Source organism: Ruegeria sp. YTSA168 (assembly GCF_059610045.1).
The window spans coordinates 55,717-113,387 of sequence record NZ_JBXWMW010000004.1; the positions used below are offsets into that span (position 1 = coordinate 55,717).

Below are 57,671 nucleotides of genomic sequence, written 5' to 3' on the forward strand. Positions count from 1 at the left end.
CACTTTGGCCACAGTGGGCAGCACCTGAGGCTGATCCACAAAGATACGCAACCCGGTTGCACCAGCATCGGCCACGACAGAATCCACGGGTCCAACAGACCTGCCCAGCAGCTTCAACTGATCAGCCTCCATCGTCGCTTCGGCTGTCAGCACCACTTGCGCCCCGGTTTCAAGGAACTCGCGACACTTCTCCAGAGTGTCTGAGAACAGCGTGACCTCATAGGCTCCGGTCGGATCGGAGAGCTGAGCAAACGCAAAGCGATTGCCGCGCGCAGATTTCCTTTCCTGACGTCCGGCGACAACACCCGCCATTTTAGCAATCAACGGCCCCGAGCGTGCTTTTTCCATCACCTCATCCAAGGTCAGTACCTGCTTGCGTTTCAAAGCTGGCATATAGTCATCCAGCGGGTGCCCCGAGAGATAGAAGCCGATCGCCTTGAACTCCTCACTCAAACGTTCCGCAGGCAACCAATCCGGCGTTGGCGACAGGCGCGGTTCGGGCAGGTCATCGCCCGCTTCACCAAACAGCGACACCTGGTTCGAGTTTTTCTGTTCATGAATTGCGGCTGAATATTGCACCAGCGGGTCGAGACTTTCGAACACGCGGCGACGGTTTTTGTCGAGCTCATCGAAGGCCCCAGCTCGCGCCAGCATTTCAAGCGGTCGCTTGCCGACCCGTTTCAGATCGACCCGCCGGGCAAAATCGAACAGGTTCACGAACGGTTTCCCGCCTCGTCCTTCGACCACCAGGTTCATCGCCTCAACGCCCACGTTTTTCAACGCGCCCAACGCATACACCAGATGCCCGTCCACAACATCGAAAGTTGCCTGAGAACGGTTCACGCAGGGCGGCACATAAGGCAGTTCCAACCCCTTACGGACCTCTTCGAAGTAGACAGCCAGCTTGTCGGTCAGATGGATGTCGCAGTTCATGACCCCTGCCATGAACTCAACCGGGTGGTTCGCCTTCAGCCAACCTGTCTGATAGCTGACCACCGCATAGGCCGCCGCATGGGATTTGTTGAAACCATAATTGGCGAACTTGTCCAGAAGGTTCCAGACCTCGGTCGCCTTGGCCTCATCCACATTATTCTCGGCGGCACCTTTCAGGAATTTGGGCCGTTCGGCGTCCATCGCCTCTTGAATTTTCTTGCCCATCGCGCGGCGCAACAGATCTGCCCCACCAAGGCTATAGCCTGCCATTTCCTGCGCGATCTGCATCACCTGTTCCTGGTAGACGATGATGCCTTGGGTTTCGTCCAGGATATGATCAATCGAAGGGTGCAGCGTGTCCCGTTCGCTGAGCTTGTTCTTGACCTCGCAGAACTTGGGGATGTTCTCCATCGGGCCGGGACGGTAGAGCGCGACAAGGGCGATGATGTCCTCGATACAGTCGGGCTTCATTCGCTTCAGCGCGTCCATCATGCCCGAAGATTCCACCTGGAACACTGCCACCGTCTTGGCTGCGGAATAGAGCTTGTATGTCGCCTCGTCATCCAGCGGGATCGCGTTAATCTGGTTAACGGCTCCTTCCGCTGGTTCATACAACTCTGTACCATCCGGGGCGATGTGCAAGTCTCGCCCAGACTTGAAGATCAAATCCATCGCGTTCTGGATCACGGTCAGGGTTTTCAAACCCAGAAAGTCGAACTTTACCAGCCCGGCCTGTTCCACCCATTTCATATTGAACTGGGTCGCGGGCATATCGGATCGCGGGTCCTGATACAGCGGCACCAGCGCGTCCAGCGGCCGGTCTCCGATCACCACCCCCGCCGCGTGGGTCGAGGCGTTGCGTAAAAGCCCTTCGACCTGCTGGCCGTAAGTCAGCAGGCGATCCACGACCTCTTCGCTGCGCGCTTCTTCGCGCAGGCGCGGTTCATCTTTCAGCGCCTTTTCGATGGATACCGGTTTGACACCTTCGACCGGGATCATCTTGGACAGCCGGTCGACCTGACCATACGGCATCTGCAGCACCCGCCCGATATCGCGCACAGCAGCTTTCGACAGCAACGCACCAAAGGTGATGATCTGCCCCACCTTGTCGCGCCCGTATTTCTGCTGCACGTAGCGGATCACCTCTTCGCGGCGGTCCATGCAGAAGTCGATATCGAAATCCGGCATCGAAACCCGTTCGGGGTTCAGGAACCGTTCGAACAGCAGTGAATAGCGCAGCGGGTCAAGATCGGTAATCGTCAGCGCATAAGCCACGAGCGAGCCCGCGCCCGAGCCCCGCCCCGGCCCCACCGGAATATCGTGATCCTTGGCCCATTGGATAAAGTCCGCAACGATCAGAAAATAGCCGGGGAACCCCATGCCTTCGATGATCCCAAGCTCAAAATCCAGCCGTTCCTGATATTCCTCGGGCGTTACCGCATGAGGGATCACAGCCAACCGTTTTTGCAGCCCCTCATTCGCGATACGGCGCAATTCGGCGACCTCATCATCAGCAAATTTCGGCAAGATCGGATCACGACGATAGGCCATGAAGGCACAGCGCTTGGCGATCTCGACCGTGTTTTCGATGGCCTCAGGTAAATCGGCGAACAGAGTCGCCATCTCTTGCTGCGACTTAAAATAATGCTGCGCAGTCAGGCGGCGACGGCCTTCCTGTTGATCGACATAGGCACCCTCGGCAATACAGATCAGCGCGTCATGCGCCTCATACATGTCCGAGGTCGGGAAGTAGACGTCGTTGGTGGCAACAAGCGGCAGGTTCTTGGCATAAGCCATCTCGACATGGCCGCGCTCGGTCAGGCGCTCGGCCTCGGGCTGACCGTCCTCGCCGGGATGGCGCTGCAATTCAATATAAAGACGGTCCGGGAACATCCCCGCCAACCGATCCACCAGAACCTCAGCCGCTGGGCGCTGACCTTGCTGCAGCAAAAGACCCACAGGGCCTTCTGGCCCCCCGCTTAGGCAGATCAAACCCTCCGAGCGATCCGCAAGTTCGTCTAGCGTGACCTGCGGCAGCTGCCCGCCCTTGTCCACATAAAGGCACGAGCTTAGCTTCATCAGGTTCTCATACCCGACCTCCGACTGTGCCAACAAAACCAGCGGCGCAGGCGCCTTGGGCTTTTCCCCAGGCTGCGCCTGCACATAGGTCAGATCGACCTGACATCCCATGATTGGCTGTATGCCCGACCCGCTGGCCGTGACCGAGAACTCCAAAGCCGAGAACATGGAATTGGTATCCGTCACCGCAACTGCGGGCATCTCTGCCTTCTCGCAAAGCCCCGGCAGCTTTTTCAGCCGTACGGCGCCTTCCAGTAGGGAATATTCAGTGTGAACACGGAGGTGAATGAATCGGGGAGTACTGCTCATGTCACCTAAGCTACCTCAGCCGGACAGGCGGCAAAAGCCGGAACCGCAGCGTCGAAACGCCTAAATAATCAACAGCTATTATTCGGCTTTTTCAGAAGGTGCTTCGGAACTCCTCGGGCGGCACGACGAAAAATTGCTTTCATTACAAGCAACTATTCTGCAGATAGGTGCAACACACGTAAGCTGCGGATGTTCAATAGTGTATTATGTAGGCAGTTTTTCTTGCCAGATAAGCCATGCTGTTTCTAACATCACACGGCAAGCTATCCGCCCGCCACTCTTTCTACGTCGCATCGAAGGAGGGCACCGAAGGGCGCAACAGGGTAAGGCGACGGGTTTCTCGAATGAATATCACGTTTCTTCTGAACGGAGAGACAGTGGAGCTGACGGACATCAATCCGACAGCCACCCTGCTGGACTGGCTGCGCGAGGATCGCGGCCTGACCGGCACCAAAGAAGGCTGCAACGAAGGCGACTGCGGCGCCTGCACCGTCATGGTGACGGACGCAGATGGTCACAAGGCGCTCAATTCCTGCATCCTCTTCCTGCCCCAATTGCACGGCAAAGCCGTCCGCACCGTCGAAGGGGCCAATGGCCCGAATGGTGAGGTGCATCCCGTTCAACAGACCATGGTTGATCTGCACGGTTCGCAATGCGGCTTTTGCACACCCGGCTTTGTCATGTCGATGGTTGCTGGCCATACGAATGGCGTAACTGATCATGACACCCAGCTTGCTGGGAACCTGTGCCGTTGCACGGGCTATGCACCCATTGTCCGCGCAGCAAAAGCGGCTGAAGTTCGGCCTGTACCTGTCTGGGTGAAAGACAAACCGATCGAGACGCCAGCCCCTTCCCCGATATTACCGGGCTCATGCGACGAACTGGCAGTGGCTTACGCGGAACACCCGGACGCCACGCTTGTCGCCGGGGCGACTGATGTCGGCTTGTGGGTCACCAAGCAGTTGCGCGATCTCGACCCGGTGATTTTCCTCAGCCGCTGCGACGACCTGAAACAGATCACCATTGCAGATGACGAAATCCGCTTCGGGGCCATGGTCGATATGAACCGCATGGGCGAGGCGCTGGCCGATCTGCACCCCGCCTACGCCGAGATGATCCGCCGCTATGCCAGCATTCAGGTGCGCCATGCGGCCACCGTCGGCGGCAACATCGCGAACGGCTCTCCTATCGGGGACAACCCACCCGCGCTGATTGCTTTGGATGCAACTTTGCACCTTCGCAAAGGCGGCGCCCGCAGGTCCCTTCCTTTGGAAGATTTCTTCATCGACTACGGCAAACAAGACCGCGCTCCCGGCGAATTTGTCGAGGCCGTCAGTTTCCCGCGTCAGGCGGATCGACTGAAGGCTTACAAGCTCAGCAAACGGTTCGATCAGGATATCTCGGCCGTGTGCGGGTGTTTCAATGTCACCGTTTCAGAGGGCACGGTTACACAAGCGCGCATCGCGTTTGGTGGCATGGCTGGCACTCCGAAACGAGCAACCCATGTAGAGGCGGCACTCATCGGCAAACCTTGGTTGCGCGAGGTGATTGACGCCGCGCTGCCCGCGTTTGCCGAAGATTATTCACCACTTACGGACATGCGCGCCTCGGCGACCTACCGACTGGAGACCGCCAAAGCGATGCTGGAACGGTATTTCCTAGAAGATCTGGGCGAAGTGACCGACGTGCTGAAGGTGACGGCATGAGCGTGACCAAACCCCTCCCCCACGACGCTGCCCCGCTGCATGTGGCAGGTGCCGCGCGCTATGTGGATGACATCCCAGCGCCAAGGGGTACGCTCCATCTGGCTTTTGGTCTGAGCCCGATTGCCAAAGGCACGATCACCGCAATGGACCTATCGGCGGTGAAAGCTGCGGATGGCGTGGTGCAAGTGATGACGGCGGAGGATCTACCTTTTGCCAACGATGTCTCGCCCTCGATCCATGATGAGCCACTGTTGTCGGATGGCACGGTGCACTACATCGGTCAGCCCGTGTTTCTTGTCATCGCTACAAGCCATTTGGCCGCCCGCAAAGCCGCGCGTCTAGGCAAGATCAATTATGCCGAAGACACCCCGATCCTGACGGTCGAAGAGGCGCTGGCCGCCGACAGCCGGTTCGAAGATGGCCCGCGCATTTATGCTAAGGGGGATGCGGACGCAGCTATTGCAAGCGCAACTCATGTGATCGAGGGGACGTTTGAACTGGGCGGACAAGAGCACTTCTACCTCGAAGGTCAGGCCGCACTGGCCGTTCCGAATGAAGGTGCGGATATGCTGGTCCACAGTTCCACCCAGCATCCAACCGAGATTCAGCACAAGGTGGCCGATGCTCTGGGCGTTCCCATGCATGCCGTTCGGGTCGAAACCCGCCGGATGGGCGGCGGCTTCGGCGGCAAGGAAAGTCAGGGCAACGCCCTGGCCGTGGCCTGTGCCATCGCTGCCTGCGCCACCGGTAAAGCCTGCAAGATGCGCTATGACCGCGATGATGATATGACCATAACTGGCAAGCGCCACGCCTTCCGCATTGCCTACAAGGCCGGGTTTGATGAGAACGGCCATGTTCAAGGCGTCTCATTCCATCACTATGTCATCTGCGGCTGGGCGCAGGATTTGTCGCTGCCCGTCGCCGACCGTGCGATGCTGCATTCGGACAACGCCTACCTGCTGCCCAATGCTCGGATAGAGAGCCATCGTCTGAAAACCAACACCCAATCCGCCACCGCCTATCGTGGGTTTGGCGGACCTCAGGGCATGGTGGGCATCGAGCGGGTGATGGACCATGCCGCGCATGAGTTGGGACTGGACCCGGTCGAACTGCGCCGTCGGAACTACTATGAACCGGCGCATCTCGTGGCGGACCCGCCAGTACCGGAGAAACCGCTGGGCCACCCCGACCCGCATGAAGACCTGACCAGCCGTGGCGCGGTTGAAACCGGCAACGCCCCGGTGCGCGCCCTGCCCGCAGACGGCAACACGACGCCCTACGGCATGGAGGTCAGCGACTTCGAGCTGCACGGCATGACCGAAGCTTTGCTGAAATCCAGCGATTATGCCGCGCGTAAAGCCGCCATCGAAAAATGGAACACCGAAAACAGTGTGATCAAGAAGGGCATCGCCTTCTCGCCAGTCAAGTTCGGGATTTCCTTCACGCTGACCCATCTGAATCAGGCGGGTGCGTTGGTGCATGTGTATCAGGACGGCTCGGTTCACCTGAATCATGGCGGCACCGAGATGGGTCAGGGCCTGTTCCAGAAAGTCGCGCAGGTCGCTGCGTCGCGCTTTGGCATCCCGCTGGAGATGGTCAAGATCACCGCAACCGATACGGCCAAAGTGCCCAACACCTCGGCCACGGCGGCGTCTTCGGGCAGTGACCTGAACGGTATGGCAGTCAAAGCGGCCTGCGATACCATCATTGATCGAATGGCCGATTATCTGGCAGAGCGCCATCAGACCGACCCGTCGACGGTGGTCTTCGCCGATGGCCATGTGTCGGTCGGTGCAGAGCGATACACATTCGCCGAAGCCGCCGCGCTGGCCTATCAGGGTCGCATCAGCCTATCGGCCACCGGGTTCTACAAAACCCCCAAAATCGAATGGGATCGGATCGCGGGACGAGGTCGGCCATTTTATTACTTCGCCTACGGGGCCTCCGTCACAGAGGTCGCCATCGACACGCTGACTGGTGAGAACCGCATCCTGCGCACGGATATCCTGCATGATGCGGGCGCGTCGCTGAACCCCGCGCTCGACATCGGACAGGTTGAAGGCGGTTATGTGCAAGGCGCAGGCTGGCTGACGACCGAAGAACTGGTCTGGGACGGCAAGGGCAATCTACGCACCCATGCGCCCTCCACCTACAAAATCCCCGCCTGCTCGGACCGGCCTGATATCTTCAACATAGCACTTTGGGATGGTGAGAACCCAGAGGACACGATCTATCGCTCAAAAGCGGTGGGGGAACCGCCCTTCATGCTGGGCATCTCGGCATGGCTGGCCTTGTCAAACGCGGTCGCAGCTTGTGGCGATGGCTACCCGGCGCTGAACGCTCCTGCCACAGCTGAAGAGGTCTGGCGCGGCGTCCAAAGGATGAAGGGAGGCATCTGATGGGATTTGACCTTGAGGCTTTGAGGGAGGCGGTCAAAACCCACGGGAAAGTCACCCGCGTGGTCATCGCTGCGATCAAGGGATCGTCACCACGCGAGGTCGGAGCCGCAATGTTGGTTTGGCCCGAGAAAAACGGCGTTGGGCAAAGCGGCACAATAGGCGGTGGTGCACTGGAATATCAGGCCGCCCAAGCCGCGCGAAATCAAACCACTGCTTGCCGCCTGACCCATCACGCACTTGGCCCCGACATGGGGCAATGCTGTGGTGGCGCGGTTTCACTTCTCAGTGAGGTCTATGACCTTAAGGCGGTTGATACGCTCGACGACACGGTTATCGCGCGATCCGCATCCGAAGGCGCCATGCCGCTGTCCATCAAACGACTGCTGGCAGCTGCGCGTGGACAGGGCATTGCCCCTGAACCGCAACTGATCGACGACTGGATGATCGAGCCGGTTCACAAGCCAACCCGCCACCTATGGATATGGGGCGCAGGCCATGTAGGCCGAGCACTGGTTGACGTTCTGTCCCCCCTGCCCGAAATCGCGATCACCTGGGTCGACACCGGACCCGAGCGCTTCCCGACTTCAATCCCAGCAGGTGTCACCACCGTTCCAGCGGCCAAACCAGCCGAGCTGGTTCGCCATGCACCGCTTAATGCCGAGCATCTAGTGCTTACTTATTCACACAATCTGGATTTAGAGCTGTGCAACCGGCTGCTTACTCACGAATTCCGCTTTGCGGGGCTGATCGGCTCAGCTACGAAATGGGCACGGTTCCGGTCGCGTCTGGCAACCCTTGGGCATTTGCCTGAACAGATCAGCAGGATCACCTGTCCAATCGGCGATCCCGCTCTGGGCAAACACCCACAAATCATCGCCGTTGGCGTCGCCGCGCAACTTCTGCGTCCGGCCCGACAGACTGAGTTGAAGAAGGACCTGAGCGCGTGACCACTCCACTTTTAAGCCTGCAAGGGCTGACCAAGGCCTATCCCGGCGTCGTGGCCAATGATCAGGTGTCATTCGACATCGGTGAAGGCGAAGTTCACGCGTTGTTGGGCGAAAACGGCGCTGGGAAATCCACACTGGTCAAGATGATCTATGGGCTAGTGAAGCCGGACAGCGGCACCATGATGCTGCGCGGCCAACCTTTCGCCCCAGCGGAACCCCGCGCGGCGCGGGCAGATGGGATTGCGATGGTGTTCCAGCACTTCTCACTGTTCGATGCGCTGAACGTGGCCGAAAACATCGCACTGGGGATGGAGAACCCGCCTGCGATGGGTGATCTGGCCTCTCGTATCCGCGAGGTGTCGGAAACCTATGGGTTGCCGTTGGACCCCTATCGCACCGTGGGTGACCTGTCCGCGGGGGAGCGTCAACGTGTTGAAATCATTCGATGCCTTTTGCAAGACCCCAAGCTTTTGATCATGGACGAACCGACCTCGGTTTTGACCCCGCAAGAGGTCGAAATCCTGTTTGAGACGCTAAACAAGCTGCGGTCTGAGGGCACCTCAATCCTCTATATTTCGCACAAGCTCGAAGAGATCCGCACGCTGTGCGACCACGCCACAATCCTGCGTTTGGGTAAGAATGTGGGAGAATGCGTGCCGTCTGAAACTTCAGCCCGTGACATGGCCGAGATGATGGTGGGATCAACTTTGCAAACCCCGGAACGGTCTGGCCGCGCATTTGGCGAGGTCGCGTTGGATGTGAGCGGTTTGTCGGTGCCTTCCCCTTCGGAATTCGGAACCGCGCTGAAGAACGTCCACATGACCGTCCGCAAAGGCGAGGTTCTGGGGATCGGTGGCGTCGCTGGGAACGGGCAGGATGAATTGCTGGGCGTGTTGTCTGGTGAAATCCAAACCGCCGCTGATGCGATCAAGTTCAACGGCCAACCGATTGGCAAGCTGGGCCCCACCGCGCGTCGCAAGCTGGGCGTGCTGACCGCGCCCGAGGAACGGCTGGGTCATGCCGCCGCACCCGATATGAGCCTGACGGAAAACGCCCTGCTCACGGGATCGGTAAGGGAAGGGCTGGAGAACAACGGTTTTCTGAAATGGGCCGATACTAAGAGCTTTGCTGAGAAAATCATCAGCGCGTTCGATGTGCGCACGCCGGGACCCGAAAACGCCGCGCGGTCGCTGTCAGGGGGAAACCTGCAGAAATTCGTAATTGGTCGTGAGGTGCTGCAAAACCCGGATGTTCTGGTGGTGAACCAGCCCACATGGGGCGTTGATGCGGCCGCTGCGGCGTCGATCCGGCAAGCCATTTTGGACCTGGCGGCCAAAGGAACCGCCGTCATTTGTATCTCGCAAGACCTGGATGAGTTGATGGAAATCTCGGACAGTTTCGCCGCGTTGAACGAAGGCCGGCTGAGCGCCCCGCGCGAGACCACGGGCCTGACGGTCGACGAGATTGGCCTGATGATGGGCGGCGCGCATGGCATGGAGGTGGCCCATGTGTGATCCGATATCCGACTTTGGCGAGACTGATAAAAAAGACAAAGAACAAATGAGAACGCGCAGGGGGATGGGCAGATGATTGTGTTGGAGAAACGGCCGCAGCCGTCCAAAGCGTGGTCTTATGCGACCCCTCTGGTGGCTGTCGTGGCGACGATGGTGTTTGGAGGTGTCCTGTTCGCCATTTTGGGAAAGAACCCGGTCGAAGCGATCGGCACGATCTTCTGGGAACCGCTGTTTGGTGAATTCGCATTCTACTACCGTCCACAGTTGCTAGTGAAAGGCGCGCCTTTGGTGCTGATCGCCATCGGCCTGTCGCTGGGGTTCCGGGCGGGGATCTGGAACATCGGGGCCGAGGGGCAGTACATAATGGGGGCCATTTTCGGGGCGGGGGCTGGGTTGGCTTTCTACCCGATGGAAGCGTTCTACATCTTTCCGATCATGGTACTTGCCGGGGCGTTTGGTGGCTGGCTCTGGGCGATGATCCCGGCCTTTCTGAAGGTTCGTTTCGGGACGAATGAAATCCTCGTGTCACTGATGCTGGTCTATGTGGCCGAGCAGATGCTGGCCTCGGTCTCGTTAGGTTTGCTAAAAAACCCCGAGGGGTTCGGCTTTCCCGGGTCGCGTAACCTGCAATCCTATGACAGCGCGCATAATGCCGAGCTGATCGCAGGTTCCGGAATGCATTGGGGTGTTGTCGCGGCCTTTATTGCGGTGATCTTCGCCTATGTGCTGCTGAACCGGCATATGCTGGGGTTTCACATTCGACTTACCGGCGAAGCACCGCGCGCCGCGAAGTTCGCAGGGGTAAACCCGGCCCGTCTCATCCTGTTCTGCCTTGGCATGTCTGGCGCACTGGCCGGGTTGGCCGGGATGTTCGAAGTGTCTGGCCCCTCTGGGCAGGTCAGCATCGACTTCAACGTCGGCTATGGCTTCACCGCGATCATCGTGGCCTTTCTTGGCCGCCTGCACCCGGTAGGCATTCTGCTGGCCGGAGGCCTGATGGCGCTGACTTACATTGGGGGTGAAATCGCGCAGTCTCAGCTGGGCCTGCCGGCCGCCGCCATACAGGTATTCCAGGGGATGCTTTTGTTCTTCCTGCTGGCGTTCGATCTTTTGACAAACTACCGCATCCGTGCGGCCCGTAGCGAGGTGGCCTAATGGACCTTGGTGAAATCAATCCCGTCCTTCTGATCGCCTCGCTGATGGTGGCCGCAACCCCCCTACTGCTGGCAGCAATAGGAGAGCTGGTTGTCGAGAAAGCAGGCGTTCTGAACCTCGGTGTCGAGGGCATGATGATCGTTGGTGCAATCAGCGGGTTTGCGATATCGGTCGAGACCGGCTCTCCGTGGCTGGGCTTTGTCGCTGCAGCGATTGGAGGTGCGGTGCTATCCCTGTTGTTTGTTTTGCTGACGCAAGTGGCGCTGGCCAACCAGGTGGCCAGCGGACTGGCGCTAACCTTGTTTGGCCTCGGCTTCAGCGCGTTGATGGGCCAAAGCTATGTGGGCATCAAGCCGCCTAGCATGGGGGATATCCATATCCCAATACTCAGCGATATTCCTGTCATTGGCCCGATCCTGTTCCAGCATGATCCAATCCTCTATGTGGGCATCGCGCTGACGGCGGCAGTCTGGGCCACGCTGAAATACACCCGCGTGGGTTTGATCCTGCGCGCAGTGGGTGAAAACCACGATGCAGCCCATGCCTTGGGCTACAAGGTCATAAAGATCCGCATTCTGGCGATTCTGTTCGGGGGTGCCTGTGCGGGTCTCGGTGGCGCCTATATCAGTCTGATCCGAGTGCCGCAGTGGACCGAAGGCATGACCGCCGGTGTTGGCTGGATCGCCCTGGCGCTTGTGGTCTTTGCCAGCTGGAAGCCATGGCGCGCACTGCTGGGTGCCTATTTGTTTGGCGGCATCACCGTATTGCAGCTTAATTTGCAGGCAGCGGGCGTTGCCATTCCTGTCGAGTATCTGGCAATGTCGCCCTATATCATCACGATCCTTGTGCTTGTGATCCTTTCGGCCGACAAGAGCAGCGCACCTGCCTCACTGGGCCGAATATTCCATGCCTCACACTAGGGGCCAACTGAACCAACTTGGGGAGTAACACATGAAATTCACTACACTTCTGGCAAGTGCCGCCATGGCGCTGGGTCTGGCCTCAGGAGCCATGGCCGAAGACAAGACAAAGGTCGGTTTTGTCTATGTTGGTCCCGTGGGCGACGGTGGCTGGACCTATGAGCACAACAAGGGTCGGCTGGCGGTTGAAGAACACTTTGGCGACAAGGTCGAAACCGTATTTGTTGAATCCGTACCCGAAGGCCCGGATTCCGAACGCGTCATGACCCAGATGGCATTGGAGGGGGCCGATCTGATTTTCACCACCTCGTTCGGCTATATGGATCCCACGATCAACGTGGCCAAGAAATTCCCGAATGTGAAGTTCGAACATGCGACCGGCTACAAGACCGCCGAAAACGTCTCGGTCTATTCGGCACGTTTCTACGAAGGTCGCGCCGTTCAGGGTCACATCGCGGGCAATATGACCAAGTCGAACATCATCGGCTATATCGGTTCCTACCCGATCCCCGAAGTGATCCGGGGCATCAATTCGGCCTTTATTCACGCGCAACGGGTTAACCCGGATGTCGAGTTTAAAATTGTCTGGGCTTACACTTGGTTTGACCCCGCAAAAGAAGCTGACGCGGCGAAGGTTCTGATCGAACAGGGTGCTGACGTGATTCTACAGCACACCGACTCGACCGCGCCGCAGGCTGCTGCGCAAGAGGCGGGCAATGTTGTCACCTTTGGCCAGGCCTCGGACATGAGCGAATATGCTCCGTTCCCGCGCGTCTCCTCGATCATCGACGACTGGGCGCCCTACTACATCGCACGCACTCAGGCCGTGATGGACGGCACCTGGGAGTCCGTGAACACCTGGGACGGTATCCGCGAAGGTATGGTCGCCATTGGCGAAATCTCTGATGCGGTTCCCGCGGATGTCAAAGAAGAAGCACTAGCGCTAAAAGCAGCCATGGCTGCAGGCGAATACCATCCCTTCACCGGCCCGATTAAGAAGCAAGACGGCAGCGACTGGCTGGCTGATGGTGAAGTGGCCGATGACGGCACACTTGCCGGTATGAATTTCTATGTCGAAGGTCTGGAAGGCGAGATCCCACAATAGGCCACTGGCATAGAACCAAAATGAAAGCCCGCGCTTGGCCGCGGGCTTTTTCATAGGTACTGACGCAGGTCGCGCCCCGGGATTTGTGATTTCACTGGCATGCTTTTCACGCGGCTTGCAATCGGTTGCAGAGCCGTTGCTTTGATGCATAATGGTTTGCAATCACAATCCCAACGCCCGCACAGCACAGACGGTATCAATCTTGAGCGTTACACTGAAAGACGTCGCAGCACTTGCAGGCGTATCCCGGTCCGCAGTTTCGCGAACCTTTACCGAAGGCGCCTCGGTCTCGGCCAAGACCCGCAGCAAGGTCGAAAAAGCCGCGCAAGAGCTGGGGTATAGTCCGAATGCGCTGGCCTCATCGCTGACAACCGGACGGACCAAACTGATTGGTCTGATCTCGAACAACTTCCACAACCCAATTTTCCTTGAGGTGTTCGACCAGTTCACACGCGCCTTGCAGGAACGTGGGCTGCGTCCTTTGATCGTGAACCTGACGGATGAGACAGAGCCGGCCAATTCCGTTCGCATGCTGCGTCAATATTCGGTCGACGCGGTCATAGTGGCCTCCTCGACCCTGCCCCCCAGCTTTGCCAAAGCGTTCCATGATGCCGGTGTGCCCGTAGTGCATACGTTTGGCCGATCGGCAACGTCGCCCGAAGTGCATGTGGTTGGCATCGACAATGTGGAGTGCGGGCGCATGGCAGCGCGCGAGCTTGTCTCGCGTGGGTACAAGCATATCGGATATCTGGGCGGGCCGAAAAGCGCGACCTCGGCTCTGGACCGATATCGCGGATTCATTGAAGAAGCCGAGCAGCATCCGGACCTGCAGGTTTCCTACTCCTTCGCCGACAATTATTCGTTTGAGGCCGGACGGGCCGAGATGTTGCGCTTGCTAAGTGGCACCCCGGCAGACGGGTATTTCTGCGGTGACGATATCCTGTCTGTCGGCGCGTTGTCCGCCCTTTCAGATCATGCGCTGAAACCGGGTCAGGATATTGGCATCATCGGATTGAATGACATGGAAATGGCGCGCTGGGAAAGCGTTGACCTGACGACCATTCACCAGCCAATCAAACAGATCATTACGTCTTCGGTCGATCTGGTCGAAGAGATGTTGAAAGAGCCCCAAAGATACCCTGAGGCCCGGATATTCCCCTGCCGCGTGATTGAGCGGGGCACGTTGCGGCCCCGCCCCTGATTAGCGAAACATTGGCGGACGCGCATCTTTCCACGCGCCGTCTTCTTTGCCTGACGCCACGGCGGCATGAACGGCGGCGATGGAACGAACACCATCGGCGGCGCCTGGCAGACCATCCCGCACCTCGCCCCGGATCGCATCGGCTAGATCACAGTAGATATTGGCCACTGCCAGCGGGAAACCTTCGGGATGGGCGATGGCGACACGCGACAGGCGCTGAACTTCGTCATGCAGCCCGCCTTCGCCCTTTTCGATAATCTGGGTGCGCCCGCCAACAGGTGTGTAGATCAGTTGGTTGGGTTGTTCTGACGCCCAGCGCAGACCGCCGGTTTCGCCAAACACCTGAATATCAAACCCATGCTGTCGCCCAATCGCCACCGACGAGGTCCAGAGCCGCCCAACGGTGCCGCCTTCCATCCGGAAGTTGACCATCGCGTCATCTTCCAACTCCCTGCTGGCAATGGTCGAGGCCATATCTGCCGACAGGGATTTAACCTCATCATCACAGATGAAGCTGGCCATATGCAGCGCGTGAATGCCGCAATCTGCAAACTGGCCTGAGACACCGGCCATGGCCGGATCATAGCGCCAGCGCACGCGCGGATTGTCTGCGTCTGTGGCGTCGCCATGATGCCCATGGCTGAAATTGGTCACGACCAGACGAATCTTGCCAATCTCTCCTGCCCGCACCATGGCACGGGCCTGGCGCACCATTGGATAGGCAGAATAGCAATAGTTCACTGCGCAAATTTTACCTGACGCCTCGGCCACGCGCACGATCTCTTCGCCCTCTGCCACCGTCATGGTCATCGGCTTTTCGCACAGGACGTTGAAACCAGCCTCAAGAAACGCCTTAGCGATTTCGAAATGGGTGGAGTTCGGCGTTGCAATCGTGACCAGGTCAATCCGGTCGGGGCGGTCCCTTTCGCCCGTCAGCATGTCCTGCCAGCTGCCATAGGCGCGATCGGCCGCGATACCCAATCGCTGGGCAAATTCGCGACCTATCTCGGGCCGATGATCCAGAGCGCCAGCCGCGAACTCAAACATCCCGTCGGCCTGTGCGCCCAACCGATGAGCGGGTCCGATCTGGCTGCCCTCACCACCGCCGATCATACCCCATTTCAACTTTGCCATGGTCTTCAGTCTTTCTTCAGAACGTGTTGTTGAGCGATCAGAAATCGCTGGTGTTTTTCCACTGCCGCTGGTCCGAGGACGCCATTGCCGCCGCCAGCACACGGTTTACCTCATGCCCGTCTCGGAAGGTGGGCCAGATCGCCTCGCCGGTGTGGATTGCCTGCAGGAAATCCTTAGCCTCGATGATGATCTGATCCTGATAGCCGGTGCCGTGGCCTGGGCCCTGACAGAAGGGCTCATAGTCCGGATGCGCCGGGCCGGTCAGAATCTTGGTGAACCCCTGCTGCGCCTCTGGGCCTTCGCGTCGATACAGCCATAGTGCATTCTGATCCTCTTGGTCAAAACGGATTGCGCCTTTTGTGCCCGATATTTCATAGGCATATCCCATCTTGCGGCCCGTCGCGACGCGGCTGAAATAGAGATTGCCCATCACGCCGTTTTCGAACCGGCACATCATCTGGGCGTGATCATCATTTGTGACCTCACCACCCGGGCGGGTGCGGTGTACGGTTTCCACATCGGCCATGACCTGCGCAATCGGACCGATCAAGGCCAGTGCGCCATTCACCATATGAGGGGCCAAATCGCCAATCGTCCCGTTTGCCACACCTGTTGTCCGCCAGGTGGCCGGGGCCTGCGGGTCGGCATAGAAATCCTCGGTATGCTCTCCGCGAAACCAGGTGACATCGCCGATCTCACCATCGGCAATCAGCTTGCGCGCGTATTGGCTGGCAGGTGTGCGGATGTAGTTGAAGCCGACCATGTTGACGACGCCCGCCGCCTCAGCAGCATTGACCATCGCCTGACTGTCCTCCAGCGAGGCGCCCAAAGGCTTTTCGCACAGAACCGGTTTGCCCAAAGCAAAGGCCGCTTCGGCAATTTGACGATGGGTTTCCTGTGGCGATGCGATGACAACCGCCTCGACCTTCGGGTCATCGACCAAGACCCTCCAATCGGCGGTTGCGCGCTGAAAACCGTATGCTGCGCGGTAACGCTCTGCACTTTCGGGGGTTGAGGCGCAAATCACCTCGAGCTTGGGTCTGAGCGCTGTGTTGAAAACTGCGCCCACAGCGGACATGGAAACGGAATGCGCCTTGCCCATATAGCCGCCACCCACAATTCCAATTCCGATATCAGGCATCTTTTTGCGGCTCCGAACATTGTATTTGCAACCGGTTGCAAAATGAGTATCGTGTGAATCGATTCAGCGCAAGGTCCAAACTTTGCCATCATCCCTGTCGGAGGACTAAAGACGTGAGCGCCCTGATCGACGGCATCAAAGGAAACCGATTTGCCATTCTGGGGCGCGCGGGCATGGATCTGACTGCGGCCCCCATTGGAGCAAAAAGTGAAGAAGCCGATACCTTTCATGCAGACCTGGGCGGATCATCCGCCAATATCGCGGCCGGTCTGGTCAAGCTGGGCAGTCAGGCGGCACTGATCACTTCAATCTCGGATGATGCGATTGGACGGTTCTGCATGAACCGCCTGCATCATTACGGCGTAGATACGTCTTGCATTCGCACCATCGGCGGTGAGCATCGCATGTCGCTTGCGATCTATGAAAGCCGAACGGAAGATTTCCAGAACGTCATCTACAGAAACAATGCGGTCGATTTTCAAGTCACCGAAGAAGATATGGACCGGGTTGATTTCAGCAGATTCACCGCCTTGCTGTCCGCCGGAACCGTTTTCGCCGCCGAACCCTCGCGCAGTGCGACGTTCCGCGGGTTTGAGATTGCACGAAAGGCCGGTCTGCCTATCATCTTCGATATCGACTATCGCCCGTATAGCTGGCCATCGCCCGAGGTTGCTGCCGATGTTCTCTCGCGCGCAGGTGAGGCAAGCGATCTGATCGTGGGTAACGATGAAGAATTCGGTTTCATGGCTGGCGGCATCGAAAAGGGCTTTGCCAAGGCGCAGGAACTTGCGGAAAACCCGGGCCGGGTCGTCATCTACAAGATGGGCGAAAAAGGCGCTGTAACGCTGGCAGATGGGCAGGAAACCCAAACCGGCATCTACCCGGTAAATGCCATCAAGCCGGTCGGGGCTGGCGACAGCTTCATGGCCGGGCTCTTGGCCTCAATCGCGGCAGGATATCCGCTGAAAGACGCCGTGATGCGCGGCTCAGCCTGCGCATCTATCGTGGTCTCAAAACCCGGTTGCGCCCCGGCCATGCCTACGACTGCGGAACTCGACGCATTTCTGGCCGATCATCCCGGCCCGACCACATAGGAATATCCCATGCATATTGCGCCATATGACAACAAGAACACCGCCATCGTTGATATCGATGACCCCATGGTTCCCCTGAACTATTTCAACATCGTGAAACTGCAAAAAGGTGAAGCGTTCGAATATCAGGTGCCCGGCTACGAAACCTGCATCGTACCCGCAACCGGTACCGTAGATATCTCTGTCGAAGGAGCGCAGTTCCCCAAGCTTGGTAACAGGGGGGAGGATGTCTGGGACGGCGATCCCGAAGGGGTCTATGTTCCAGTCGGCGCAAAGGTGCAGATGGTCTGTGTCTCGGACGCGACCGAGGTTTTCGTTGCAGGGGCGAAGTATGACAAGGTACTGGACCCCTTCGACGTGCGTGAACACGACCTTGTGCAATACGGTAGCGATGACACTAAAACCCATCGCAAGATCAAGCACATCCTGGGTCAGAAGCAACATGATAAAGTGGGGCGTCTGCTGGTCAGTGAACTTTTTACCGTGGGTCAGGGCGGTTGGTCAGGCTTTCCCAGCCACAAGCACGACACCAACCGGCTGCCAGATGAAACGCGCCACGACGAGACCTATAATTTCCGCTTCAAACCCAACTGGGGCTCGGGCCTGCAAATGCTACAACGTGAAGACAATGAGCCGGGGGATGCATATCACATCGTCGATGGCTCGACCGTTTGCATCGACAAGGGATACCATCCCTGCTGCGTATTGCCGGGGTATGAGATGTATTATTTCACCATCCTTGGCGGGCTGACGCAGCGCTCATTGGTGCAGTATTTCCAACCCACCCATGCCTATCAGGTCGAGACAATCCCGGGCATCAAAGACATGATTGCAAAGTTCAAATGACCCTCGTGACATTGAAAGACGTGCTGCAACCCGCCTATCAGCAGGGCTATGCGGTAGGCGGGCTTGTGACCCTGGGCTGGGAAGATATGCGCGCCTATGTCGCCGCTGCCGAGGCCGAAAACGCGCCGGTCATCCTGCAAGCCGGACCCAGCTGCCGCGAGCACACGCCCCTGCCCATTCTGGGTAAGATGTTCCGCCATCTGGCCGAAGGGGCCTCAATCCCCGTCGTTGCTCATCTGGATCACGGTTATACATTTGAAGAGTGTAAAATCGCGTTGGACAGTGGCTTCACCTCGCTGATGTTCGATGGCTCGCGCAAGCCGTTGCAACAGAATATAGACGAGACCGCAGCTATTGCCGAAATGGCTCATGCAGCGGGGATTTCCTGTGAAGGTGAGATCGGGTTCGTGGGCTATTCCGGCGGCGAGGGATCAAACGGGACCGATCCGTCCGAGGCCGCACAATTCGCCCGTGACAGCGGAGTGGACGCGATGGCGATCTCGGTTGGAAATGTCCATTTGCAACAGGATAAAGAGGGCGGGCTGGACGAAGACCGTATTGCTCAGATCGACACCATGACCGATGTGCCGCTTGTCATCCATGGTGGCTCAGGCGTGCCGGTCGAACAGCGCGCACGCCTCGCGCGCGAGACGTCTATCTGCAAGTTCAACATCGGTACCGAGCTGCGCATGGCATTCGGTCAAGCCTTGCATGAAGCTGTGAACGCTGACCCAGATCGATTTGATCGTGTGACCATCCTAAAGGAAACGCACGACCCGGTTGAGGCGGCCGCGCGTCTGGTAATCCGCGCATTCGGTGCACCGCCACAGGTTGGGTAGTCTGGCGCTTCGCGCTCTTTGCAAACATCTGGAAATATATCAAAATTCTGGCACAATCCTGCGCCAATCAACGGATATGACCAAAAGCGCCAGCCAACTTGTCGATAAATTCCTTTGGGGGATTTCGACGCACCATATCGAAACCATCCGGGACACATGGCGAGCGCTCTTGCAATGCCCCGAAAGCGCGGTGCCCGAAGTTCAAAAAAGGCTCTCATCCAAAGCCTGGAAAGATAACCCGCGCGGGCCTTCGCCCAGATATTTCGGCGCGCTCCTTACACTCCTTGATGAACTGGACTCTTCTGTTTTCCGGGAAGAAGTCTGTCGCCTTAAACGACTAAAACTACATCCCGTTCATCGTCGGACGCTGAATATTCTCGCAAAACACATTGATGACCAACCAGCCACTGTCCTGAGCGACGATACCCCCGTGTTCATAAGCGACGACATCGTGGATCGCGCGCGGGTCATCAAAGACATGATCAAATGGAGCAGGACCAAGGATATCACCCTTGAACAAGTAACTCGGATCGATGTGATCGCCCGACGGGCCGACATGGACTACCTCGGCAAGTACAATCTGTTTTTCTCCTGCATCATCCTGACCTGGCCCTCGCCGTCCCCCAAGGGCCTGCAATTGTGGTGGGCGCGTATGATGGCAGAGTTCACCTTTTATCATGAAGTCGGACATCACGTTCTGGGGCACAGCGAAGACGGTCAGGTGGCTGATCAAGAAAAGGAAGCCAACGAATTTGCGAGTTCGATGCTGCGCAATTCGAGGCCTGTGTTCGTGCTGAGCAGGCGCGCGATCATTTGGCCGTTCAAACCGCTGCTTCGACGTCTTCTAAAACGTCCGGGTCGCGAAACCGCAGAAAACACTCCTCTATAGAGCAACCTGTCCGGTTTTGGGCAAAGCTACGAGCTTAGCTATCCCGTTCCATGATCCATTCGACCTCTGGGGCCGGGACGAACCGCCATTTACGTAACGGTCCGGCCATGACGTTCAGGTAGTACATCTCAAACCCGTAGGGTGCACCGCAAGGGTGATGGCCGCGCGGGACGAGTACAACATCGCCATCGGACACCGCCATCGTTTCGTCCAACTGCCCATCATCGGTATAGACCCGCTGGATTCCGAAACCGTTGGCCGGGTTGAGGCGGTGATAGTAGGTTTCTTCCAAATAGGTGATGCGGGGGTAATCGTCCTCGTCGTGACGGTGGCTGGGATAGCTGGACCAATGCCCGTTCGGGGTGAAGACTTCGGTCACCAGCAGGCTGTCGGCGTAGTCTTCATTCTCCATCGCGATGTTGTTGATATAACGCGTGTTCACGCCCTTGCCGCGTTCGGTCAGAGTAATGCCATCCGGCCCAATGCGCCGGGCCTGATGCCCGCCCATGCCCGGCGCAGAGCAAACGGCGATGACGCAATCGGTCTCGGCCACCGCCTCCCATTCGGCCCCGTTGGGCAGATAGAGGCAATGCGGCGGTGTTTTCTCGAACACATCCATCCGGTCACCCAGAACGCCCCAATCCTGCCCTGCCCCAGTGATCTGCGCTTTGCCCTCGACCATGACCAGAATGACCTCACGATCGCCGGTTGGCTCTGCCGCCTTGTCACCGGCGCGCAGGTGATAAAGACCGAACCCCACATACCGCCACCCGGCGCTGGCCGGGGTGATATCGTGAACTTTACCGCGCTTGCCGAGGGGTTTTTTGTGCAAATCCGCCATCTTTTCTCCTTGCGGGCGACCCCATAGGCCGCCCGGCTATTGTTTCAGGCAGCTTGCCTTTGGGTCAGAGCCAACAACGCGTCAGCCAGTCGCGCCTCGCTCCATCCCACCGAAACCGCGTGGTGCAGGATATCCGCCTGGCTTTCCGGCGCGTTGCCCCCGACCGGGGGGTCCGTGTCCAGATTGGTCGGGAACGGATATCCTTCAGCCGTGGCTGCAATCGCTGCTTCCAATTGAGCCGCACCCAATACCCCGCGTTGCTTCAAGGCAATCAGCGCTGGGAAGACTGCCAGAGACATCGCCTGACGGTCCACCACCTCCATCGCGCGCCCAAAGGCCGACGAGATTTGCAGCAAGTTCGCCATCCGGTGAATATCAGCGCTGCTGTTCTCGCCCGCCGCATGGAACAACGCCGGATTGAAGAACACCGCGTCACCTTTTTCTAACGGCAACTGGATATAGCTATCCTCGAAATGCGCCCGGTGGGCTTCATCGTGGAACGCCAGATAACCCGGCGGGTAGAGTTGTGAGAATGGCAGCAGTTTGGTCGGCCCGCTTTCCACCGGCATATCGCAATGGGCCACCGCACCCTGCAAGGTCAGCGAGGCTGTCACCAGATGCGCATGGGCCGGATATCGGGCGGCATTGTCTGCACTTTGGAACCCCAGATGGTAATCCCGATGCGCCTGCTGCGCCTTGCCTCCTGGGCGCACCTGATTGACTTGCGCAGTCACCTGATAGTTTGGCCCAAGCCACGCTTCACAGGCCGCCGCGATAGCCGTGTTGCCGAAATAAAGCGCGAAGCCTTCGGGATCGCGCAGGCACTGTTTTTGCAGCGCATTCCAAATCCGGTCGTTGGCGCCAGAGGCGGCGAAGTGATCGCCTTCACCAGACCCGCTTTGACGTTCCTCGTCAATAATCTGACGAAACACATCCGTCGCACGGTCGATGACGGACGTATCTGCATACGCCCCTTTCAAGGCGATCACCCCCGCGGATTTATCCAGTACCCGACCCCATTCCGCCAGCAAGGCCCGGCGTGTATCAGGCTGATCCAGCATCGGACATAGCGCCTGCATGTCATAGACGGGCACATTCTTTTCGACCGACACGGCATGAGGCACCGCCTCGGCCAGAAGGTTCTGTGAGGTCAACACCTTGAATTCATCCAGATCACAGGATTCCCGGTCGAAATAGCCGACATATCCGAGGTCTTGATCTACCATGACAGACTCCTTTCTCATGGCCTTCGGTGTTGCCCCTTGGGGCAGAGAGTTACGCCGCGATCTCCAATCCGGCCTGTGAGCAGACCTCAACAATGTGGTCATAACCCAGTTTGGAGTATTCATAGGGTGGTGCTTTGGCCGGGTCCTGTTCGGCCTCAACCACGATCCAACCGCTATAGTCCATGGCCTTCAGCGCGTTTGCGACGGCCTGAAAATCGATGCAGCCGTCACTAGGCACGGTGAAGGCCCCCGCGATCACTGCATCCAAAAAGCTGCGATTGTTCTCGCGCACATCCTGTACAACGTTCGGGCGAATATCCTTGAAATGCACGTGACGCACGCGATCTCCCCAGCGGTTCAGGGTTGCCATCACATCGCCACCTCCGAACAGCAGATGGCCGGTGTCAAAACACAAGCCCACCTCGCGGCCTGACCCTTCCATCAGCCAGTTCACGTCATCTTCACTTTCGATGATCGTGCCCATGTGATGGTGATAGGCCATCGGCATGCCCTGATCGGCCATCCATTTTGCCAGTTCGGTAATCTTGGCGGCGTAGGCCAGCACCTCATCCTTTGACAGTTTGGGCCGGTGATTGACTGGCGTACCTGCCTGCGTCTGGATGGTGTTGGAACATTCCGCATAGACAATGCACGGGCTGTTCAGCGCCACGAACTGCTCGACCTGTTCGCGCACGGCCTCACGCTCGGTTGCGAAGTCATTGAGCAACGATGCGCCGGAACACCAGCCGCCACACAGGGCAATATCGCTGGCATCCAGATAAGCCCGCAACCCTTCGGTATCGCCGGGCATCCGCTGGCCGCGCTCGACGCCCGTATAGCCAATCTCTCGCGCCTCTTTCAGCGCCTGTTCCATGGTGTAGGCCGCCGTCAGGTCGGGCAAATCATCATTCTGCCACGCAATCGGAGAGATGCCGATCTTCACGCTCATTTCGTGTTTCTTTCCTTGATCGCAACTTCATAGGCCGCGCGTTTTTCATTGACTTCGGGACGGATCGAGACCTCGGGCACGGCGACCTCCCACCACGTGCCGCCATATTCGGTGGACGGGTATGGATCGGTGTCGATGACAACCACGTATGGCCCTTTGATGTCGGCGCGTTTGACCAAGGCGTCTTCCAATTCCGCAATCGAACTGACCTTAACCGACGTTGCCCCCATTGCCGCCGCGTGGGCCGCAAAATCAATAGCTGAGGGCGTCTCGTGCACTGCGTGATCCAACAAGTTGTTAAACTCGGCCCCGCCAGTGCCCATCTGCAAGCGGTTGATACAGCCAAATCCACGGTTGTCGGTGATCACCACGGTGAAGGAGACACCCATCATCGCGGCAGAGGCCATTTCCGAGTTCGCCATCATATAGGTGCCGTCGCCGGTAAAGCAGATCACGTCGCGATCCGGCTGGGCCATCTTGATGCCCATCGCACCGGCGATCTCATACCCCATACAGCTGAACCCGTATTCCATGTGATAGGCCCCGGGTCGCGGGGCTTTCCACAGCTTGTGCAGCTCACCCGGCATGGTGCCTGCCGCACACATCACAACCGTATCGTCATGCGAGGCACGCTGAACCGCGCCGACCACTTGCATGTCGGTGGGCAGCGCATTCCCGTCGCCGGGCGCGTCAGTCAGCTTGTCGACCTTACCGAACCATTCCGCTTTCAGCGTGTCGGCCACTGGATCGGCATTGTAGCCTTGCAAGTTTGCGCCAAGTTCTTCCAAACCCACGCGCGCATCGGATTGCAATGGCATCGCCCCGTGCTTTTCGGCGTCATAGGCTGCTGTGTTAAGGCAGATCATCTCGCGTTCTGGGTTCGAAAACAGGCCCCAGGACCCGGTCGTGAAATCCTGCAACCGCGTGCCAACCGCCAGAACCAGATCAGCCTCGGCGCAAACGTCATTGGCCGGTTCGCCACCAGTTACACCGATGGGGCCGAGGTTAAGCGGATGATCCCAGGCCAAAGCGGACTTACCAGCCTGCGTTTCAGCAATAGGGATATTGTGGGTTTCAACAAAGCTTTGCAGCGCGTCGGTCGCACCCGAATAGTGCACCCCTCCCCCAGCCACAATAACGGGGCGTTTGGCGGTTTTGATCGCGGCGACAGCGCGGGCCAGTTCGCCTTCATCCGGGCGGATACGGCGCTGATACCAGACGCGCGGTTCAAAGAAGCTTTCGGGGTAGTCATAAGCCTCGGCCTGAACGTCCTGACAGAAGGCCAGCGTCACGGGGCCACAATCGGCCGGGTCCGTCATGGTTCGGAAGGCGCGCGGCAGGGCGGTCAACAGATGTTCAGGGCGCGAGATGCGGTCATAGTAGCGGCTGACCGGACGGAAACAATCATTAGCGCTGACGGTGCCGTCGCCGAAGTTTTCGATCTGTTGCAACACCGGATCAGGGCCGCGCGTGGCGAACACGTCACCGGGGATGATCAGAACCGGCAGGCGGTTGGCATGGGCCAAGGCCGCCGCCGTCACCATATTCGTGGCCCCCGGCCCGATGGACGACGTCACCGCCATCGCGCGCGTGCGGCGCATCTGTTTGGCATAGGCAATTGCGCAATGCGCCATGGTCTGTTCATTGTGGCCGCGATAGGTGGGCAGGCTGTCTTTGACAGCGTGCAAAGCCTCACCCAACCCTGCCACGTTGCCATGGCCAAAGATTGCCCAGACACCGGCGATATAGGGCTCTCCGGCCTCATTCATCTGCGCCCCGATGTAGCGCACCAGAGCCTGCGCCGCGGTCAATCGAACTGTCTTGCTCATCATGATCCCTTTCAACACGAAGCCACCATGGGCATTCCGTCGGTTTTCACATTCCTGAAGGTTTCAGGCCATCTAACTGACCCAATGTTTGTGTGATCTCGCACCACTGAATGGCCTGATACCCCGCATGTTTGCGGAGAATTGGTGTTTAAACTGTTCCGCCCAGCGAGCCTTCCAGTTGGGCCAGTTCCTGCCCCCCTGCCATCAGGTCCTGAAGCTCTTCTGGCGTGATCTCACCCCGTTTCGCAGTGCCGAGCGTTTGACCCCGGTTCAACACGGTAAAGCGGTCGCCCACGGCCAACGCGTGGCGCACATTGTGGCTGATGAACACCACGCCGACGCCCTGACTGCGCACCTTGTCGATGGTCGCTAATACGTTCGAAGTTTGACGCACCCCAAGGGCCGAGGTCGGCTCGTCCAAAATCAGGATTTTCGCCCCAAAATGCACGGCACGCGCAATCGCAACCGTCTGACGTTCACCGCCCGACAGGGTGCCAACGGCCTGGTCCGGGCCCCGCAGATTGATGCCCATCTTGCGCATCTCTTCCATGGTGATCTCATCCGCCAGCTTCTTGTCGAAGAAGTTGATACCGGCGACTTTGCGCGTCGGCTCATTACCCATGAAGAAGTTGCGGCTGACGCTCATCAACGGGATCATGGCCAGATGCTGGTGCACCGTAGCGATGCCCGCAGAAATCGCGTCGCGCGGATCTTCGAAATGCATAGGCTTGTCTTCGAAGAAAATCTCACCCGCTGTTGGCTTGTGCACACCGGACATCGTTTTGATGAAGGTCGACTTACCCGCGCCATTATCGCCCAGCAGGCAATGACACTCACCCGGTTTGAGGTCGAAACTGACACCGGCCAGCGCAATCACAGACCCAAAGTGTTTCTGGATGTCGACCATACGGATGATCGGTTTTTGCTCTTGCGCGTCGCCATGATGGAATTTGGTGTCTTCAGTCATCTCAGTGTTCTCCTGTGATGATGCGACGGATATAGGTGTTCAAGATCACCGCACCCAGCAGGATCACACCCAGGAACACCCGGAAGAGCGAACTTTCGACTCCGGCAAAGAACAGCCCCTGCTGCACTACGCCAAAGATCAGCGCGCCGAGCGCCGCGCCCAGAACCGAGCCATAGCCGCCGGTTAGCAGCGCACCGCCAATGACCACCGCAATGATCGCCTCGAACTCTTTCAGCAAACCACGATCCGCACCAGCCGAGCCGAACTCCATCACCTGACAGGTGGCAAACACGGTGGCGCAGAAGGCGGTGAACATAAACATCAGGATTTTCACCTTGTTCACAGGCACACCCGAATTCCGTGCGGCCTCGGCGTCTCCACCTGCGGCAAAGATCCAGTTTCCGAACTTGGTTTTAGTCAGCAAAACATGGCCAAAAATGATGATGCCGATGGCCCAGATGATCAGCATCGGAATGCCGTCCACCACTGGTTCGCCTAGGCGCGATCCGCGCTCGAACGTGGCAATGATCCCATTGTCACCCAGCCAAACGAAAAGGCCCTGAAACACCTTGCCGCCAAAAACCGAAGCGAGCCAATCGCCTTCTGCTGCATCCTTGATGCCGCCGATGATGGTCTTGCGTTCAATCGTCTGCGGCAGAAAGATCGTAAAGCCGCGCAGGATGAACAAAAACGCCAGCGTCACAATAAAGCTGGGCAATCCGGTGCGCACGACAATAAAGCCGTTGAGGGCACCGATAGAGACACACAGAACAAACGTGACGATGATCGCCATCCAGACCGGCCAAGTCAGCGTGACCGAGAAGATGGCAATCATCATCCCGGCAAACCCGATCATCGACCCGACGGACAGGTCGAACTCACCCGCGATCATCAACAGGCAAGCCCCTACGGCGATGATCATGAACTGGGCTGAAACGATCGACCAGTTCATCACGCCTTGAGAATTGAACATGCCGCTGTCAAAGGCAAACAGCAGAAAGAAGGTGAAAACGGCGACGGTTCCGACCATACCGCCCAGTTCCGGGCGGATCAGGGCGCGGCGCAACGGCGAGATCTCTTTGATCCGTTCGTCGCCGCCTGCCGTGGATTGAGCTGACTCTGACATAAAGGTCCTCCCCTCGCGGGTGATCCCGAAGAATAAGAAAGTTGGGTTGAGCGGGCGTCAGATCGCGCCCGCTCGGGTGTGAAGATCAGCGGTATTCGCCCGCGAATTCTTCGATTTTCTCAAGGCCGTCAGCAGTTACAAAACCGGGGCCCGAGTTGATGTTGTTGCCGGGCAGAACGCCATAGCGGTGGTAATTGGTCATCACAACAACCGGCAGGTAAGCCTGCAAGAAGGGCTGCTGGTCGATCCCCCACTGAATGGTGCCGTCTTTGATCGCCTTCACGATTTCACCACCCAGATCGAAGGTGCCGAAGTAGATGTCGCCAGCCATGCCGTTTTCCTGCAGCGCCAGGATGGTCGGATCAGCCGATGTCGGGCCAAGCGTCAGAACAGCATCCGTATCCGGATTGGCCGACAGATAAGCCAGAACGCGGTTCTTGATCTCAGCCGGGTCCTGACCCGCATCGATCATCTGCTCGCCCAGTTCAATACCCAGACCATCTGCGAAACCCTGGCAGCGCTCTTGGCTGGATGGCTGAACGATATAGTGGTTCACGCACAGGAACGACCCGATGCCATCGCCTTTGGCACGCAGACCGGCGGCATATCCTGCATCATATTCGGGCTGCCCGACATACATCAGCGCACCCACTTCGCGCGCCTTTTCGGGCGTGCCGGTGTTCATGATGATCACGTCGATACCGGAATCCACAGCGGCCTTAATGGGGCCTTCCAGAATATCCGGGTCAGCCAGAGTGGTGATGATCCCGTTCGGACCCGAGGCTGCCGCCTGATCGATGATCCGCGCCATGTCGGCAAGGTCTCCGGTGGGCGGGTTGCGGTATTCAACCTCAACACCCATCTGATCACCCGCGAGCGCGATGCCGTTCTTGATCGTGTTCCACCAGCTGTCACTGTCAGGCGCATGGCTGACCAGAATGTACTTCTCGCCTTCTGCGGCAGCGCCTGTCGCGGCTGCAACCGCAAGCGCGCTGGCCGCAAGAACACTTTTGACAAATTTGTTCATTTGGTTTCCTCCCATAAAAACCGTCGATTTTTTGCTCTGGGCGTTTACCCCTGTTCATCCGGCCAGGCCGAATCTCCAAGGCTCGGGCTAGGTTCCGAGCTGCGTTCAGTTTGAATAAATTCACTCATTTTGCAACCGGTTTCAAAATATCGCTAAGTTGAACCGGCCTTCCGGACCCGGCGGATTGGGTCGCCGCCTCGGCCATGGCCAGCGCCGCGACACCGTCTTCCAGCGTGACCGGGACGGCTGTACCCGCAGTGATTGCCTCGACAAAAGCGGCCCATTCAGCCTTGTAGGCAGTCATGTACCGTTCGAGGAAAAAGTATGTCGGCTTGGCACCAACAACGCCATCGGCGGTGGATTTGATCACGGTGTTTTCCAGCACGTTCTGGGCCTGCAACAGACCTTCAGACCCCAGCATCTCGACCCGCTGGTCATAGCCATAGGCTGCGCGGCGCGAGTTCTTGATGACAGCGATCCGACCATCCGAATAGGTCAGTGTCGCGACAGCTGTATCAACATCCCCGGCCTGTCCGATTTCGGGATCAACCACCGCTGAGCCAACGGCGGAAATCGCCACAGGCAAGTCACCCATAAGGTAGTTCGCCATATCAAAATCGTGGATCATCATGTCCCGAAACAACCCGCCAGACACTTTGATGTAGCTTACAGGTGGCGGTGCCGGATCGAAGGACGTGATCGAAAGCAGCTCGGTCTTGCCAATCTCTCCGGCATCCGAGGCGGCTTTCATCGCCGAGAAATTCGGGTCGAACCGGCGGTTGAACCCAATCATGATGGGCTTTTGGTGATCCGCCACGTTTGCCTGACACGCCACCGCACGCTGCAAATCCAGATCCACCGGCTTTTCACACAAAACCGCCTTGCCCGCCTGCGCCGCCACCTCGATCAGGTCGGAATGCGTATCTGTCGGGGTTGCGATTAGAACGGCATCAATCGCGGGATCTGCAATGATTTCATCTGAACTGCGTACCTGCGCGCCATATTCGCCCGCAAGCTGGCTCGCCGCGTCGGCGACCGCATCTGAGACCGCAGAGAGGGTGCTGTCAGGATGCGCCGTAATCGCCTGCGCATGAACGCGCCCAATCCGACCGGCCCCAAGCAGTCCAACACTCAGCATGCATCTCTCCCGAATCCTGTTGCGCTTCACAATGTTAATTTTTGCAACCGGTTGCAAGATGTTTTTTTAGGCGATCCCTCCATATCACCAAAGCGCCGGAACCACTTGGAAATTTCAGGCCTTTTGGGCGCGACAGCCTGTTGGATTCTCGATGTTTTCCCGCAGCATTTCCCAGAGACCAAACAAAAATCGTCTGTTCTACGGGAATCCCCCAATTTCGCGGATCGTCGGCTTTCGCTAGATTGTGAATCAGCGGTTAACATTACCACTGAATAACCCCCTTGCGAGGGGCTGGCCCAAACCCCCTCACCCAGCCCCTCGAACCCCCTTGTACAATACGATAATTGCTAAGGCTACTTGTGGGGTGGTGTTTCATTGGTTTTGTCTGGCAAGCAAATGGAAGACGGTGTCTGAGATGATGGCGGCAGATGCATTCTGCCTCAAACAAGCCTCCAAGCAGACAGGCGTCGTCAGAGTGCCCCCGGAACCAAACCCTTGCTTGCCACCATCACTATAATGTCAAAAAGATACACGGTGGCAATGACAGCATGGGACTACCACAAGCCTAGACCTTCGTCACATTCTTGCCCGATTACTTCGCTAACGAAAGCAACGTTTTTTCTATGCGCCCCCCAATTTCGACTGGGTTGCAATAGTTTGTGTAGGTTAGATCGGGGTATCGTTATGTCTCAACTCAGTGGAATCCTCTACTATAGCTTTGCCCGAGATGGTATCTCAGACGAAGCTCTTCAAAATATCGTCACGCGCGCCAGAGCACGGAACAGCGCTCTCTCGGTGACGGGTCAACTACATTTTGAGAATCGGTTGTTTTTGCAATGGCTTGAGGGGGAGAAAGCGGAGCTGAACAAGATATGGGATATCGTCTCTGCCGATCCGCAGCATTCAAGCCTGTCGTTGGTTTTCCAGGGAGAGATACCCAAAAGGTATTTTCCTAAGTGGAAAATGGCCCATACTAACCGTAAAGATGCTCTTCTCCTTCACTACCTACAAAAGAGGGGGCTAATACTAAGTGACAAAAAAGAGAGACTGAGTGAACCACTACTTGAGTTCCTCTGCAACATGGCCGTCGCGTCTGACCGTCCGATCCGGAATATTCGTAGCCTGCCAGATAGCCATCCTGTCAAAGACTACTACCTACTTGCATCTGCTCCTTCGAAGTAGCTTAGACGAGCATCGGAAGGTTCGGCGACGCTGATGCCCATGAGAGGTTGCGGGCTATTCGATGAAATCGCCGGAACAGAAGGTAGATTTCAAAACAATGGTAGCGTTCCGCCTCAACGGTTTGTTTGCAATTGGCGATCCCTGAAGGACTCGAACCCTCAACCTGCTGATTAGAAGTCAGCTGCTCTATCCAGTTGAGCTAAGGGACCGCTGCGCCCTTCTTGCGGTTTTTATGGGCGGGGTTCAAGAGCCAAGCGCATGAACGCGCTGTTGGGATCTTCTTCATAGCCGTAGATCGGACCGCAATAGGAATATCCCAACGCCTCGTAGAGTTTGCGCGCAGCGTCATATTCGGAAAGATGGGCCGCGCCAGTTTCCAGTACCAGCGCGGAGACTCCTTCGGCTCGGGCCAAGTCAGCCAAATGCGTCATGATCTCACGCGCCAGGCCGCGACCGCGCGCCGCTGCAACAACATGAACCGATTTCACCTCGGCCGTGCCATCGGGAAGGGTTTTGAGAGCACCGCAGCCAAGCGCAACATCATCTTCGAAAGCGCCCCAAAACCGAATCTCGGGCGCGCGCAGCGCTTCCACATCCAGCGTATGATTTGAGGTTTGAGGCGTCGCCTCCCAACTATGCGCAAGATGGGCCTGTATAATCGGACGCAGAGCCTCTGATCCGGGATCAGCGGCACGAATCTCGATCATTTAGTGGGTCCAGGGCGCGCGACGATCGGTGGCAAAATTCTCGCCATAGCCGCGTTGCCGCAGGTTGGGTTTGCGCTTGTGCGGCTCGCTTACCTGTGCGTCGATGCCATTGTCCTTGGCATAATCCAACGCTTCTTCTTTGGTGTCGAACTTCAGGCGCACCTGAGTCTGCGTATCATTGGACGATGTCCAGCCCATTAGCGGATCAACCTCACGCGCCGAAGCTGGTGCATATTCCAGCACCCATTTGCGGGTCTTGGCCATGCCCGAGGTCATCGCATTTCGGGCGGGCTGGTAAATCCGTGCGCGCATGTCGCCTCTCCGTACTTACTTGGCTAGCGTGTTTATGCGCCAGTGTGCAGTCAGGGGCAAGACTGCACGCACAACAGTTAACAAACTGTCGCGCAAACATGGTATCCTTGGAGTGTTTGTTTCAATTGATTGGAGAAGCCCGATGTCAGGGACATCTTTTACCGCTCGTGTGGACCGTGTAGTTGATGGGGATACCGTTCGTGTCTTTCTGGACGACGATGCCGACAAAAGCGAAAGCTTGCGCATTTTGGCGCTTGATACCGAAGAAGTATTTGCTGGCAGTAAACCGGTTACCCCGCTTGGTCACGCTGCATCCGACCGCGCCAAGGAACTGATTGCACCCGGGGATACGATCAAACTGATCCTACCGGGAAACGAGCCACGTGCCGAAGCCTTGCAGAAATACCGTGGCAATTTTGGTCGGGTTCTCTGCTATCTCGAACTGGAAGACGGCACTGATTTTCAACAGGTGATGATTCAGGAAGGCCTTTCACCCTATTTCCAGAAATACGGCTATGCCGAATTTGCCCATTTACATGACCGGTATCGCGAGGCCGAACGCACAGCGCAATCCGCCACGCTGGGCATCTGGGACCAGGTGGCCAACAATGGCTCGGTCATGCGCAACTATGCCGCCCTGACAACATGGTGGGACCTGCGGGCACGCATCATTGAAGGCTACCGCGAAATCAAGCGCCGGAACCCCGAGATCAACATGTTCAACACTCGGCTGGATTACGATCGCCTGGTCGAGATTGCCAAGGCTGGTCAAGAAACAACCGTATTCATTGAATTGCGCGATTTCACGCCCACCTCGGGCGATCATATCCTGTTTCACACCGGCAGCCTGACCCAGCCCTACCAGTTGTTCATTCCAAACGGGAATGTCGGCGGCGGCGAGGATGTGATGAACCTGATCCTGAACCGCTATCGCGCGGATGGAGAAGAGCAACCGCGTCGCTCCTACGCGTATGTCACAGGCCCCACCAAGATGTTCCCGGATGATGACACCGGGCGGCCGGAGATTATCGTGACCGACCCCGCGCAGATCACGGATTGGCCCGGCCTGGCATTGGAACGGGCTGGCGTATCTGGATAGGACCGCGTCAGCATGTTGGCCCATCCCGTACGGTCGGGCCAACACTTTGCCAACCATCGGAAATTTTGGGACCCAGCTTATGACAAAAACTGTCATCAGCTGGGTTTAAGTGATCATACGAGCCCAGTTTTCAGGATCGATCGCATGTATCCACCAATACGGCACGGGTAGCCGCTACGCCGCTGCGGCCTGATTTCAGCCGCATAAGTCCATATCTTACCAGGATCAGCCCTTGCAGACGGACAAAATAAGAACAAATGTAGGGGCCTGACCCGGAGCCTGCCCATGCCATACGCCCATTCCGACAAGACCCAAATGACAACAGAAGATGTTCGCGCACGCCTGAAACTGGAAGGCGGCAAGCAGTTTGTCATGCACACCGAATTCGCCCCCGCAGGCGACCAGCCGACTGCGATTAAAGAGCTGGCGGGCGGTGTTCTGGACGGCGAGCGAGATCAGGTTCTGCTAGGTGCGACCGGCACGGGCAAAACCTTCACCATGGCCAAGGTGATCGAAGAGACTCAGCGCCCTGCGATCATCCTTGCACCGAACAAGACATTGGCGGCGCAGCTCTATGGTGAGTTCAAGGGCTTCTTCCCTGAGAACTCGGTCGAATACTTCGTGTCCTACTACGACTATTATCAACCCGAGGCCTATGTCGCGCGCTCCGACACCTATATCGAAAAAGAATCCCAGATCAACGAACAGATCGACCGGATGCGGCACTCGGCAACGCGGGCTCTGCTGGAACGCGATGACGTGATCATCGTGGCCTCGGTGTCCTGCATCTACGGTATCGGCTCGGTCGAAACCTACGGGGCGATGACGCAGGACCTGAAAGTGGGCAATGAGTACGACCAGCGACAGGTGATGGCTGATCTTGTGGCCCAGCAATACCGCCGCAACGATCAGGCGTTTCAACGCGGCTCGTTCCGGGTGCGCGGAGATTCCTTGGAAATCTGGCCTGCTCACCTGGAGGACCGCGCATGGAAGTTCTCGTTCTTCGGTGAAGAACTGGAGACCATCACCGAATTCGATCCGCTGACCGGTGAACGCGCTGCCACGATGGAACAAGTGCGCGTTTACGCCAATTCGCACTACGTGACGCCTAAGCCGACGATGAACCAAGCGATCATCGGGATCAAAAAGGAACTCCGCATCCGGCTGGATCAGCTGGTGGGTGAAGGCAAACTGCTGGAGGCCCAACGGCTTGAACAACGCACCAACTTCGATCTGGAAATGCTTGAGGCGACCGGCGTCTGTAACGGAATCGAGAACTATTCGCGCTACCTGACCGGCCGTGCGCCGGGTGAGCCGCCCCCAACCCTGTTTGAATTCATCCCTGACAATGCCATCGTCTTCGCCGATGAAAGCCACGTGAGCGTCCCCCAGATCGGCGGCATGTACCGGGGCGACTATCGGCGCAAATTCACGCTGGCCGAACACGGGTTCCGTCTGCCGTCGTGCATGGACAACCGCCCGCTGAAGTTCGAGGAATGGGACGCCATGCGCCCGCAATCTGTCTTCGTCTCGGCCACGCCTGCGAAGTGGGAAATCGAGCAAACGGGCGGCGTTTTCACCGAACAGGTGATCCGCCCCACCGGCCTGCTGGATCCCGAGGTCGAAATCCGCCCCGTCAGCATGCAGGTCGATGATCTGCTGGACGAGGTCCGCAAGGTCGCCGCCGATGGTTACCGCACGCTGGTCACCACGCTGACCAAACGCATGGCCGAGGACCTGACCGAATATTTGCACGAACAGGGCATCAAGGTCCGCTACATGCACTCGGATATCGACACGCTGGAACGGATCGAAATCCTGCGCGACCTGCGGCTGGGGGCGTTCGACGTGCTGATCGGTATCAACCTGCTGCGCGAGGGGCTCGACATTCCCGAATGCGGGCTGGTCGCCATTCTGGACGCGGATAAAGAGGGCTTCCTGCGGTCCGAGACCTCGCTGGTCCAAACCATCGGCCGCGCCGCGCGGAACGCCGACGGCCGGGTGATCATGTATGCCGATAAGATCACCGGTTCGATGGAACGTGCCTTGGGCGAAACCAACCGCCGCCGCGCCAAGCAGATCGCTTATAACGAGGAACACGGCATCACGCCTGCGACGGTGAAAAAGAATGTCGAGGACGTTCTGGCCGGCCTTTACCAAGGTGACGTCGACATGAACCGCGTCACCGCCACCATCGACAAACCGATGCACGGCGCCAACCTTGAGGCCCATCTGGACGGGTTGCGCGACCAGATGCGCAAAGCCGCCGAGAACCTTGAGTTCGAAGAGGCCGCCAACATCCGGGATGAGATTAAACGTCTGGAAGCGGTCGATCTGGCCATCGCTGACGACCCCATGGCGCGCCAATGGGCGGTCGAGAAAGCCTCGGAAGACGCAGTGAAATCGCGCGGACGGTCAACGGCTGGCCGACCGGGACAGCGGGGTGGGAATGTGAAGCGGCGGAAGAGTTAGAACGATGTTTGAAGAGTTGGTAAAACTGATACCGCAGGAGATATTGAACTATTCAGGAGAAGTTGCTTACTCGGGGCTTACTGCTTTTGAGAACCGTTCGAATACTTACATTCTTGGCATACAACCGGGCGGTCATGCTCATGATAAGAGGCTTCCATCAATTTCTGAAGCGATAAACAGGACACAAAACACTACCAGCGACTATTCCGCTTATCTTGATGAAGTTTGGCCGCCGAGAACAGAAGCGGGACAGGCTCCCATGCAAAAACGCGTAGCTCATCTGGCTAATGTGTCTGGCCTGAATCTGCGGCACATACCCGCTAGCAATCTCTGCTTTCGCAGGTCTCCAACAGTCGCAGCTAGTGATTTTGATTTGCAGACTGAAATTGAAGCTTGCTGGCCCTTTCACGAGCAAATCATCCAGCGGCATTTAATTCAGAACATTATCGCATTGGGTCACGATACTGGACGTGCGCTTGAAGCAAAGCTTGGAAATGGGCGTATTGTTGACGAGTACTTAGAAGAAGGCCCTCGTGGCTGGCGATCGTTTGTATTTTCTTCGCAAGGAATCCAAGTATTTGTCCTTACTCATCCCGGAAGGGCAAACTGGCTAAATCCTAAGCTTGACCCGAGTTCTTTGGTCGCAAAACACCTTCGACAGCAAGCGTAGGATGGGTTTCCAACCCATCACTTCGGGGCGACCCATTTCGCGAGATGGGGAAAACCCCCATCCTACACGCCACTCATCACTCCGCCCTTGCAGCCCAGCGCGCACTCAGCCACGTTTGTATTCACAAATTGTGAGTCCAAACGGTTGCCATGACGACCCCGAATAGCCTGCCCAGCCCGCATGAGGCCCAAAGCACCATTCACCGGGTGCGCTACACCCGCGTGGTGCTGACCGAGCATCTGGCGCGCCTCTCAGGAACATCCGTAAGCGCCTTCAATCATGTCGTATCGCGTAAGGTCTGCCTCAGTCGTTGAAGCGGATCACCATCCTTGCCCGAGGCCCATTGGCAGCTAAGTTACCAATCATGCGTACCGTCCTGCTCTCAATAATCCTCGCCACCCCGGCTTCTGCATGGGAGGCGACAGTCGGGCAAATCTGCACCCTGTCACACAGCACCGACCAAGCAGACATCTTCCTGACCTACGACCCGTCTCAGCCGCTTTATACACTGACCGTCACCCGCAAGACCGCGGGTTGGACTCAGACCCCATGGTTTGCCATGCGCTTTGACGGCCCGAACCCGATTGAAATCGCCACGCCGCGCCATGTGTTGTCGGACAATGCGGCCTCGCTGACCGTCACGGATACCGGGTTTGGCAATGTTCTGGATGGGCTGGAATATAATCAGACCGCCTATGCCTTTACGCAGGACGGTCTTGCCGAGTTTCCATTGGATGGCGCCGCGCCCGAGGTGCGCATCTTTCGCGATTGTGCGGGCGCTCAGCTCTCTTAGCAGCGGCCGGTCACCCCGACCTTCAGATCACGGCCGCACGAACTTCGCGTTTCCGACCGAGCGCACGGGCGCATCATTGCTGCGTTGCGCCGGGGTGCTTTGAACCTGCACCGAACCCGATCTTTCACAGGATACACCGTTCCCGTCCGGGTCATAGCGTTCGTGATAGCCCGCGTAGCCTTTGCGGAACGGGCCAAAGCCAATCGCCTCGGGCGCTGAGCAACCTGTTAAAGCGATCAGATGCAGGAGGGCCCCGTTGCGGTCATATTCGGACGTCCGGATATAGATATTCACAGCCAGCAACAGCGTGGTAATGGGCAAAGCAAGCAGCATGAGCGAAATCCGGAAGGGCGACAGCGCCTTGCGGCGTGTCGCTTCGGCTCGCAATTGCCGCTTTGTCGGTGTCTGGCTTTGGCTCTCAGGCTTTTGCATCGTGTTATCCAGATCCATGGGCCGAATCTAAACCTCATTTGTGGCGAAGCCGAGGCGATTCCCGCCTAACAGCTCAAAGCTGTGACACATACGCCCATCTGGTCATTGGAAGACCGCCGATTACGGGTGATCAAACGTATCGGCCACGTCATACATGACCGGCTCAAAGCTCTTGCACATCTCGTTGATCTTGCGGTTCCGGTTGCGCATCTCGGGCGTGCGCAACATGGCAAGAAAATCCTCGCGCCGTTCCCATTGTGAGTAATTGGCAATCCGGGTCTGGGCATCGTTCACGTGCAACCCCGCCGAAATGAACCCCGGTTGCTTCGAGATGAACTCGGCATAGGCATCTTTCAACGCGTCAAGCAGATCGTGACAGGTGCCCGGGGTCATTTCAAACGTTGTGATGACGGTCTGTACGCTGGCATTTTTTGCTATGGTCGGCATCTGCTCCTCCTGTGGCTAGATCAAGCGTAGCACAGAGAACTGATATGTCGTCCATTTCCTTTGTACGGAAAGTAGCCGCCCTAGAAAGGACGGCCACCTCAATCTTTAGCTTTCGAGTCTTACCAGAACAGATACTGCACCCCTCAGAGTCTCCGGCCAGTGTAAGTGAATATTGCCGCCCCCACCCTGTTCAAGCTGAACATAGGGCGCAAAAAACCTGACCGTTCCGAAGAGGCTAACAGTCGGCCCCAGCATAGTAACGGCATCACAGCTCCGAGCTTTGCCTCCAAATGGCAACTGTCCGGAGGTCCCGATAACCCAAACGCTGCTGGCGGTGTTCTGGTTATGACGAACCCTCAACGGGTTCGCCGCCTTCTTATCGATCCCGTGATATGTGTTGTTTTGGAACGTCACATTGATATAGCGATCCTTGTTAAGATCAGCAAAGGTCGTATCCACTCTTTCCGCACGCTCTATATCACTGCTGCTGGACCGGAACTTGTTTCCCGTCACCGCAAGACCATTCAGAAAGTGGCCGGGCCCGTGCGGGCGGATCACGATATAGCTGAACCAAGGCGGTGCCTCGCTTGAATAGAAGATATTGTCCGTGATACTCATTGCGCTGAAAGAATAGCCCGAGACGTAGCTGGGCTCGGCATCACGCTCATTCGTCCATTGGATAAAGCAGTTGTCCACATAGTTCTCGGCAATCGTCGAACTGTTATAGGTCCCGATCATGATCAGACCTGCCGTCCGTACGCCTTGAGGGATGCTATCACCTTGGAAAAAGTGGTTGCCAAGGATCATGTTGTTGTCACCGCCGACAACAGCAAAGTGCTTGAACCGAACAATACGATTGTGGCGCAATTTAACATCATTCGCGTTTGTATTCAGCGCGATCGAGTTCCGGTCGGGGACGATAAAGGATTCCTCGGCCGACAAGAACTGGCAGTTGTCGATCAGCATCCCTTTGCAGCCCGTGCCAATTGACGAGATGCCTCGATCCTTAGGACGGCTAACAAAGCAATCGGTCAGCGAAAACGTACTGCCCGATGGGGCCAGCCGAATAGCGCTGCATCGGCTGTTGCACTGAAATTCAATCTGCTCCATCCCAAACTTGCGCAAGGTGCTGAAGCCGCTGAAATCCAGCAGGTATTTAAAGGACCGGAACGTATATGTCTGCGTTCCCGAGGCATCATAAAGCGGTGCGTTCAGTGTGATTTCACCTGCGCCCACATCCTTGGATCGCACATAAATCTCACGCCCGACGCCCGCACCCTGCACCAACGAACCAACGGGAATATTCGCCACATTCGCCACATCTGTCAGGCGGGTGGCATCCGAAGGGTCATATGTGGCAACTGAAGTGAAGCTCTCTGTATCCCAATCCGAACTGCTTTTGACATCAAACTGGCCGTTTCGGATAACACGGCGTGTCGAGAAACCCTGTTTGTTTGGCACAGCAGCGGCCATATCAATCGGACCTGTAACCGAGATCTTCCGGCCCGCCAGATCCAACGAGTCGTGGTCGGCATTGTTAAGCAAGGCCTGAAACGCCTTCTTAAAGGCCAACTCCTCATCACCGAATGCAGTGATATAGGCGGGCAGATCGAAATTCTTGGTCAGCAACAGCATCTTGTCATCAGGCATCGTAACCGTGCCCTCAAAATCCATCTCGGACGCAATGCTGGTGTTCTCACCCAGATGGTATGTGCCTTGTGGGACGTAAATCCGACGCCCGCCAGCGGCCTGGTCAGCGGCCTCAAATGCAGCTGAATCATCGGTGATACCATCACCAATTGCACCAAAATCCCGAACATCGACGATGCTGATCATCTCGCGCAGGAAAACCCCGGTCACGTCTGTAATTTCTATATCGTCCACACGCACCAGCGCGCCATTTGCACCCTCAATGTCCAGGCCAAAATGCCCATACAAGGCTGAAACGCCCCACGGCATGTCGACACCCGGTCGGCGCCCGGTTCCGACGATGGCGGTGATTTCATGCACTTCGCCGTAGCCGGACAGCTGCGTCGCGGGACCCTCTTCGATCACACCGTCAACATGAACCTCTCCGGCACCACCTGCCCAGGCCGCGATCCGCACCTCAGGCAACGGACCACTGATCGCCTTGACGCGCGCCTTGATCTGCAAATAGCAGCCCGGCAGCAACGGTGTTTGGCCCATGTAACGCAATTGCTGCGTCGGATTGACCTTCAGAATCTCAAGGCAGCCGCCAAAATCTGCATCCGCCGGAACAAACACGCCTGTGCCGGAACCGGCATAAGTTGGCGTACCCGGGGTTCCATCCCCTGCGGACCAAACGTCCAACCCATTGGCGAACTGAGGCGGCATGAAGACGATGCCGTCGGTGATTGCCTTGTTCATAGAAATCCCTTTCCCAATCGCGTCGCGCATCACAGCGACACGTTCAAACCCGGTGCTCGGGTCCAGCCCGAACGCGAAAGTCTGAGTATCGAAAAGGAATTAACCGCAGTTCATCCCACCGTTACGGTGGTGTTGCGTCAGGCAGAGGGATCAGTGTTGCGTAGCAGCTGTACACCATTGATTTTCCAGGCATCGCCTTGCTGCACCATCTGGTAATCCAATATGTGGATCTGGCCATCCCCATCCACAATCATCACCTTTTGCCACAACAACCCCGCAATCTCACGCAGTTCCAGAAACCGCAACTCCGCTGGCCGCCAAACCATCGGGTATCCACCACGCACCATCGCGCCGAAATTGTCAGGGTTTTGGAACATCCTTTGAATATTGGGGCTGGCATAGGTAAAGGCGGTGTCAAAATCATCCGCTTTGAAAGCCTGTATCTGAGCCGCAATATTGGCTTCGATCTCGGCGTTCTGGGCCGCTGCGATTGGGGCCAAGCCAAAGCTCAGAAACAGAACAAGCAAAATACGACGCATGGGGCCACCTCCTGAACAAAGGGTAGCCCCACGCGGTTTCAGGTCAATCAGACCAATTCTCCGGCCAGTGCCTTGTCAATCAGGGCAATGGTTTCGGGCACACCATAGAGCGCAATGAAGCCACCAAAACGCGGACCTTGCGACGCGCCCAGCAGCACCTCATAAAGCGCCGTGAACCAGCCCCGCAGGGGATCGAACCGCTCACGCCCGATAGAATAGACGACCGATTGCAGTGCCTCGTCTTCCATCGGACCATCATAAGTTTCCAACGCCGCTTTCAACGCCTCCAACGCCTCACGTTCCTGATCCGTCGGCGCGCGGTGTATACGCGTCGGTTTGACGAAGTCGTTAAAGTACCGCACCGCAAAGCCCGCCGCCTGATCCAGATCAGGATGAGTCTCGGGCGTGGCCTCCGGCGCATAGCGCCGCATAAAGCCCCACAGTGCCTCTTTGTCTTCCGCCCCGGACACCGATGCCAGATTGAGCATCATCGCAAACGGCACAATCAGCGTCGATTCTGGAACATTCCCGCCGTGGATATGCCAGACCGGGTTGTTCAATTGTGCCTTCAGGTCTTGCCCCGGATAGGCGCGAAGCTGCTGATGATACTCATCATAGGCCTTGGGGATCACATCAAAATGCATCCGCTTCGCCGTCTTGGGTTTTTGATACATGAAATAGGCCAGCGACTCAGTCGGCGCATAGGTCAGCCATTCATCAATCGAGACACCATTGCCGGAAGACTTGGAAATCTTCTGGCCATTCTCATCCAGGAACAATTCGTAAGAAAAATGCTCGGGCGCACGACCGCCCAAGGCCCGGCAGATCGCGTCATAGATTTTCTCGTTGGTGGCATGTTCCTTGCCATACATCTCAAAATCGACGCCCAAAGCCGCCCAGCGTGCGCCGAAATCCGGCTTCCACTGCAGCTTCACATTGCCGCCGGTGACAGGAACGGTCCATTCCTTGCCGGTCTCATCGTCAAAGGTCACGGTATAGGTCTCGGCACAGACCTTTTTCATCGGCACATACATCACACGGCCGCTTTCGGGGTGCAGCGGCAGGAAGATCGAATAGGTTTGCTGGCGTTCTTCGCGCAGGCTTTTCAGCATGATCGCCATGATCTCGTCATACCGTTCGACCGCGCGCTTGAGCACCTCGTCAAACTGGCCGGATTCGTAGAATTCCTTGGCCGAATAGAACTCGTACTCAAACCCAAACGTATCCAGAAAACGCCGCAACATCGCGTTGTTATACGCGCCAAAGCTATCGTACTCGCCAAACGGATCGGGCACCGAGGTCAACGGACGCTGCAAATGCTGCTCCAGAATCTCTGGGTTCGGCACATTGCTGGGTACTTTCCGCATCCCGTCCAAATCGTCCGAAAAACAGATCATCTTGGTAGGGATATCAGATAGCGCCTCGAACGCGCGCTTGACCATCGTAGTCCGCGCAACTTCGCCGAACGTACCGATATGGGGCAGGCCAGATGGGCCATAGCCCGTCTCGAACAGCACATATCCTTTCTCCGGAGCACCTTGTTTGTACCGTTTGAGCAACCGGCGCGCCTCCTCAAAAGGCCAGGCCTTGGACGTCATGGCGGTATCGCGCAGTTCAGACATTTTTTGGTGTGCTCCATAAGGGAAAACCGTCCCGATCGCCCCATGCCATCGGACCGACCCCTCCTATTGTGCGAGCGCAGCATGAGTCAATAACGACACATGCTTTTTCCGATTCGTCACAACTGCGTCGGGCAATCAGGACGGCCTGCCAAGCTGACGAATGCGGACATTAAAAGGGAAAACTGGAAACCGTGTTCAACAGCTACGAAACTTCCAGCAGGGTATCCCGACCGAACTTGCGGATCCGGTCGGGATCGGCGCTACTTTAGAGGCACTCAGCCAAAGTCTTGGCCATGTTTTGAATGAGCTGTGGATACAGGTCCTTGCCCGGCTCAAGGTCCGAGCCCAGCGGATCAATCACACCGGTATTCGCCTCGGTTCCCCCCAGAACCGTTTCGATGATCCCCGGATTGAACTGCGGTTCCGCCAAAACGCAATCGACACCTTCACCGGTGATGCGACCCTGGATTTCAGCGATGCGCGCCGGGCTTGGATCGGCCGCATCCCCCAACGAAATGGCACCCGCCGCCGGAAAATCAAAATCGTTTTCGAAGTACTGATAGGCGTCATGGAAAACGATAAAGCTGCCACCGCGCACTGGTTCGAGCGTCTGGGCAACCTCAGCAGACAGCGCGGCCATCTCTTCACGCGCCGCAGCAGCATTTGCAAAATAGGTGCCGGCATTGTCCGGGTCAGCAGCCGACAGTTGTGCCGCGATCAGGTTCAGCCATGTGCTCGCATTTTCAGGCGATAGCCATGCATGTGGATCATGCGCCCCGTGATCGTGCCCGTCATGATCATCATGATCGTCGTGACCTGCATGGTCTTCGTGGTCATGATCGTCATGGTCCGCGTGTCCTTCGCCGTGGTCATGGTCGTCATGATCTTTCGCGTCAGCATGATCGTCATGATCGTGATCGTCTTCCTTGGCATGATCATGGTCATCATGTTTGGCGTGATCATCCTCGTGGTCATGATCGTGATCATCATGCCCATGGTCATCGTGGTCGTCATGATTGTCGTGGGAATGCGCTTCGAACAGCGCGTTTTCACGGAAATCCAGCAAGATCGTGCCGTCTGACTCCAGCAAAGTAGTAACGGTCGCACCATCTGTCAGCGTTTCGACCGCGCCTTCCATCCACGGCGTCAGGTCCTCGCCCATCCAGAACACCAGGTCCGCCTTTTGCAATGCGGCAGCTTCAGACGGGCGCAGGCTGTATTCATGAGGGGATGCGCCTGCTTGTACAATCAGATCTGGCTCACCAACACCGTCCATAACACGCGCGACAAGTGAATGAACCGGAGCGATATCGACGGCCACATTGGGGACCTCGGCCAAGGCCGTCCCCCCCATCAAAACCGCCGTGATCGAAACAGGAAGAAGCTTTCTGGACATCAGACACCCTATGTGATTTTATAACGTCAGCAGCGACATACATGATATATAATAACATGACAAGCGAGACACCATCGACCCCGGCCGACAACGCCGACCTGATTGGCTTTGCCAAGCACGATCACGCCTCCTGCGTTGAAACCGGGCTGGCCACCGCGCAGGCACGCTGCGAGGCAGAAGGGCTACGGCTAACGCCTGTTCGCCGCAAGGTGTTAGAGATGCTGCTGCAGGAACATCGCGCACTGGGCGCATATGGTATTCTGGATCGCCTGCGCGACGAGGGGTTCGGATCACAGCCACCCGTTGCCTATCGTGCCCTGGATTTTCTGGTGGAGAATGGCTTTGCCCATAAGATTGAGCGTCTCAATGCCTTCGTCGCCTGCGCACATCCCGGCGGGTCCCATTCACCCGCCTTCATGATCTGTCGCAAATGCGATGCCGTGGCCGAGGCCTATTCAGCCCCCGCCAAGGGTGCGCTTGGGGCTGCAGCACGCGCCGTAGGGTTCGAAATCGAACGTACAGTCGTCGAGGCCGAAGGCATCTGCCCCGATTGCATCGAGAAACGCTGACGATGGCACTCGTCTCTGTCAAAGACCTTGTCGTCCGATATGGCGCGCACACCGTGTTGAGCCATGTAAACATGGACATCAACCCGGGCGAGATTGTAACGATTGTTGGGCCCAACGGCTCAGGCAAAACCAGCTTGTTGCGTGCAATCATCGGCGCCACACAACCCGCAGCCGGGCGCGTCGAGCGCAAGCCAAGGCTACAAATCGGGTATGTTCCGCAAAAACTGCATATCGACCCAACGCTGCCCATTTCGGTTGATCGCTTCATGCGCCTTACAGATCGGGTATCAAAACAGGATTGCGCCGAAGCGTTGAAAACAGCGGGCGTACCAGACTCGCTGAAACGCCAGATGTCGCAGCTATCCGGTGGTCAGTTCCAACGGGTCCTTCTAGCCCGTGCCCTGATCAACCGTCCTGAACTCCTGCTGTTGGACGAAGCGACCCAAGGTTTGGATCAGCCCGGCTCTGCCGCGTTTTATCGCCAGATTGAGGATGTCCGGCGCGATACTGGCTGCGCAATACTGATGATCAGTCACGAACTACACGTGGTGATGAGCGCCTCGGACCGCGTGATTTGCCTTAATGGGCATATCTGTTGCGAAGGTTCACCTGCAGTGGTCGCCTCGGCCCCTGAATACCGCGCCCTGTTTGGCACAGGCACGGGCGGCGCACTGGCCCTTTACCGCCATGATCACGATCATCACCACCACGACCACGCAAACCCGCAGGAAGCCGCTGAATAATGCTTGATGATTTCATGACTCGGGCAACGCTCGCCGGGATTGGCGTGGCTATGGCAGCAGCGCCCTTGGGGTGTTTCGTCGTTTGGCGTCGGATGGCCTATTTCGGCGATGCAACCGCGCATGCTGCCATCTTGGGCGTCGCCTTGTCTCTGACTTTCCAGATTTCCGTGTTTACCGGAGCGCTTGCGGTAGCTTTGATCATGGCACTTACGGTGACTTTGTTGGCGGGCAGAGGTTATGCAATGGATACACTATTGGGCGTGCTGGCCCATTCGGCGCTAGCCTTTGGTCTTGTTGCCGTCTCGTTTCTGTCGGGTGTTCGCATTGACCTGATGGCCTATCTGTTTGGTGATATTCTCGCCGTCTCGAAATCCGACCTGATCGTCATTTGGGGTGGAGCCGCATTGGTTGTGGCCTTGATCACTTGGCGCTGGTCTCCTCTGTTGACCGCGACCCTGAATGAGGAATTGGCCTACGCGAGTGGCTATAACCCTAAGCGCGAACAGTTGATCCTGACCTTGGCGCTTGCTGTCACGGTTGCCGTCGCCATCAAGGTTGTGGGAGTTCTGTTGATCGCAGCCATGCTGATTATCCCAGCCGCCGCCGCGCGCAGCCTGGCCCGCTCGCCAGAATCGATGGCAATGATTGCCGCCGGGATAGGCGCGCTTTCGTCGATTGCAGGCCTCCGGGCCGCCTATGTTTTCGACACACCCGCTGGCCCATCAATTGTTTGCGTGGCGGCAGTGATATTCGCCTGTTTCAGCCTGCTTGGCTGGCAGGGTCGGCGCACCTGAACCAACGACAAAGAATGCGACGAAACAAGCTGTTGAACCCGCACGCGCCCACACATATCGTACAGCTTTGAAAACCTTCACGCAGGACACACTCCATGCCCGATCAAATCCCTCATCCCATGTCTCCGCAGGATTGCCTTGTGGCGATCATGGTTGCGGTCTCCGCTTCGGACGAAAACATCCGTACCGCCGAGCTGGTCAAGATTCAGGGCGCCGTGAACATGCTACCGGTTTTTGCAGGTTATGACGCCGATCGCATGCGCCGTATCTCGCAAACCGTGTTCGATCTGTTCGAACAAGAAGACGGTCTGGATGCGCTGTTTGGCTTGATCCGCGACAACCTGCCCGAGCGTCTGAACGAAACGGCTTATGCGCTGGCCTGCGACGTGGCCGCCGCAGATGGGTCTTTGGCCGAGTCTGAACTGCGCCTACTGGAAGAAATCCGGTACGAGTTGAGCATTGACCGCCTGCATGCTGCCGCCATCGAGCGTGGTGCACGCGCGCGTCACGTCGTTTAACGCAGTCCACGCTCAACTGCCGTAGAGCGCACCCCATCGTTCAATCAATGCACGCTGAAACTTGCGCGACCGCCGATTCCAGGCGCGCGCGCCTTCGGGGCGTTCACGCTGCGCACGGGTGATCGTGGCACGATGAGCCACATCTGCGGTGAAAATCGCAAAGGCCAGCTCTGACCCGTCCGCCGTCGTCAGAAAACCACCCAAACCTGATACGAAGTTCAGGGTGCCGGTTTTGGCATCAACCTTGATCGGGTGATCCTTGGCCGCCCGACCCTGACTGTCGGTCAAGGCAAATGGTTTCAGCAAATGCCTCAGGGCCCCCGTTTTCCGTGCCTGAACCAGGGCTGAGACCAGATCTCGCGGTGCCATGCGCGACGCATCGCCCAAGCCAGAATGATCCACCATCGCAATTTGATTGACGCCATAGGTCTCAGACGCCCACCGGTTCATCTCAGCCGCTGACTCTGCCAGTGAATGTGGCATCACACCGCGCGCCCGGGTTGCAGCCATGCCCACGGTTTCAGCCGTCAGGTTCGTCGAATACTTCAGCATCCCGCGCAGGATACTGTCCAAACGATCACTTTGGTGCACGGCCAGAACCGTGCCCATTGGTGTTTGCCGGGTGACCTCAACCCGCCCCAGGACAATCCCATTGGCCCGTGCCAGCGTTTTGAACACATCCCCGGCATAGAGCGCAGGCTTGCGCACCGGTAACCAGCGCGCACCTTCATTCCCCAAAGCCGCCTTGGCAACGGTCCAGCGATCCTGACGCGCACTGGCCTGGTAGGTATAGATCGGCAGGCTGCGCCCCTCGACCTGCATCGCGGCCATATCCACATCGGGGCGATACTTGGCGGTACGGGCGTCCATGCTGACAGCGTAGTCAGTGCCCTCCCGCTTCCATTCAAAATGCACCCGGTTGAAATTCAAAGAAATTCCGCTGATGGCCGGGCTATAACCCAGATGATCCGGCTGACCCGGATCAATGCTGAACACGAAGGGCAGCGCGCCATCATAGACTTTGAAAGCACCGCGTACCTCGGTGATACCAGCGTTTCGCAGATTGGCCGCCATCAACGCCAAGTCATCCGTGTCCAACAGCGGATCGCAGCCACCTGCCAGGATCAGATCGCCCTGCAAAACCCCGTTTACGACAGGCCCATCCGCCAGCAATCGGGTCTCAAAACGGTGACCGGCGCCCAAAACATCCAGCGCATAAAGCGCCGTCAAGGCTTTGCCGACACTGGCAGGGGGCAATCCAAGCTCTCCCTGATAGCTCTCAAGTTGCGCGCCTGTGTCCACATCGGCCACGGCGAACACAACTTCTCCACGCAGCCCGGCCGCTTGAACCAGGCGATCCGTCCCAGTCAACTGCTTGCCGCGAAGCTGAGGACGCAACGAGGTCAAAGGCGGCCCGGCCAGACCCATCGCCGGGATCAATGACGCCCCAATACCACCTAAAAACAAACGACGTGAAATACGATCGACCATGGGTTAATTAAAATCCCAGAGATGAAAATCAGACAACCATTGCATGAGAATATGCAGATAGTGTGGCTATTCCGGCAACACCTAAGCGCTCCAACCCCCACGTTTACGGATCTGGGTCGAGCTGACATCCACCATCGGCACGTTCACAAAACACCAGGCCGGGGCTTCCGCCCGCCCCAGCAAATGCCGCGCCTGCCCGTCGATACGGTACTTTGCATAGAGCCGCGCCGCTGGCGACATCCGGGCCGAGATCCGATCCCCCGGACGCGCCACAACGCCCAGCGGCACGCTGTCCATGATCAAACGCCAATCTTTCCACTTGTGGAACTGCGCCAGATTGTCAGCCCCCATCAGCCAGACGAATTTGACCTGAGGATAAAGCCGCTGCAACGCTGCCAAAGTATCCGCCGTCGCCCGCGTTCCAGTCCGCGCCTCGATACCAGTGATCTCAACACCCGGGTGTTGCATCACAGCCTTCGCCGCCTGCAGCCGTTGCGCCAATGGCGCAGGCCCGTGCTCTTTCAGAGGGTTCCCCGGAGATACCAACCACCACACGCGATCCAGTCCGAACGCCTTCATCGCCTCGCGCGTGACATGCACATGGCCTTTGTGTGGAGGGTCAAAAGACCCGCCGAACAGCCCGATGACCTGCCCGGGTCGCGCATATGGAATATGGTATCGCTCCATCCCTCGCTGATGTTCAGAACTGGGGGGCGTTGTCAATCAACTGGTTGCACCGCGTCACCCAGCTTAACGCGCCCCGGTCTAACGACTTCAGCGCACCAGCCGCCATGCCCCCGCACCGCAGAATAGCCCCCTTTGCCCAGCGCCTCCTCCATCCGACTGCAGGGCGCGCAGATCACGGTAAATCGCAGAATCGCCTCCCCCACCCGCACCTCACGCCCTTTGAAGGCCGCCAGATTGATCCCCGATACCACCAGATTGCGTCGAAGGATTTCCGGGGTGACCGTCCCCAGCCCGAGATACGACCCAATCGCTGCTAAATGCTCCTGCTGGATTAACGTTACCGCCCTCTTGCCCGCTCGACTGCGATCTCCATCCAAACCATCGGTAGAAATCACAGCGTCGCCTAAAGTAACAATATCTGTCCGCCGGGCTGGACGCACACCGATCCAATCGACCCCACCAGGCTTTGCCCACCCAGCAATCAAATCCGCAAGTTCTGTCATCTCACGCGCCTTTCAAACCTTGGCCACTCTAGCCCGGGCAAGGTCTGTGCAAAAATCGCGAAGCCACCAGCTTGCCCCGCCCGCCCCGCTTGGATATCAAGCGTTTCAACCCAATTTCCCCGACCCAGAGGACGCGATATGGCCGCCTATCAATATGTCTACCACATGCAGGGTGTCTCAAAAACCTATCCCGGTGGCAAGAAGTGCTTTGAAAACATCCACCTGAGCTTTCTGCCCGGCGTGAAAATCGGTGTTGTCGGCGTCAACGGCGCGGGTAAGTCGACGCTGATGAAGATCATGGCCGGACTCGACACCGACTTCACCGGTGAGGCGTGGGCGGCTGAGGGTGCCAAGGTTGGTTATCTGCCGCAGGAACCTCAGTTGGACGAAAGCCTCAGCGTTCGTGAAAACGTCATGCTGGGCGTCGCCGCGAAGAAGGCCAAGGTCGACCGGTTCAACGAGATCGCCATGGAGATTGCCGAGAACTACTCGGACGAGCTGATGGAGGAGATGACCACCCTTCAGGACGCGATCGACGCGGAGAATCTCTGGGACCTCGACAGCCAGATCGACGTCAGCATGGAAGCGCTGCGCTGCCCGCCGGACGATGCCAACATCGCCAATCTCTCGGGCGGTGAGAAACGCCGTGTGGCGCTCTGCAAGCTGCTGTTGGAAGCGCCCGACATGCTTCTGCTCGATGAGCCGACCAACCACCTTGACGCCGAGACCATCGCCTGGCTGCAACAGCACCTGATCGACTACAAGGGCACCATCCTGATCGTCACCCATGACCGCTATTTCCTGGATGACATCACCGGCTGGATTCTGGAACTCGACCGTGGCCGCGGCATTCCTTACGAGGGCAACTATTCCGCGTGGCTGGAACAAAAGGCCAAGCGCCTCGAACAGGAAGCGCGCGAGGACAAGTCCAAGCAGAAAACCCTGCAGCGCGAATTGGAATGGATGCGTCAGGGTCAGAAGGCCCGTCAGGCCAAATCCAAGGCCCGGATCAACGCCTATAACGAGCTGGCAGACCAGTCCGAACGCGAAAAGCTGACCCGCGCCCAGATCGTCATCCCCAACGGCCAGCGCCTTGGTGGCAAAGTGATCGAGGTTGAGGGCCTGTCGAAACACATGGGCGACAAGCAACTGATCGAAGGCCTGGACTTCGCCCTGCCCCCCGGCGGCATTGTCGGCGTCATCGGCCCCAACGGTGCGGGTAAATCGACCCTGTTCAAGATGCTCACCGGGCAGGAACAGCCCGACAGCGGCACCATCACGCTGGGCGACACGGTTGAACTGTCCTATGTCGACCAGTCCCGCGACGACCTCAAAGACAACGACACCGTGTGGGAGGCGATCACCGGCGGCGCCGAGATCATTCAGCTGGGCGACGCACAGGTCAATTCCCGCGCCTATTGCTCGTCGTTTAACTTCAAGGGCGGCGACCAGCAGAAGAAGGTCTCGCTGCTATCCGGCGGTGAGCGCAACCGCGTCCACATGGCCCGCCTGCTGAAAGAGGGCGGCAACGTCCTGCTGCTGGACGAACCGACCAACGATCTGGACGTCGAAACCCTGCGCGCACTGGAAGACGCCCTTGTCGATTTCGCCGGCTGCGCCGTGGTCATCTCGCACGACCGTTTCTTCCTCGACAGGATATGCACGCATATTCTGGCCTTTGAGGGTGACGCGCATGTGGAGTGGTTCGAGGGCAATTTCGAGGATTACGAAGAGGACAAAAAGCGCCGTCTGGGACCAGACGCGCTGGAGCCCAAGCGGTTGAAGCATAAGAAGTTTGCGCGGTGAAGCAGAACCTATCTCAGGGGTTGGCTAAGCTCAAAAAGCTTGTTGGAAGAAGACCAGAACAATGCCTCTATCGCGACATCCAAGACCTTAGATGCAAGAACCGTACGATAGGTAGCCATTCATTACACAATAAAGGCGCTCTCAAAAACATATCCGAAAACGGTCACGTTCTCGGATTAGACCCGCTGGCACTACCTACTATGAAGCCTCAGCTGTTCAAAAAGATTGGGGTTCGGCAAGCATCCGTTTTTGACGGGTTTTGTAAACGGCATGACAACGACATTTTTCTTGAAGTCGAAGACGGTTTTCATGGAATGACTGAGCGCACAGCACTACTGCTTTGCTATCGCGCCATTTCGCTGGAATGCTTCAAGAAAAGACGATCTATCACGTTCAACCAAGAGCTACTGAACTCGAAGTTGGTTTCATCCAAAGAGTCTAAAAAAGTGTTCGAAGCTAACCTTCGTGGTGCAAAGATGGGCTACGAGGATGTAAAATTGACTCACAAAAAGCTTCAGAAGAGCATTCACACCAGCAGTTTAAAGGACTTCTACTGTTTTGCTGCAGAATTCGATACACCATTACCCTTCTCGGCAACTGGCGCATTTGCACCAATGCAAAGCGTCACGGGAGAAGAAGTAATGGTCGGAGAAAAGTTGGCGTTTCAATGGAGCCATGTCGGACTGTTCACTGGCAGTATCGGCGACAGGAGCTACTTGGTTGTTGGTGGGTTTCAAGGAAACAAACGACAAGATGTTAGAAAGTACATCTGCGACATGTCTGTCATCAACCCTAGCGAACTAGCAAAGTTTGCTCTGGCAGTGTCTCTGTCACATGTTGAGAACATCTACTTCAAACCTTCGTGGTACGAAAGCCTTGGAGTCGCAGAGACAGCGGCGATTCAATCTTCAATGCATCCGTATTCAGATGATAGATATAGATTTGAAAGTGACGAATTTTCGTCTCTTGAAACCATAGGTGTTAGCTGGTCAAAAACGCTGCATCAAAGCTAATTTCTGCGTTATGATCAGCAAGCGCAGGATGGGGTTTCACCCCATCACCCACTCAACGATCATACCCGAACACTCGCACGATCTGTTCCCGTGCACCAATAGACTTCCAAGCTCCAACCTCTCAAAGGATGGGGTGAAACCCCATCCTACGGCTCTCCGAACGGTCCCTCGGTGATCACACCGCTCCACTCCGCATCAACCCGACCTGCGCGAATATCGCGATGGATTGACGAATACTGGCGAGCGGACGGTTAGTTTTCACTCGGCGGATTTCCGTTCAAAACACCCATTGAGCCCTGAAAGCAAAGTATATTCCGCACACTCCACCCTTGCCACAAGCCCACCCCAATGCCATATCAGGGATGCTAACGTTTTTCTATTTCGACCCACTGTCTCCTTCTACGGCGCTCAGTCTATCGATCCGGACAACGACGCCAGGCTGCCGCAACTCCGTGGGCAGCACCAAAACAGGAGACACGGACATGCCTTCAGGCACCGTAAAATGGTTCAACACCACCAAGGGCTACGGCTTTATCGCACCCGAAGATGGCGGCAAAGACATCTTCGTTCACATCTCGGCTGTCGAGCGTTCGGGCCTGACCGGTCTGGCCGACAACCAGAAAGTCACATACGAGCTGCGCTCGGGTCGTGACGGCCGTGAAAGCGCGGACGATATCCAGCTGGCCTAAGCCAAGCGCAGGGTGAGGGGAAATCCTCACCCTTTTTTGTTCCGCCAGTGAGTGCGCAGGCGGCACATATCGCGTTTTTGCGATATCTGCCCTAGAATTGTCCAGATTTGCTATCATTCTGACAGCATAGTCATGATTGCGTTGGTCATTCTTAAGGGGTTCACCCATGTTCACACGCCGCGTGTTTCTAGCCGGAACGGCCGTCAGCCTGATGCCCGGCATCGCCAGCGCCAAGAAGGCGGTGGAGTATGATCCAACGCCGCAATATGTGCGGATCAAAAAGCAATTCCTGCCCGGTCAGTTGCTGGTCGTACCCCGATCCTTCTACCTCTATTTCGTGACCGAACCGCGCAAAGCGATCCGCTATGGCTGCGGTGTCGGCAAAGCGGGGCTGGAGTTTACGGGGACCGCGACCATCGACGTCAAGAAGGAATGGCCCACCTGGCGACCGACGAATGAGATGATCGAGCGCGACCCTGTTGCCTATGCGCGTTTCAAGGACAATGACTATGTACAACCGGGCGGAAACGGCAATCCTCTGGGGGCCCGCGCGCTCTATCTGTTCCAGAACGGGGTCGACACCTATTTCCGCATTCATGGCACGACGCAGCCGCAGACCATCGGGCGGGCAGCCTCGAACGGGTGCATCCGGATGCTGAACGAACATGTGGTCGATCTGTACAACCGGGTTCCGATTGGAACGGTGGTGACAGTGGTCTGAGCCGCTACGGTGCGGTCCAATCTACGTCAGTTGCTTCTTCAATCAGTAACAACCCGTCAGGCCATGGGCGCATCAGATCTTTAGCCTGATCCTCAGAGCCGGTCAGCCAAGTATTAGCATCCGTAGGGTTCAACAAAACACCCATCCGATGGTGGATGGGTTTCACATCGCCATTCGGCTCACAAGTGACGGTCGCAAACTGATCAACCTGCAACCCGCCCGGTGCCTGCCATGTATCTGTGATCGCCGCAAAGAACAGCGGGGCTCCGTCGGCGGAACAGATACGCCACGCGGCCTTGCGGCGCTTCTCACCGGTCCATTCGTACCACCCGTCGACAGGGACTACGGCACGACCAACGCCTTCGAATGCGGTTTTGTCGAACACGGTCTCAGAGCGGGCGTTGATGATCGTTTCCATCACAGGACGACCACGGGCATTGACCCGACCAACCGGGATCATGCCCCAACGCATCGGCACCAGGCCCGATTGGGTCAGCACCAACATCTCTTGACCGGGTTGGATGTTGCGGCGGGCGGTTTGCGCGGGGACGTCGCCCGAAAGATCAAGCGCTTCGGCAATGTCAGAAATTGGTCGCGTCAGAAAGAACCGCCCCGGCATATGTCCCCCTTAATCTGCAGTCGTGTTGACCAATTCCAAAACCTTGGGCCCCAAAGCCTCGACAATAAGCGCAACGCCCTTGGCGTTGGGATGAATTCCATCGGGTTGCATGAATGCGCCAACAGCGTTGGGATCACCATCCGCTGCCAACCCTTCGAAAAAGCTGGCTGCATAAAGCGTATCATATTCTTGCGCCAACTCGGGGTACATATCATCGAAGCTTTGCTTGTATGCAGGCCCGTAATTGCCCGGGGCTTGCATGCCCACTAACAGGACCTCGACATCCCCCGCCTGCGCCACGCTTAGAATTTTCTCCAGATTGGCGCGCGACACACCCGGGTCAATCCCGCGCAGCAGGTCATTGCCGCCCAACGCCACGATCATGCCGTCTACTTCGGGGGTCAGGGTCCATTCGACCCGTGCAGCACCCCCGGCTGTTGTATCCCCCGAGACACCAGCGTTGATCACGCGAACTTCTGCTCCCTCAGCCGCAAGCCAACGTTCCAGCTGCGGGACAAACCCGTTCTCTTCAACCAACCCATAGCCTTGCGTCAGCGAATCCCCCAATGCTGCAATGACAACGGGTTCTGCTGTGGCCGCAAATCCGCAACAGGCAAACAGGCCCGCCAGAAAGCCCTTGCGCATTCTCGTAAGTGCTCCATATCCCAAGATATTGCTCCTATATGGAAAGTCTTATGCCACAGCCCGTGCTCTCCCTCCAAAATGCTGCTTTGTCGTTAGAAGGCAATGCCGGTCGGGTGGATATTCTGCACGGCATAACGCTGTCGGTAAACCAGGGCGAGACGCTGGGACTGGTCGGGCCATCAGGGTCGGGCAAATCCTCGCTGTTGATGTTGATGGGCGGTTTGGAACAAGCGACCGGAGGCTCGGTGATAGCCTTGGGTCAGGACCTAACCGGTATGGACGAGGATCACTTGGCACGGTTCCGCCGGGATACGATGGGCGTGGTGTTTCAGAATTTCCACCTGATCCCGACGATGACGGCATTGGAAAATGTCGCCACGCCTTTGGAATTGGCGGGTCACAAGGATGCCTTTGCCCGGGCCGAGGCCGAGCTTGACGCGGTTGGCCTGTCGCATCGGCGAGATCACTACCCGGCCCAATTATCCGGGGGTGAGCAGCAACGCGTCGCACTCGCCCGCGCCTCGGCGCCGCGCCCACAGATCCTGCTGGCAGATGAACCGACGGGAAATCTGGATGAGGCAAATGGCGCCGCGATCGTCGACCTATTGTTTGGCTTGCGTGACAAACATGGTGCGACATTGGTTTTGGTGACCCATAGCCACACCCTGGCCGACCGCTGCGACCGGGTAGTTCGGTTGCGCGATGGGCGTGTCGCCGAGGATGCACAAAAAGAGGCGGCAGAATGAGCCTGCGACTGGCCGGACGGCTGGCGCGACGTGAACTGCGCGGTGGTCTCAGGGGATTTCGCATCTTTCTTGCCTGTCTGGCGCTTGGCGTCGCCGCAATCGCTGCGGTGGGTTCGGTTCGATATGCAATTCAAACCGGGCTGACTCAGGAAGGTGCAGCCTTGCTCGGGGGTGATGCCGAGCTGGAGTTCACCTATCGGTTCGCCACCCCTGAAGAACGCGCTTGGATGGCAAAAGAAGCCCAGGTGGTATCAGAGGTCGTGGATTTTCGCTCACTTGCCGTTGTTCAACAAGAAACAGACCCCGAACGCGCACTGACGCAGGTAAAGGCCGTTGACGTCCGCTATCCTCTGCTGGGCGAGGTTGGACTGAACCCAGACATGCCGTTGTCCGATGCTCTGGACGGTGACTTCAATCTGCCGGGCGCCTTGATGGAACAGGTCTTGATGGACCGGCTAGGGCTTTCCATCGGGGATACCTTTGCCTTGGGCACGCAGGAATTCGTCCTGATGGCTGCGCTGACTGCAGAACCTGATGGCGCGGCTGGAGGCTTTGGCCTTGGCCCCAGAACACTGGTCCGAACCGAAGACCTAAGCGCCTCGGGCCTGTTGGAACCGGGCACTCTGTTCTCGACCAAATACCGGCTGGATCTGCCGGATGCGACCGCGCTGGAGGTGATCTCGGCCGAGGCTGCAGAAACGTTTGATGGCACAGGTATGCGCTGGACGGATGCTCGAAACGGCGCGCCGGGCATAGCTGAATTCGTCGGAAGGCTCAGCGCCTTTCTGGTTCTGGTCGGCCTGTCCGGGCTTGCTGTGGGCGGCATCGGTGTGTCTGCCGCTGTCCGGGCCTATCTGTCACAGAAAACCGAAACCATCGCCACGCTGCGCACGTTGGGGGCGGATCGGGCAACCGTGTTTCAGACCTACATGATCCAGATCGGGCTGTTGTCCGGGGTTGGTATCGCAATAGGTCTTGTCCTCGGCGGGCTCGCCCCTCTTCTGTTGGCCCCAATCATTGAAAGCCAACTGCCCGTGCCTGCGGTGTTTTCGATCTACCCCCAACCCCTGGCCGAGGCCGCGCTCTACGGGCTGCTCACGGCGTTCCTGTTCACCCTCTGGCCATTGGCCCGGACCGAGGAGGTCCGCGCAGCGACCCTGTTTCGCGACGCCTTGACGTCGGCCCGACAAATCCCCCGACCGACCTATGTGATGGCGACCGGGCTGGGGCTGGCAATCCTGATCGCAGCCGCTGCTTGGTTCAGTGGCTCAACCGAACTTACACTTTGGACAAGCGGCGGTTTGGTCGGGGCGCTGGTCCTTCTGTCCGTAGCTGCCATCGCCATTCGCTGGCTGGCGCGCCGGGGCGTTCCATACTCGCGTGGTCGACCCTCATTGAGGTGGGCCCTGACGGCCATCTCTGATCCGCGCGAAGGGGCCGGTTCAGTGGTCTTATCTCTGGGCTTGGGCCTGTCGGTGCTTGCAGCAGTTGGTCAGATCGATGGCACCTTGCGGAATGCCATTTCTGGCAACTTGCCCGAGGTCGCGCCCTCCTATTTCTTTGTAGACATCCAGAAAGACCAAATGCCCGGTTTCACTGAAAGGTTGGAAACGGACCCTGCTGTCAGCCGCTTGGAAAGCGCGCCCATGTTGCGTGGGATCATCACCAAGATCAACGGCCAACCTGCGCGCGAGGTTGCGGGGGGTCACTGGGTTTTGGAAGGCGACCGAGGCGTCACCTACTCTGTCCTCCCCCCAGAAAACGCACGGATCACAGCGGGGGAATGGTGGTCGGAAGACTATGCAGGCAGCCCTCAGATCAGTTTTGCCGCTGAAGAGGCCGAGGAAATGGGTCTGAAAATCGGCGACGATCTGACCGTAAATATTCTGGGCCGGGATATCACCGCCACAGTCACATCCCTGCGGGAGGTGGATTTTTCGACGGCAGGCATGGGCTTTATCATGTCGATGAACCCTTCGGCCCTGGCCGGTGCACCGCATAGTTTCATCGCAACCGTCTACGCCGAAGAACAGGCCGAAGCCGCCATTCTGCGCGATCTGGCAGGACAGTTCCCCAACATCACTGCAGTGCGCGTGCGGGACGCCATCGACCGGGTCTCGGACCTGTTGGCAGGGCTTGCCTCTGCAACCTCTTATGGTGCGGGCGTGTCACTTCTGACCGGGTTTCTTGTCCTAATCGGTGCGGCCGCTGCGGGCGAACCGGCCCGCCGGTATGAGGCCGCCATCCTTAAGACAATCGGGGCCGACCGCCGTCGTATTTTGCTAAGCTTCACGCTGCGCGCCATGCTGCTGGGGGCTGCTGCGGGCTGTATTGCCTTGCTGGTCGGCATTTTGGGCGGCTGGGCCGTTGCCACCTATATCTTCGACACGGGGTTCCAGGTGATCTGGCCCTCGGCCTTGGGTATCGTGATCACAGGGGTCGTTGTCACACTAGGTGCAGGATTGATCTTTGCCTTGCGACCCTTGTCTGTCCGGCCGGCCCGCATATTGCGCGCCAGCGATTGATCCTAGCGTGCGCAGGCCACTGGTTGCAGGATTTTCAGCAACGGATCATTGTCACAGACCAGCGCGTCCAGCGTGACATCATCGAGCGATGCATAGAAAACCTCGGCCGCATCCCGCAACGCCACACGGAGACGGCAGGCATCGGTCAGCGGGCAAGTGTTGTCAGCATCCGCGAAACACTCGGCAATTGGCAGCGATCCTTCCACATGCCGGAACACTGCACCGATCC

53 protein-coding genes and 1 tRNA gene (2 of these 54 only partly in view) are annotated in these 57,671 nt (G+C 57.6%); 28 read left to right on the plus strand and 26 right to left on the minus strand.

Features of this window, described 5'->3' with window-relative positions; translation table 11 throughout:
• Positions 1–3,321, minus strand: the 5' portion of a protein-coding gene (gene dnaE / locus AC2FFE_RS09560; protein ID WP_496846501.1) for a DNA polymerase III subunit alpha. 180 nt of this gene lie to the left of the window's left edge; the window shows 3,321 of its 3,501 coding nt (coding positions 1–3,321); its start codon is at positions 3,319–3,321; the stop codon falls past the left edge of the window.
• A gap of 344 nt (positions 3,322–3,665) precedes the next feature.
• Here dnaE and xdhA point away from each other — a divergent pair, with 344 nt between their 5' ends.
• The 8 genes from xdhA to AC2FFE_RS09600 all read left to right on the plus strand — a co-directional run bounded on the left by xdhA (position 3,666) and on the right by AC2FFE_RS09600 (position 14,268).
• Complete coding sequence (xdhA, locus tag AC2FFE_RS09565; protein ID WP_496819153.1) at positions 3,666–5,027, plus strand: xanthine dehydrogenase small subunit; 1,362 nt, start codon at positions 3,666–3,668, stop codon at positions 5,025–5,027.
• Positions 5,024–7,426 (plus strand): xanthine dehydrogenase molybdopterin binding subunit, encoded by a 2,403-nt coding sequence (gene xdhB / locus AC2FFE_RS09570; protein ID WP_496846502.1) that lies wholly within the window; start codon positions 5,024–5,026, stop codon positions 7,424–7,426. The genes xdhA and xdhB overlap by 4 nt, the downstream gene beginning before the upstream one ends.
• Entirely contained in the window at positions 7,426–8,373 is a 948-nt protein-coding gene (xdhC, locus tag AC2FFE_RS09575; protein ID WP_496846503.1) for a xanthine dehydrogenase accessory protein XdhC, read from the plus strand. The genes xdhB and xdhC overlap by 1 nt, the downstream gene beginning before the upstream one ends.
• Positions 8,370–9,887 carry an ABC transporter ATP-binding protein gene (locus tag AC2FFE_RS09580; protein WP_496846504.1) on the plus strand — a complete coding sequence of 506 codons (1,518 nt, stop codon included), beginning with the start codon at positions 8,370–8,372 and terminating at the stop codon, positions 9,885–9,887. Before xdhC ends, AC2FFE_RS09580 begins: the two co-directional genes overlap by 4 nt.
• Before the next feature lie 72 nt (positions 9,888–9,959).
• On the plus strand, positions 9,960–11,042 hold the full coding sequence (locus AC2FFE_RS09585; RefSeq protein WP_496819148.1) for an ABC transporter permease: 1,083 nt from the start codon (positions 9,960–9,962) through the stop codon (positions 11,040–11,042).
• Positions 11,042–11,962, plus strand: coding sequence for an ABC transporter permease (locus tag AC2FFE_RS09590; RefSeq protein WP_480548726.1), 921 nt, complete (start codon positions 11,042–11,044; stop codon positions 11,960–11,962). The genes AC2FFE_RS09585 and AC2FFE_RS09590 overlap by 1 nt, the downstream gene beginning before the upstream one ends.
• Positions 11,963–11,993: 31 nt before the next feature.
• Entirely contained in the window at positions 11,994–13,067 is a 1,074-nt protein-coding gene (locus AC2FFE_RS09595; protein WP_496819146.1) for a BMP family ABC transporter substrate-binding protein, read from the plus strand.
• Positions 13,068–13,269: 202 nt separating this feature from the next.
• Entirely contained in the window at positions 13,270–14,268 is a 999-nt protein-coding gene (locus AC2FFE_RS09600) for a LacI family DNA-binding transcriptional regulator (protein ID WP_496819145.1), read from the plus strand.
• Here AC2FFE_RS09600 and AC2FFE_RS09605 read toward each other — a convergent pair whose 3' ends face one another.
• Positions 14,269–15,402, minus strand: a complete 1,134-nt coding sequence (locus AC2FFE_RS09605) for a Gfo/Idh/MocA family protein (RefSeq protein WP_496819143.1) — start codon at positions 15,400–15,402, stop codon at positions 14,269–14,271.
• 37 nt (positions 15,403–15,439) lie between these two features.
• Complete coding sequence (locus AC2FFE_RS09610; protein WP_496846505.1) at positions 15,440–16,543, minus strand: Gfo/Idh/MocA family protein; 1,104 nt, start codon at positions 16,541–16,543, stop codon at positions 15,440–15,442.
• 113 nt (positions 16,544–16,656) lie between these two features.
• Here AC2FFE_RS09610 and iolC point away from each other — a divergent pair, with 113 nt between their 5' ends.
• The 4 genes from iolC to AC2FFE_RS09630 all read left to right on the plus strand — a co-directional run bounded on the left by iolC (position 16,657) and on the right by AC2FFE_RS09630 (position 20,211).
• Positions 16,657–17,637 (plus strand): 5-dehydro-2-deoxygluconokinase, encoded by a 981-nt coding sequence (iolC, locus tag AC2FFE_RS09615; RefSeq protein WP_496846506.1) that lies wholly within the window; start codon positions 16,657–16,659, stop codon positions 17,635–17,637.
• A 9-nt stretch (positions 17,638–17,646) separates the two neighbouring features.
• Positions 17,647–18,483 (plus strand): 5-deoxy-glucuronate isomerase, encoded by an 837-nt coding sequence (locus AC2FFE_RS09620; RefSeq protein WP_496819140.1) that lies wholly within the window; start codon positions 17,647–17,649, stop codon positions 18,481–18,483.
• On the plus strand, positions 18,480–19,322 hold the full coding sequence (locus tag AC2FFE_RS09625) for a class II fructose-bisphosphate aldolase (protein ID WP_496846507.1): 843 nt from the start codon (positions 18,480–18,482) through the stop codon (positions 19,320–19,322). Before AC2FFE_RS09620 ends, AC2FFE_RS09625 begins: the two co-directional genes overlap by 4 nt.
• 76 nt (positions 19,323–19,398) lie before the next feature.
• Positions 19,399–20,211: an ImmA/IrrE family metallo-endopeptidase gene (locus tag AC2FFE_RS09630; protein ID WP_496846508.1), complete on the plus strand. Its 813-nt coding sequence runs from the start codon at positions 19,399–19,401 to the stop codon at positions 20,209–20,211.
• Between the two features lie 34 nt (positions 20,212–20,245).
• Here AC2FFE_RS09630 and iolB read toward each other — a convergent pair whose 3' ends face one another.
• From iolB to iolG, 8 genes are all read right to left on the minus strand, one after another.
• Complete coding sequence (gene iolB / locus AC2FFE_RS09635; RefSeq protein ID WP_496819137.1) at positions 20,246–21,052, minus strand: 5-deoxy-glucuronate isomerase; 807 nt, start codon at positions 21,050–21,052, stop codon at positions 20,246–20,248.
• A 44-nt stretch (positions 21,053–21,096) separates the two neighbouring features.
• A complete protein-coding gene (locus AC2FFE_RS09640) occupies positions 21,097–22,278 on the minus strand; it encodes a phytanoyl-CoA dioxygenase family protein (protein ID WP_496819136.1) in 1,182 nt (393 codons plus the stop codon).
• A gap of 49 nt (positions 22,279–22,327) precedes the next feature.
• Positions 22,328–23,227: a myo-inosose-2 dehydratase gene (gene iolE, locus AC2FFE_RS09645; RefSeq protein ID WP_496819134.1), complete on the minus strand. Its 900-nt coding sequence runs from the start codon at positions 23,225–23,227 to the stop codon at positions 22,328–22,330.
• A complete protein-coding gene (gene iolD, locus AC2FFE_RS09650; RefSeq protein ID WP_496846509.1) occupies positions 23,224–25,056 on the minus strand; it encodes a 3D-(3,5/4)-trihydroxycyclohexane-1,2-dione acylhydrolase (decyclizing) in 1,833 nt (610 codons plus the stop codon). Before iolD ends, iolE begins: the two co-directional genes overlap by 4 nt.
• Positions 25,057–25,204: 148 nt before the next feature.
• Positions 25,205–26,023: an ATP-binding cassette domain-containing protein gene (locus tag AC2FFE_RS09655; protein WP_480500018.1), complete on the minus strand. Its 819-nt coding sequence runs from the start codon at positions 26,021–26,023 to the stop codon at positions 25,205–25,207.
• Position 26,024: 1 nt separating this feature from the next.
• Positions 26,025–27,149: an ABC transporter permease gene (locus AC2FFE_RS09660; protein ID WP_480548690.1), complete on the minus strand. Its 1,125-nt coding sequence runs from the start codon at positions 27,147–27,149 to the stop codon at positions 26,025–26,027.
• A gap of 85 nt (positions 27,150–27,234) precedes the next feature.
• Positions 27,235–28,176 (minus strand): sugar ABC transporter substrate-binding protein, encoded by a 942-nt coding sequence (locus AC2FFE_RS09665; RefSeq protein ID WP_480548688.1) that lies wholly within the window; start codon positions 28,174–28,176, stop codon positions 27,235–27,237.
• Positions 28,177–28,300: 124 nt separating this feature from the next.
• Positions 28,301–29,314 (minus strand): inositol 2-dehydrogenase, encoded by a 1,014-nt coding sequence (iolG, locus tag AC2FFE_RS09670; protein ID WP_496846510.1) that lies wholly within the window; start codon positions 29,312–29,314, stop codon positions 28,301–28,303.
• A 684-nt stretch (positions 29,315–29,998) separates the two neighbouring features.
• On the opposite strand from iolG, the gene AC2FFE_RS09675 reads away from it, so the two are divergent.
• A complete protein-coding gene (locus tag AC2FFE_RS09675; protein WP_496819130.1) occupies positions 29,999–30,496 on the plus strand; it encodes a BLUF domain-containing protein in 498 nt (165 codons plus the stop codon).
• Positions 30,497–30,628: 132 nt separating this feature from the next.
• Here the strand turns inward: AC2FFE_RS09675 and AC2FFE_RS09680 are convergent.
• The 3 genes from AC2FFE_RS09680 to AC2FFE_RS09690 form a co-directional block, all read right to left on the minus strand.
• A tRNA-Arg gene (locus AC2FFE_RS09680) sits at positions 30,629–30,705 on the minus strand.
• 21 nt (positions 30,706–30,726) lie between these two features.
• Positions 30,727–31,203, minus strand: a complete 477-nt coding sequence (locus AC2FFE_RS09685) for a GNAT family N-acetyltransferase (protein ID WP_496846511.1) — start codon at positions 31,201–31,203, stop codon at positions 30,727–30,729.
• A complete protein-coding gene (locus AC2FFE_RS09690) occupies positions 31,204–31,515 on the minus strand; it encodes an ETC complex I subunit (RefSeq protein WP_353011777.1) in 312 nt (103 codons plus the stop codon).
• 142 nt (positions 31,516–31,657) lie between these two features.
• On the opposite strand from AC2FFE_RS09690, the gene AC2FFE_RS09695 reads away from it, so the two are divergent.
• The 5 genes from AC2FFE_RS09695 (at position 31,658) to AC2FFE_RS09715 (ending at position 36,549) form a co-directional block, all read left to right on the plus strand.
• Complete coding sequence (locus tag AC2FFE_RS09695; RefSeq protein ID WP_496846512.1) at positions 31,658–32,614, plus strand: thermonuclease family protein; 957 nt, start codon at positions 31,658–31,660, stop codon at positions 32,612–32,614.
• 285 nt (positions 32,615–32,899) lie between these two features.
• Positions 32,900–35,086, plus strand: a complete 2,187-nt coding sequence (gene uvrB / locus AC2FFE_RS09700) for an excinuclease ABC subunit UvrB (RefSeq protein WP_496846513.1) — start codon at positions 32,900–32,902, stop codon at positions 35,084–35,086.
• A gap of 4 nt (positions 35,087–35,090) precedes the next feature.
• Positions 35,091–35,756, plus strand: a complete 666-nt coding sequence (locus AC2FFE_RS09705) for a uracil-DNA glycosylase family protein (protein WP_496846514.1) — start codon at positions 35,091–35,093, stop codon at positions 35,754–35,756.
• A 149-nt stretch (positions 35,757–35,905) separates the two neighbouring features.
• Positions 35,906–36,070: a hypothetical protein gene (locus AC2FFE_RS09710; protein ID WP_496846515.1), complete on the plus strand. Its 165-nt coding sequence runs from the start codon at positions 35,906–35,908 to the stop codon at positions 36,068–36,070.
• Between the two features lie 50 nt (positions 36,071–36,120).
• Complete coding sequence (locus AC2FFE_RS09715) at positions 36,121–36,549, plus strand: hypothetical protein (RefSeq protein WP_496846516.1); 429 nt, start codon at positions 36,121–36,123, stop codon at positions 36,547–36,549.
• A 27-nt stretch (positions 36,550–36,576) separates the two neighbouring features.
• On the opposite strand, the gene AC2FFE_RS09720 is transcribed toward AC2FFE_RS09715, so the two are convergent.
• The 6 genes from AC2FFE_RS09720 to AC2FFE_RS09745 form a co-directional block, all read right to left on the minus strand.
• A complete protein-coding gene (locus AC2FFE_RS09720; protein WP_496819121.1) occupies positions 36,577–36,981 on the minus strand; it encodes an excalibur calcium-binding domain-containing protein in 405 nt (134 codons plus the stop codon).
• Positions 36,982–37,101: 120 nt separating this feature from the next.
• Positions 37,102–37,428 (minus strand): antibiotic biosynthesis monooxygenase family protein, encoded by a 327-nt coding sequence (locus AC2FFE_RS09725; RefSeq protein ID WP_496846517.1) that lies wholly within the window; start codon positions 37,426–37,428, stop codon positions 37,102–37,104.
• Between the two features lie 105 nt (positions 37,429–37,533).
• A complete protein-coding gene (locus tag AC2FFE_RS09730) occupies positions 37,534–39,816 on the minus strand; it encodes a glycosyl hydrolase family 28-related protein (protein ID WP_496846518.1) in 2,283 nt (760 codons plus the stop codon).
• Between the two features lie 137 nt (positions 39,817–39,953).
• Positions 39,954–40,355, minus strand: coding sequence for a DUF4864 domain-containing protein (locus AC2FFE_RS09735; protein WP_496846519.1), 402 nt, complete (start codon positions 40,353–40,355; stop codon positions 39,954–39,956).
• Positions 40,356–40,402: 47 nt separating this feature from the next.
• The gene (locus AC2FFE_RS09740) at positions 40,403–41,977 is read right to left on the minus strand and encodes a lysine--tRNA ligase (protein ID WP_496846520.1); all 1,575 of its coding nucleotides are present in this window, start codon (positions 41,975–41,977) and stop codon (positions 40,403–40,405) included.
• 265 nt (positions 41,978–42,242) lie between these two features.
• Complete coding sequence (locus AC2FFE_RS09745; protein ID WP_496819114.1) at positions 42,243–43,373, minus strand: zinc ABC transporter substrate-binding protein; 1,131 nt, start codon at positions 43,371–43,373, stop codon at positions 42,243–42,245.
• Between the two features lie 56 nt (positions 43,374–43,429).
• Between AC2FFE_RS09745 and AC2FFE_RS09750 the strand changes: the two genes are divergently transcribed.
• The 4 genes from AC2FFE_RS09750 to AC2FFE_RS09765 all read left to right on the plus strand — a co-directional run bounded on the left by AC2FFE_RS09750 (position 43,430) and on the right by AC2FFE_RS09765 (position 45,997).
• The gene (locus AC2FFE_RS09750) at positions 43,430–43,942 is read left to right on the plus strand and encodes a transcriptional repressor (protein WP_496819113.1); all 513 of its coding nucleotides are present in this window, start codon (positions 43,430–43,432) and stop codon (positions 43,940–43,942) included.
• Positions 43,943–43,944: 2 nt separating this feature from the next.
• Positions 43,945–44,685, plus strand: a complete 741-nt coding sequence (locus AC2FFE_RS09755) for a metal ABC transporter ATP-binding protein (protein ID WP_496819112.1) — start codon at positions 43,945–43,947, stop codon at positions 44,683–44,685.
• Complete coding sequence (locus AC2FFE_RS09760; RefSeq protein ID WP_496846521.1) at positions 44,685–45,479, plus strand: iron chelate uptake ABC transporter family permease subunit; 795 nt, start codon at positions 44,685–44,687, stop codon at positions 45,477–45,479. The genes AC2FFE_RS09755 and AC2FFE_RS09760 overlap by 1 nt, the downstream gene beginning before the upstream one ends.
• A gap of 95 nt (positions 45,480–45,574) precedes the next feature.
• Positions 45,575–45,997, plus strand: coding sequence for a tellurite resistance TerB family protein (locus tag AC2FFE_RS09765; RefSeq protein WP_496819110.1), 423 nt, complete (start codon positions 45,575–45,577; stop codon positions 45,995–45,997).
• Between the two features lie 12 nt (positions 45,998–46,009).
• On the opposite strand, the gene dacB is transcribed toward AC2FFE_RS09765, so the two are convergent.
• From dacB to AC2FFE_RS09780, 3 genes are all read right to left on the minus strand, one after another.
• Complete coding sequence (dacB, locus tag AC2FFE_RS09770; RefSeq protein WP_496846523.1) at positions 46,010–47,488, minus strand: D-alanyl-D-alanine carboxypeptidase/D-alanyl-D-alanine endopeptidase; 1,479 nt, start codon at positions 47,486–47,488, stop codon at positions 46,010–46,012.
• Positions 47,489–47,569: 81 nt separating this feature from the next.
• A complete protein-coding gene (locus tag AC2FFE_RS09775; protein WP_496846524.1) occupies positions 47,570–48,175 on the minus strand; it encodes a nicotinate-nucleotide adenylyltransferase in 606 nt (201 codons plus the stop codon).
• Positions 48,176–48,207: 32 nt separating this feature from the next.
• Positions 48,208–48,678 (minus strand): MOSC domain-containing protein, encoded by a 471-nt coding sequence (locus AC2FFE_RS09780; protein WP_496819107.1) that lies wholly within the window; start codon positions 48,676–48,678, stop codon positions 48,208–48,210.
• 138 nt (positions 48,679–48,816) lie between these two features.
• On the opposite strand from AC2FFE_RS09780, the gene ettA reads away from it, so the two are divergent.
• The 4 genes from ettA to AC2FFE_RS09800 all read left to right on the plus strand — a co-directional run bounded on the left by ettA (position 48,817) and on the right by AC2FFE_RS09800 (position 52,907).
• Entirely contained in the window at positions 48,817–50,484 is a 1,668-nt protein-coding gene (gene ettA / locus AC2FFE_RS09785) for an energy-dependent translational throttle protein EttA (protein WP_496819106.1), read from the plus strand.
• Positions 50,481–51,497 carry a hypothetical protein gene (locus AC2FFE_RS09790; protein WP_496819105.1) on the plus strand — a complete coding sequence of 339 codons (1,017 nt, stop codon included), beginning with the start codon at positions 50,481–50,483 and terminating at the stop codon, positions 51,495–51,497. The genes ettA and AC2FFE_RS09790 overlap by 4 nt, the downstream gene beginning before the upstream one ends.
• A 482-nt stretch (positions 51,498–51,979) precedes the next feature.
• Complete coding sequence (locus AC2FFE_RS09795) at positions 51,980–52,186, plus strand: cold-shock protein (protein WP_142635630.1); 207 nt, start codon at positions 51,980–51,982, stop codon at positions 52,184–52,186.
• Positions 52,187–52,352: 166 nt separating this feature from the next.
• Complete coding sequence (locus AC2FFE_RS09800; protein WP_496846525.1) at positions 52,353–52,907, plus strand: L,D-transpeptidase; 555 nt, start codon at positions 52,353–52,355, stop codon at positions 52,905–52,907.
• Between the two features lie 4 nt (positions 52,908–52,911).
• On the opposite strand, the gene AC2FFE_RS09805 is transcribed toward AC2FFE_RS09800, so the two are convergent.
• Positions 52,912–53,526 carry an SOS response-associated peptidase gene (locus AC2FFE_RS09805; RefSeq protein ID WP_496846526.1) on the minus strand — a complete coding sequence of 205 codons (615 nt, stop codon included), beginning with the start codon at positions 53,524–53,526 and terminating at the stop codon, positions 52,912–52,914.
• A 9-nt stretch (positions 53,527–53,535) separates the two neighbouring features.
• The gene (locus AC2FFE_RS09810) at positions 53,536–54,171 is read right to left on the minus strand and encodes an arylesterase (protein ID WP_496846673.1); all 636 of its coding nucleotides are present in this window, start codon (positions 54,169–54,171) and stop codon (positions 53,536–53,538) included.
• Positions 54,172–54,221: 50 nt separating this feature from the next.
• Here AC2FFE_RS09810 and AC2FFE_RS09815 point away from each other — a divergent pair, with 50 nt between their 5' ends.
• Both AC2FFE_RS09815 and AC2FFE_RS09820 read left to right on the plus strand, forming a co-directional pair.
• Positions 54,222–54,917, plus strand: coding sequence for an ABC transporter ATP-binding protein (locus AC2FFE_RS09815; protein WP_496819101.1), 696 nt, complete (start codon positions 54,222–54,224; stop codon positions 54,915–54,917).
• Positions 54,914–57,442 carry an ABC transporter permease gene (locus tag AC2FFE_RS09820; protein WP_496846527.1) on the plus strand — a complete coding sequence of 843 codons (2,529 nt, stop codon included), beginning with the start codon at positions 54,914–54,916 and terminating at the stop codon, positions 57,440–57,442. The genes AC2FFE_RS09815 and AC2FFE_RS09820 overlap by 4 nt, the downstream gene beginning before the upstream one ends.
• Positions 57,443–57,444: 2 nt before the next feature.
• Here AC2FFE_RS09820 and AC2FFE_RS09825 read toward each other — a convergent pair whose 3' ends face one another.
• A protein-coding gene (locus AC2FFE_RS09825; protein WP_480548644.1) for an RrF2 family transcriptional regulator crosses the window boundary here: on the minus strand, positions 57,445–57,671 show its 3' portion. It continues 220 nt past the right edge of the window; 227 of the gene's 447 nt are visible here — the last part of the coding sequence; its start codon lies beyond the right edge, outside the window; its stop codon occupies positions 57,445–57,447.

Coding starts and splice junctions, on each gene's coding strand:
- AC2FFE_RS09675 (WP_496819130.1), top strand. CDS start 29,999: ATGTCTCAACTCAGTGGAATCCTCTACTATAGCTTTGCCCGAGATGGT.
- AC2FFE_RS09705 (WP_496846514.1), top strand. CDS start 35,091: ATGTTTGAAGAGTTGGTAAAACTGATACCGCAGGAGATATTGAACTAT.
- AC2FFE_RS09800 (WP_496846525.1), top strand. CDS start 52,353: ATGTTCACACGCCGCGTGTTTCTAGCCGGAACGGCCGTCAGCCTGATG.
- AC2FFE_RS09585 (WP_496819148.1), top strand. CDS start 9,960: ATGATTGTGTTGGAGAAACGGCCGCAGCCGTCCAAAGCGTGGTCTTAT.
- AC2FFE_RS09590 (WP_480548726.1), top strand. CDS start 11,042: ATGGACCTTGGTGAAATCAATCCCGTCCTTCTGATCGCCTCGCTGATG.
- xdhB (WP_496846502.1), top strand. CDS start 5,024: ATGAGCGTGACCAAACCCCTCCCCCACGACGCTGCCCCGCTGCATGTG.
- AC2FFE_RS09725 (WP_496846517.1), bottom strand. CDS start 37,428: ATGCCGACCATAGCAAAAAATGCCAGCGTACAGACCGTCATCACAACG.
- AC2FFE_RS09745 (WP_496819114.1), bottom strand. CDS start 43,373: ATGTCCAGAAAGCTTCTTCCTGTTTCGATCACGGCGGTTTTGATGGGG.
- AC2FFE_RS09805 (WP_496846526.1), bottom strand. CDS start 53,526: ATGCCGGGGCGGTTCTTTCTGACGCGACCAATTTCTGACATTGCCGAA.
- AC2FFE_RS09815 (WP_496819101.1), top strand. CDS start 54,222: ATGCCACAGCCCGTGCTCTCCCTCCAAAATGCTGCTTTGTCGTTAGAA.
- AC2FFE_RS09640 (WP_496819136.1), bottom strand. CDS start 22,278: ATGGTAGATCAAGACCTCGGATATGTCGGCTATTTCGACCGGGAATCC.
- dacB (WP_496846523.1), bottom strand. CDS start 47,488: ATGGTCGATCGTATTTCACGTCGTTTGTTTTTAGGTGGTATTGGGGCG.
- iolG (WP_496846510.1), bottom strand. CDS start 29,314: ATGCTGAGTGTTGGACTGCTTGGGGCCGGTCGGATTGGGCGCGTTCAT.
- AC2FFE_RS09715 (WP_496846516.1), top strand. CDS start 36,121: ATGCGTACCGTCCTGCTCTCAATAATCCTCGCCACCCCGGCTTCTGCA.
- AC2FFE_RS09730 (WP_496846518.1), bottom strand. CDS start 39,816: ATGAACAAGGCAATCACCGACGGCATCGTCTTCATGCCGCCTCAGTTC.
- AC2FFE_RS09740 (WP_496846520.1), bottom strand. CDS start 41,977: ATGTCTGAACTGCGCGATACCGCCATGACGTCCAAGGCCTGGCCTTTT.
- AC2FFE_RS09750 (WP_496819113.1), top strand. CDS start 43,430: ATGACAAGCGAGACACCATCGACCCCGGCCGACAACGCCGACCTGATT.
- AC2FFE_RS09690 (WP_353011777.1), bottom strand. CDS start 31,515: ATGCGCGCACGGATTTACCAGCCCGCCCGAAATGCGATGACCTCGGGC.
- AC2FFE_RS09775 (WP_496846524.1), bottom strand. CDS start 48,175: ATGGAGCGATACCATATTCCATATGCGCGACCCGGGCAGGTCATCGGG.
- AC2FFE_RS09605 (WP_496819143.1), bottom strand. CDS start 15,402: ATGGCAAAGTTGAAATGGGGTATGATCGGCGGTGGTGAGGGCAGCCAG.
- AC2FFE_RS09755 (WP_496819112.1), top strand. CDS start 43,945: ATGGCACTCGTCTCTGTCAAAGACCTTGTCGTCCGATATGGCGCGCAC.
- AC2FFE_RS09695 (WP_496846512.1), top strand. CDS start 31,658: ATGTCAGGGACATCTTTTACCGCTCGTGTGGACCGTGTAGTTGATGGG.
- AC2FFE_RS09595 (WP_496819146.1), top strand. CDS start 11,994: ATGAAATTCACTACACTTCTGGCAAGTGCCGCCATGGCGCTGGGTCTG.
- iolE (WP_496819134.1), bottom strand. CDS start 23,227: ATGAGCGTGAAGATCGGCATCTCTCCGATTGCGTGGCAGAATGATGAT.
- xdhC (WP_496846503.1), top strand. CDS start 7,426: ATGGGATTTGACCTTGAGGCTTTGAGGGAGGCGGTCAAAACCCACGGG.
- AC2FFE_RS09660 (WP_480548690.1), bottom strand. CDS start 27,149: ATGTCAGAGTCAGCTCAATCCACGGCAGGCGGCGACGAACGGATCAAA.
- AC2FFE_RS09820 (WP_496846527.1), top strand. CDS start 54,914: ATGAGCCTGCGACTGGCCGGACGGCTGGCGCGACGTGAACTGCGCGGT.
- AC2FFE_RS09620 (WP_496819140.1), top strand. CDS start 17,647: ATGCATATTGCGCCATATGACAACAAGAACACCGCCATCGTTGATATC.
- AC2FFE_RS09630 (WP_496846508.1), top strand. CDS start 19,399: ATGACCAAAAGCGCCAGCCAACTTGTCGATAAATTCCTTTGGGGGATT.
- AC2FFE_RS09810 (WP_496846673.1), bottom strand. CDS start 54,171: ATGCGCAAGGGCTTTCTGGCGGGCCTGTTTGCCTGTTGCGGATTTGCG.
- AC2FFE_RS09610 (WP_496846505.1), bottom strand. CDS start 16,543: ATGCCTGATATCGGAATTGGAATTGTGGGTGGCGGCTATATGGGCAAG.
- AC2FFE_RS09735 (WP_496846519.1), bottom strand. CDS start 40,355: ATGCGTCGTATTTTGCTTGTTCTGTTTCTGAGCTTTGGCTTGGCCCCA.
- AC2FFE_RS09765 (WP_496819110.1), top strand. CDS start 45,575: ATGCCCGATCAAATCCCTCATCCCATGTCTCCGCAGGATTGCCTTGTG.
- xdhA (WP_496819153.1), top strand. CDS start 3,666: ATGAATATCACGTTTCTTCTGAACGGAGAGACAGTGGAGCTGACGGAC.
- AC2FFE_RS09685 (WP_496846511.1), bottom strand. CDS start 31,203: ATGATCGAGATTCGTGCCGCTGATCCCGGATCAGAGGCTCTGCGTCCG.
- ettA (WP_496819106.1), top strand. CDS start 48,817: ATGGCCGCCTATCAATATGTCTACCACATGCAGGGTGTCTCAAAAACC.
- uvrB (WP_496846513.1), top strand. CDS start 32,900: ATGCCATACGCCCATTCCGACAAGACCCAAATGACAACAGAAGATGTT.
- AC2FFE_RS09655 (WP_480500018.1), bottom strand. CDS start 26,023: ATGACTGAAGACACCAAATTCCATCATGGCGACGCGCAAGAGCAAAAA.
- AC2FFE_RS09625 (WP_496846507.1), top strand. CDS start 18,480: ATGACCCTCGTGACATTGAAAGACGTGCTGCAACCCGCCTATCAGCAG.
- AC2FFE_RS09710 (WP_496846515.1), top strand. CDS start 35,906: ATGACGACCCCGAATAGCCTGCCCAGCCCGCATGAGGCCCAAAGCACC.
- AC2FFE_RS09720 (WP_496819121.1), bottom strand. CDS start 36,981: ATGCAAAAGCCTGAGAGCCAAAGCCAGACACCGACAAAGCGGCAATTG.
- AC2FFE_RS09760 (WP_496846521.1), top strand. CDS start 44,685: ATGCTTGATGATTTCATGACTCGGGCAACGCTCGCCGGGATTGGCGTG.
- AC2FFE_RS09780 (WP_496819107.1), bottom strand. CDS start 48,678: ATGACAGAACTTGCGGATTTGATTGCTGGGTGGGCAAAGCCTGGTGGG.
- AC2FFE_RS09795 (WP_142635630.1), top strand. CDS start 51,980: ATGCCTTCAGGCACCGTAAAATGGTTCAACACCACCAAGGGCTACGGC.
- AC2FFE_RS09665 (WP_480548688.1), bottom strand. CDS start 28,176: ATGAACAAATTTGTCAAAAGTGTTCTTGCGGCCAGCGCGCTTGCGGTT.
- iolB (WP_496819137.1), bottom strand. CDS start 21,052: ATGGCGGATTTGCACAAAAAACCCCTCGGCAAGCGCGGTAAAGTTCAC.
- iolD (WP_496846509.1), bottom strand. CDS start 25,056: ATGAGCAAGACAGTTCGATTGACCGCGGCGCAGGCTCTGGTGCGCTAC.